Origin of the sequence: uncultured Roseibium sp. (assembly GCF_947499295.1) — a bacterium.
Taxonomy (GTDB): Bacteria; Pseudomonadota; Alphaproteobacteria; order Rhizobiales; family Stappiaceae; genus Roseibium.
Genome location: NZ_CANMNP010000019.1, coordinates 1 through 56,648, shown reverse-complemented (window position 1 = coordinate 56,648; position 56,648 = coordinate 1). Strand labels below are relative to the sequence as shown.

Genomic DNA, 56,648 nt, shown 5'->3' with positions numbered 1-56,648 from the left:
TGGGCCACGTACGAGCAGGCCAGGTTCTTGGACGCATGTATTATCTTGGCGCCGGTATTGACCGAAACCGGGAAAAGGCGGTCGAGCTCTATCGCAAGGCTGCGGAACGTGGTGATGCCTATGCGCTTCATTCTCTCGGCATGGCCGAGATCAGAGGCGAAGGAACAGCCCAGAATGAAGAAGCTGGACTGGAAAAACTTCTGCAGTCCGTGGAAGCCGGGCATACTTTTTCATACAACGCTATCGGCGGATTTTATCTACGCGGCCAGCACGTTGGCGAAAATGTTGACAGGGCTGTCTACTATTACAACAGATCTGCATCTCGAGATGACATCTACGGCTTCCTGAACATGGGGACCCTTTACCGAGACGGAAAAGGTGTTCCGCAGGACTTTGAAGCCTCTCTCGGGTGGTTCATGAAGGCGCACGACGGCGGTCACCCGGCAGCAGGCACTGCAATTGGGCTTCTTTACTTCAACGGCCAAGGCGTTGAAAAAAGTCCGGAGGAGGCGACCAAGTGGTTCCGGGAAAGTGCCCAACGTGGCGATGCCTGGGGTGCATTCAATACCGCTTTCATGCTTGGCAAGCTGTCCGGTGAGGCTGCCGCACGCGATCGCATCAGGATGCTTGCCATGGCAGTTGCAGTCGATCCTTCGTCGCAGGCAGCAGACAAAGCCAATGGATCGCTAAAAGATGCGGACAAGAGGTTGAAAGCCAAAGTTTTGCAGCAAGCATTGACGGATTTGGGTTTTGAACCTGGGCCCGTGGATGGTCAGCCAGGCAGGAAAACCCGAGAAGCGCTGGCAGAATTTTTTGAGGCGAGTGGTCGTGAGCCTGTTCAGGGTGACGAGGCCGTCATTTCATTGGTCAAGCATCAGTGGGAACAGAGCCGTCCACGTTACGATCTCTTTTAAATTTTCGATTTTCCCGAACCTGTTCGGGAAGGTCTTTGGGTTGATCGACGTTTTTGAGTTGGAGCATTCGGTCAGTTTTGCCGGAGTAAAATTTCCGGGGGCTAAGGAGAAAGACAATGAATTCACTACTGCGTTTAATACCTCTGGCTGGGATGGCCGCGTTTCTGGTCGCGGGCTGCCAGACGCAGCAGAACCCAAATCCAAACGCTGTTGCACAACCAGCTGCAGCTAACGCCTCCACTACAACAAGATCGACCACGCGTCCGGTCGTTGATCCCATCAACGATCCGTCACTTCGCGACAGTTCCAACGACAACGGTGGCGGCGGCGGTGGAAACGATAGCGGCGGCGGAAACGATAGCGGCGGCGGCAATGACAGTCCTGGCGGCGGCGGCGGCGGCTCTTGGGGCTAACGCGGTCCATTCGCGAGTTTGACATGAGATCAGCGATCCGACATTTGGGCCGGTTGGGGTTCCAACACATGGCCGCAGCTATGCTCTGTCTGTTTGCACTTGCTGCAACAGCTTCGGCAGGCGAATGGCGGGCGCTGGTAATCGGCATTGATGCCTATCGTCACGTTTCACCGCTCAAGGGAGCGGTGAACGACGCCAAGGACATTGCCGAAACGCTGACAGCCGCAGGCGTTCAGGATCTAACGACGCTTTTCGATGATGAGGCGTCGCGTGTCGCCATTCTCACAGCCTGGCAGGAATTGGTTGCCCGTTCCGAACCCGATGATGTGCTGGTGTTGTCTTATGCAGGCCACGGTGCTCAGGAAGCGGAGTGGCTCGCGGGCTCTGAAGAGGATGGGCTGGACGAGGTCTTTTTGCTCGCCGGCTTTGACGTTGCTGCACCTGGCAATGGTGAGCGTCTCAGGGACGACGACATCGCGGCAATGTTGCGAGCTGCCGGCCAGCGCAGCGTCATGGTGATCGCAGATAGCTGCCACTCCGGCACAATGACCCGCTCGATTGACCCGCGTGTCACACGGCTCGGGACAAGACTCATCGGTCTGCCGCCATTCGAGAACGACGTTTTGCGCTCTGCACCTGTCCATCCCGTGCTGGCGAAGGCCAATTCTGAAGATCTTCAGGAACTTCCGAATGTCATCTACGTTGGGGCGACTGTAGACGGACAAGTCATTCCAGAATTGATGATTGGCGGCGAACCGCGGGGAGTATTGAGCTGGGCTTTCGCACGCGGCGTTGAAGGACGCGCCGATCTGGACCGGGATGGCGGCATTTCGATGGCCGAGTTGAGCCGGTTCTTGCAGGAGACAGTTCGTGTGGCTACCGAAGGCAGGCAGTCACCCAGCCTCAGTGTTGGCGGGGACAGCCGTGCAGCTGTACTGCCGCGCGTGGAAGATACCTTTCTGGACGGCCGCGTATACGAGCTGACACTGTCAGCCAGTGCCGATGCCGCACGTCCGATCCTAGAGAACCTGACAACGCTGCACTCTGGCAGACTGAAGATTGCCGGCAGTGAAAATGCGGATCTTTTCTGGGATGTGGAAGAAGGAGACGTTCTGACCAAGTTTGGCGACATTGTTCTTCGCGGTCAGGCACAGAATGCAGATCGATTTGCTGATGTGGTCACCAAATGGGTCTTGCTGTCCGATCTTTATGCGCTTTCAAGGGATGTTCAGCCCATTGAAGGAAAACTGCAGCCTTCCGTCGGTCATATTCCGGAAGGAGCCGCGTTCAAGGTCGGGCTGACGTCAGACGAAGGTGGTTACATGACGGTTTTCGCTCTGGAAGCTGATGGGACCTTGAGGTTGCTGGCGCCGGACAAGAGAGCCGATCCTTTGGGCAAGGATACGCTTCTCGATGCCGACAAACCCTATGGCCTCAACTTGCGCGCAGCTTTGCCCTTTGGTGCAGATCACATTGTTCTGGTTCGCTCGAACAAACCAATGGTGCAACTTGTCGGCGTTTTGTCCGCGCTCGATGGAAAGGCACTCAGTCCCGAGCTCCTGCCAAGTCTCCTGAAGCTGATCAGGACCGCTGCAAGCGGTATCGGGATCGCGGGTGTCTATACCCAGCCTGCTGGATAAATGCGTGCCATTTGCACTGTGTTTGCTTGTCTGGGCTCGAAAAACTCCTTTGTGTGACCATAGCCACACTCAAATCGCCACACTCTGCTATAACTTGTTTCACAAGAACGGCTTTGGCACTTTGTCGCCGACTGCCGAACAGCACTTAACTTGGGAGACCGAGATGACGAGTTCATTCAAGAATATTCCTATGGGACGATGTATGAAGGCTGCAACTATCGGATCCGTGTTTTCTGTCGGGCTTGCCGCTGCTGTGAGCACCGCTTTCGCTGAGCCTGTCGCGCTTGTTCTGGACAAGTCAGAAGGCATTGGCGTTTCTGCATTTGAAGAACTGATGCCTGGCGACGTGATTGACCTCGGCAAGTCCGGGCATATCGATTTGCTCAGCTACGGTGCCTGTCAGGAAGTTCGCCTGATGGCTGGTATCGTGAATGTTTCTTCAAACGGCTACACACTCGAAGGCGGAGAAGAAAAGCTGCTGAGAGCCGGCAATTGCCTACAGGCCGAAAGTGGCTCGGAGGATGAGAAGGCCGACAAGGGCTTGACCGTGACGCTCCGGGGCCTGACCCTTGAGAACAAGAAGGCGGCGTCCCTGATGCTGCGTTTCGACAACAAGCTGCGTGAAGAATACGACAAGGTTTTTGTTTCTTTCGGCGGCGGTGCCCCGAAGCGATTTGACGTGCTCGACAACATCCTGACTGAAATGCCGGACCGCGTTGAAGAAGACGAATCCGTCGAAGTTGAGCTGTTTCTGCAGGGCAAGGCGCCGGACTACGGTGTTGTCATGCGCAAGATCACCATTGATCCCGTTCAGGTTGGACGAGAAACTGCGGTAGTCATCGTGAAATGACCTTTACGGGCCGGATTGCAGACGCAGCATTCGGCCGGAAACAGCTCATCGTGCTCATTGCATGTGTTGCGATGGGCATCGGTGGTATCGCCGGCTTGTCTGCGAAAAAGGCGATTTGGGAAGGTTGGTTTACCGACCGGCTTTTTCAGATCCGGGCCATTATGGGTGGTGCGCAGCCTTCCGCATCTGCGCCTGTTGCCGTGATTGGGCTGGATCAGGCGGCTCTCGATTCAGACAGGCTTTCACCTTATCCGCGCGTCTTGATGACGCCTGTACTGGCTGAAACCGGTCAGGCGATACTCGACGCCGGAGCCGTAGCGCTCGGCTTTGATTTTGTTTTCGCCTACAGCGCGGACTCCTTTGTGTATCCCGAGACTGGAGAAGAAAGCCTCCGGGGCTTTGATCTCCCATTTCAGCGCTTTCTTTTTGCCAATCGTGGCAGAGTATTTATTGCTCATACCGAAGTCGGTGTTCCGCACAGACGGTTCACTGCTGCGGCTGGCAGTGGCGGCGTGCGCTCAGTGATAATTTCTACTGACAGCGATGGTGTCGTGCGCAGCCACACGCCGCAGCTGCCGCTCGCTCAGTCGCCATATCTGATTGACGCGTTGTTGGGGGCCGCAAGGTCGTCGTTGTCGGAAACTTACACGGCAATTCCTGACGCCCGGTTGTCCTCCTCAATACCCTATCTATCCATGATCGATGTGCTGACCATGATGGAAAGTGAGGAGGGGCGCGAGAAGCTCAAGGAGTTCGCGCGCGGACGCATCATTCTGATTGGCAGTTTGATCCCGTTCGAAGATGAGCATCTTTATTCGGACCGTTTCTTGCCTGTCGCTTCAGCCGGCCAGGTGGAAACAGGGCAGAGCGGGCGACCCAGAGTACAGGCGCAGACGGCAGGTGTGTTCATCCTGGCCGATCTTGTTGGCGCTGCTTTGACCGGCCGTGTCGCTCTTGAACCTCCAGCTGGTCTGCTTTGGGGGCTTGCCATCGCTTTTGCGATCGCAGGAGCATTCGCTGGCCTCATGTTACCCTTGATGACCTTGCCGCTGATCGCCATTGGAGGGATCGCCGCCGCGCTGGGGATCAGCCTGGTGGGGCTGGAGTTCGGCTTTCTGATCGCGCCAGGCGTAGCGCCGGTCGCCTGCATCGTGGCGATGGTTGTCTCCGCATCCGGAAAGGTTGCGGTGCTGCAGCGCAAACAGAGATCTCTGGTCAGGCTTTTCAGCCACTATCTGGCGCCAGACGTTATTCGCCAGATGGCGCATTCAGAGCAATTGCCGGAACTAGGCGGGGACACAAGAACAGTTGTTGTTGCCTTTATTGATATTGCTGGCTTCACCAAGATGTCCGACAGTCTTGCCGACGGGGAAGTGGTCAAGATGGTCAATACGTGTTTCGACGAGATCGGACGCGTGATAACCGCGCATCACGGCTACATCGACAAGTATATTGGTGATGCAATTATGGCAGTCTGGAACGCACCCAACACGGTCGCCAATCCTGAACAGGCTGCTGTCGACGCGTCGCGTGAGATCGTCGGCCTGCTTGAAGTCCTCCGCCGGAAAACCGGCCAGCCTATTCTCGATCTGAGGGTAGCATTAAATGCTGGTCCTGTTCTGGTCGGAGATATCGGCGGTGAGTTCCGCCGATCATTTACTGTCATGGGTACGACGGTCAACACAGCCAGCCGAATAGAATCTGTGGCAAAGGACAAGAAGGTTCGCTTGGCCTTTAGCCAATCGGTAGCTCAAAATCTGACGAACACATATCCGGTTAAAGAAATCTGGACAGGCCAGTTGCGCGGCTTGAGCAAGGACATTTCTGTGTTCACCCTGGACAGCGCTGAAATGTACATGGAAGACGGTTACGCGGCGAAAGACAAATCCAAGCAACAACAGCCGAAATTGCTTAAGTTCCCGCGTTGACACCAATTTTCTGCGTTTTCTGCCTTTGCATCCAAACTTCCGATCCGGCATGATCAACCTGATCAGACCTACAGGTGCGAAGGGCGCCCTGAGGAAGCAAGGAAGGCGGTATGGCTCAATGGCCTGACAATTGGAATCAGGGTGTCAACAGGCCCGAGTTCGACCGGACCATTATCCGGCCGTCTGGAAAGCCGCAGCCTGCGCCGACGGCAGAACCCGCGAAAGCCACGCGGGAAACACCGATCAGGAAGACGCCGCCAGGGCAGAAAAAGTCCTCACCCAAACTTGTCTACGCCGGACTTGCGATTGGCTTTCTCCTATTCGGGGGAGTTGCAGGAGGTCTGGCGCATTTGTTTACCTCGGGATCCATCTCGTTCTCGCCTCCAGAAAATTTGCCGGGAAGCGATGTTGCGGTCCAAACGGAAAGCGATGACGCACCAGTTGAAGGCGACGCAGATGGCCAGGATGTTCAAGTAGCGGACACGGATGACCAACCATTGGAAATGGCCGACCCTGAAACCGTGGTTGCCAGTGACGATGATCTGGATATTCCAGCGGATCCGTTTTTCGATATGGCCTTGTCCGCTGTTATTCCGCTTGCAGGAGATCCGGTGTTGCTCGGCAGTGGTGCTTCGAGCAGGCGCATAGAACTCTCTGAACGGCCTGTCCCAACAAATGCGAATTCCGGCAATACAGCCGTCCCCACGTTGACGGCCTTCGTTCTTGACAGTCAGATGCTTGATGCTGACGGGAATCTCGTGATCCGTGCACCAGGCAGTGAAGCTGACTTCCAGTTTGGCAATTTCGGTGGTGGCGACGATACGGAGGGTCTGGTTGTCGAAGAGGACCAGGCAAGCGATGGCGGCACTGACCTTCCAGTATTCTTGAAGCCACCGACCGACACTCTGGACCTCTTTTTGACGGAGCGACCAATCGGGCAGGGGCCGAGCAGAATTGAGGTCAGAGAACGGATCGAAAAGGCGACGTCGCTGACGGATTATCTGAAGGCCAAGGGGTTCGACGTAGATGTCTTGAAACCCTTGCAGGAATTTGCACGAAACGAATTCAAGAAGGGCGATTTGATCGCAGGCGATACAATCGCTGTGCGTGGTGTTCGAATGCCAAATAAAGTCGGCCGGATCGGTGACTATTATCGTCCTGTACAGATTTCCTTTCATTCCAAGGATGGATATCTTGGGAGTGCCGCGTATTCCTTGAGCCGCGATGGAGACAGCTATGTTCACGGTGCTGACCCATGGTTTGGAAAAACAATCGTTGAGGAAAAGATCGTAAGCGACAAAAGCGCTGGCGATGGTAGCGCGGCAAACGATAAGACGCATCGATTGATCGATGGACTTTATGCAACAGCTGTTCGCAACGCGGTGCCGGCTTCAATTGTGGGTGAAGCCATTGCTTATCTGGCACCAACGACCGACCTGAAGCGGGCGATCAAACCGGATGAACGCTTTACCCTCGTGTTCACTGACGCACCAAGAGACGAAAAACGAGGTGGTGGCCGGGTTCTGTTTGCCGGCGTAAGGCGAGGTGACGACTGGTCAGTGCGTTGCTACGTGCTCAAAGCCCCTGGCAACAGAGGCTTTGCTTGCGTCAGCGAAGGCGGAAAAGTTAGCCTTTCAGGCGCAATGCTTGTTCCGGTTAAAGGGGTTTTGACCTCAAAATTCGGCATGCGTTTTCACCCGATTAAAAAGACGGAACGGCTGCATGCGGGTGTTGATTGGGCTGCACCAACGGGAACACCCATTCGAGCCGCGTTTTCTGGAAAGGTGACCTACCGAGATGTGCGAGGAGGGTACGGCAATTTCATCGAGCTCACACACAAGGATGGGATTACGACCAGATATGCTCATATGCACGAGTACGGTGATGGTATTGAAAAAGGGACGGTGGTCCAAGCCGGTGACCTGATCGGCTATGTTGGTACGACGGGGCTGTCAACCGGTCCGCACCTGCATTTTGAAATCCGGCAACGGGGTGAGCCGACCGACCCGCTGGCCTTTGAAATGGAAACCGGATCCGACGCACCGCAATCCGTTGCAAGCAAGGATCTCAAGGATTATCGCTCGGTCGTCGGCGAAATCTTGAGTGTGCAGTAGGCAGGTACCCAGTCTGTTTTTGGAAAGCCAAAGAACTCATCACGTTTGCCGTGGCTTAAGTTTCCGGAAGCGTAGATGGGATAGCTCGGCAACGTTTTCCCAAACGCAGGTCTCGTTGAGACGCTGGCTCAGAAAACGGCTGCCGTCCAAACGTGGGTTTTAAAGGCTCTGCGATCGAAGCAAGGATGGTGTTGGCCGTAGCACCGGGCAATCCGGCTTGCCTTCTTATATTTATGGCCGCCAGGGACATGCGAAACGAAGTTTCCCGTGTCTCGCATATCCCGGAGTTATTAGTCTCGGCACTGGTCGCCAGAAGATAGAGAGCAGCGCGCCGGTCGAACCACCGTCCTTGGTTCAACTCAATCTGTCGTGACGCTCAGCTCACCATCAGATGCGTGGACCGTTGCTGTCTTGATCTCCTCACCATTCATTTGGGCTGTCAGGAAGGCTCTGGAGAGTTTCGGCAACAGGTCGTTGGTCAGAATGTTGTCGATCATACGCCCACCGCTGTCAGGATCGCGGCAGAGCGACACAATATGCGCAACGACGTCGTCTCCATAGACCAGTTCCGCATTTTGGTTTTGTTTGACCCGTTTTACGACGCGGTTGAGCTGCAATCGGATGATGAAACCGAGCACGGATGGCGACAGCGGGAAATAGGGGATCGTGACAATACGACCGAGCAGAGCAGGTGGGAAAACGTCCAGCAAAGCGGGTCGAAGGTCTTCTGCAAGTTTTTCCGGATCAGGTGCATTTGGGTCGACTGCCGCAACCGTCGGATCATCGGATATAGGCTGGTCGAGTATGTGGCCTGCAGCATCCATGATCTGATCCGTACCCACGTTTGAGGTCAACAGGATCAGTGTGTTGCGGAAGTCGATCTTCCGGCCCATTCCATCTTCCATCCAGCCCTTGTCGAAGACCTGGAAGAAGATTTCGTGCACGTCCGGGTGTGCTTTTTCCACTTCGTCCAACAGAACCACGGAATAGGGTTTCCGGCGTACGGCTTCGGTCAGTCGGCCTCCTTCACCATACCCAACATAGCCGGGAGGAGCTCCTTTCAGGCCGGATACGGAATGCGCCTCCTGAAATTCCGACATGTTGATTGTGATCAGGTTGTCTTCACCGCCGTAGAGTGCCTCGGCGAGTGCAATCGCCGTTTCGGTCTTGCCGACGCCGGAAGGGCCGCAAAGCATGAAGACGCCGATCGGCTTGTCCGGGTTGCCCAGTTGGGCACGGCTCGTCTCTATCCTTTTTGAGATCATGCCAAGTCCATGCGCCTGACCAATCACGCGCTTGTTCAGCGTGTCGGAAAGGCTGAGAATTGTCGCCATTTCATCCTGAACCATGCGACCAACGGGAATACCGGTCCAGTCGGCTATGATCGTGGCAACTGCGTCGTCATCGACGTAGGCGAAGACCATCCGATCTTCTTCAGGGATCTCCGCCAGTGCCTCACGGTTCTCCTTAAGGGCCATCCGGATCGCTTCCTCGTCCTCAAGATCTACATCCAGGTCGAGATCCAGATCGTCGATCGGAACAAGAGAGGGTTTGTCGGCGTTCTCAACTTCTTCGGGCGCACTTTCCGGCATCGGTGCGGCTTCACCATTCCTGAGCCGGGCAAGCGCGGCATTCAGGCTGCGAATGCCGGCTACCAGCTTGCGCTCTTTCTCCCATGCTTCCTGAACATCTTCTATTGCGGTTTCCGTGTTTGCAATCGCTTCATCGATCGCCTCGAGTTGCTCCGCACTGTCATGGCCAAGTTCGGCATCGTTCAAAAGGGCCTGTTTTTCGGTTTCCAGAAAGCCTTTTTTTGCGACGAGGTCAGAAAGGCGAGCAGGATGAGCTGCTTGCGAAATGTTGACTTTGGCCGAGGCCGTATCCAGGACGCTGACTGCTTTGTCGGGCAGTTGCCGTGCAGGAATGTAGCGGCGAGACAGGGAAACTGCAGCCTTTACCGCACTGTCTAGAATGCGCACCTGGTGATGGTCTTCCATCGGGCCGAGAAGGCCACGCACCATTGTGAAACATTTTTCTTCGTCCGGCTCATCCACCTGTACCGGCTGAAAGCGACGTGTAAGTGCGGGGTCTTTTTCAAAATGCTGCCTGTATTCGGACCAGGTGGTGGCCGCCACGGTTCGCAGCGTCCCGCGGGCAAGTGCGGGCTTCAATAGGTTGGCTGCATCGCCGGTGCCTGCAGCGCCGCCTGCACCAACTAGTGTATGCGCTTCGTCAATGAAGAGGATGGTCGGCACTATGGAGGCATGAACAGCGTCGATGACAGCGCGCAGGCGTTTTTCGAATTCACCCTTCATAGAGGCTCCGGCCTGCAACAAGCCGAGATCAAGAGCGCACAGCCTTGTACCGAGCAAGGCCGGCGGGACATCACCCGACACGATCTTCTGGGCGAAGCCTTCAACAATTGCCGTTTTACCAACACCGGCTTCGCCGGTGAGAATTGGATTGTTCTGGCGGCGGCGCATCAGAACGTCGATAACCTGCCTGATTTCCTCATCACGACCAACAATGGGGTCAAATTCGTTGGCTCGCGCACGCGCCGTGAAATCGACCGTGAACTGGGTGAGCGCATCCTCACCCATACCGCTGCCCGGGGATGCTTCAGTCGCTTCGCCAGGTGCTGCACCAGGAGCGGCCTTCGGGCCGGACCCATCGATCGGCCGAGCACCCGTTTCGGACGACGCGCCGGCAATGGATTCAAACTCCCGGATGATTTCATCCTTGTTGAGTGTTTCCAAAGTGGAGGAGTACCTGCAAAGCTGACGCCAGGAGCTTTTGTCGCCCATGACCGCAAGCAGCACGTAGGCTGAACGGATCTTGTAGTCGCCAAAGCGCAGTGTCCCTTCGAACCAGGCACGCTCCAGTGCTTCCTGAAACGGAGCCGACATGGAGGGCAATTCGGTCTGGTTGATTTTGAGATCCGAAATGGCCTGCTGCAGGTCCGCGTGAACGGTTCCAAGATCGATCCCGTAGTGCCGGAGAATATGCGTCAGATCCGTATTCTCGTCCCGGATCAGATAATAGAGCCAATGCAGGATTTCCAAGTGCCGATGACCGGAACTTTTGGTGAGCCGCATGGCCTTTTCCAGGCACTCATAACTTACCGTGGTAAGTTTGTTGGCAACAGTTTCAACCAGAATGTCACTCATAACATCGGCCTTTCAAATTAGAGACCTATTGATAGACGGTAGTATGGCGGCGCACAGGCCGGAAACGGGTGTCGGTCAGCATCTCTTCATCTTCAAATTCGAACTCTTCCTCTTCCGGTTCATCCGAAGGAGGGGGCTTCAGCCAGCCAATATGCCCAAGAGTTGCAGAGCTGCTGCTGTTCATCTGAACGGCGGAAGCACAGCGTCTGGGCAGGGCCAATTCGATCTCGTATTCAATTTCCAGACCGAGATAGAAATCGATCAGATCAAAGAGCTTTTCGGTCCAAAGGTTTGGCTTTGTCCGGGTAGGTGGCAAAAACTTGCGGTATTCTTCCAGGGAGCTGGTGAAGATCCTTATGCGGATCTTGTCGCTGACACTGTAGACCTTGGCACCAACGATCGTGTCCGCCCCCAATTGGCCAGCGCCACCCGGACCGAAACCGCCGAGGCTGAGTTGGTCGTCCTTGTCCAGGTGCAGCCAGGTGCCAACACATTGGTCGATTTCGACGTCAACGCCAAAAACGCCGGTAATCAGCGCCTTTAGCCGCGCAGCGCTTTTTGTCTTGGAAGACGTAAGGCCTGCATAGAGAAGTTTGAGGCGATCATCGATGTGGTCGAGGTCGCGGAATATGGGGGAACCGATCCCGATCGGCGCTCCAAGATAGGCCAGGAAGCGGTCGTCGTCTGGCCGGTCGTGCTGCACAATCGGTCGCGCGTCAGCCCACGCTCGGTAAAACAGCTGAACAAAGCGATTGTTGAAGACATCGAGGAAGCGCGGAAAGCTGTCCTCGCCGCGCAGGCCGCGCATGATGGCTTCGTCAGTATAGGCAGCCGGCAGGGCACCGTGAGGCCCCAGCATTCCCAGGAAGCGTTCCAGCAGCACAAGTCCACCATCTGCATCACGGGTTGCGCGTTCAATCGTGGACGGTGCGTATTCGCTGGATGGATCTTGCCCGAAACGGACAATATCTTCCATCGACCGGCGACTTTTTCCAATTCGGGGTGGGGCGGGTTCATCCGCCTTCTTCTTTGGATCCATACCGGCTGGAGCTTGCGCGCCAGGCGCGGTTTGTCCCTCCAGCATGCGCAGCACCGCCAGGAGGTCATGTCCACCCGGATGTTTTTCGATACGGGCACTCAATGCAGCCAGTAGAGATGCATATTGCTGCTGAACGGGAACCTCTATCCTCGCTTCTTCGTTCGGTAGAGGTTCTGTTTCCAGGTCAGACTGTGCGTCTGGTGTTGCCTCAAACGGTTCCGCAGTCTCTGCCTTGATTTCGTCCGGCAGATCTTCCGAAGTGGCCTGCTTCTCCGGTTCGCGATCTTCTTCCTGTTGCTCAGGAACATCTGGGAACTTGGCATTTACGACGGTTTTGTCCGGCTCATTGAACACAGGCTCTTCAGCTGCGTCGCTTGGCATTTCGGTCTCTTCCGGAAAAACACCTTCGTCCTGAGCAGGGCCTGTATCAGGCCAGGGTGTTTCCAGATCCGCAGGTTCAAGCGCAAGCGTTTTGACAACTTCATGCTGAACGTCGGTACTCTCGGTGGTTGCTTGCCAATCAGCCGGCTTTTGCGCGCCGATTTGAACAACCGTCTTGTCGGCGGCGGCCTTCCGGTCCGGCTTGTTCTTTTTCCCGCGTGCGCGCTTGTCGTCCTTGCCGCTCATAGGATGCCCTTTGCGCCGATCCTCGGTGGCCATTTCATAATCGTTCCACGTTCCGTGGTGGCAATAACGCATTGGGTGAAGTGATTGATGGATGCATATTCTGCAAGAAACCGATCCAGCACAGCTCCCATCAGAAAGGCGCTGGCGCCTTCGAATGCCTTGTCGTCCAGTGTAATGGTAATTTCCAGACCTCGGGCCACACCGGTGCCGGACTTTTGCTGAAGTCTTCGAACGACCGGACGGGTTGAAACTGAGCGAACCGACTGTGCCTGACGATCAGATGCGTTGTCCGACAATGGCGCGAAGACGCTCAGGAGATCGCGGAAAGAGCGTCCGTCTTCTCCGGCCGCATCGTGCACAAGTCCGGTGTGGTTGAGCGCCAGAATATTGATAAGCCTCCAGGCGATCGCTCCGGTATGGCCTTCTTCACCCAGCCGTTCATTGTAGGAAAGCAAAGGTGGTCTTGGCGCGGTCGGTCCAGCGACACAGTCGACTTTGAGACTGACGTCTTCGAGAATACGGAAATCGCCGACCGACGCCTTGTCCGGATTGGTCCCGACCGGAAGATCTGCCGCAAGCGAACGGTTCGATGCCATGACCTTCAGCGACAGTTCCGCCAACCGTTTGTCACCACTTTGCAATAGGGCCGTGGCCTGTGCACCACTGGAAATGGAAATGAATGTCTCGGTCCCGATATATGGGCTTGGCTGCATACGACGCAGTTCCGATGAGGACTGTCTGCGAGGCAAACGGCGTATGGTGTAGAACCACTCATGCCCTGCCTTTTCGGTGTCGGGAGCAACACTGTAAAGCGGATCCACAGCCCGTTTCTGTCCGCCCGAGAAGTGGGCATTTACTTCCGTAACCGCGTGCACCTCATAATCCAGGGGGCGGGTTCTGTCCGCAATAACCGCGAATTCATGCTGGCCTTTCTTGATCGGAACACGATCGGTTTGACGTTCGAACAGATTGACGGCCGGTGAGGCGTGCAGAGCGAAAATCTTGTGCTCGACATGTGCTGGCAGACGGGTTTCCGCTTCGTCGAACACGAATATGAGTTCAAAGGACTTCGCATTGATCCGGTCGAGATAGCGACGCAGGCCGGTTAGGCGAAAGCCAAGGAAACTGCGGGGAAAGTTGAAGTAGTCGCGAATGTGGTCGAAGCCGACAAAAAGACGCCGGTCATTGTGCAGGAGCGCGTCTTCTTCATCGAACCCGAGTTGCTCGATCGCACTGACGGGGACGCGGTGAAGGGTTGCCTGACCGTAGGAATCTTCTGTTCTCAGATAGAGCGCAATTGTGTGCCCGAAGATCTGCTCATAAACCTTTGCGGCAAGATCCATTGGACCGATGAGGCGGATAGGCAGTTCATTTATCCTGCAGCCCGCAACCTGATACTCGGGCTTCTTTTGCGCAACTTCCGCCGAAACCTCGTTTTCGGGGTCTTCTGCCATGCGGTGGGTGAGGGTGATCGACAGGCCTGCACGCGCGCGCTTGTCTTCAGCCATTTCAGCGCCGAGGCCAGAGATTTGAGCCGCAGAACTCAGATATTTTGCATCTGTCAGTTCAAGAGGCGTCATTGTGATCGGTGCACACAAAGTAAAGCGGCACCGGACCTCACCCCTCCGCTCCCGGAAAACAGCTTCCATGGGAGCATGGCGCGCGATCTTGATACCGTTGCGCAGGTTGGCATCTCCATATTTTGGTGTCACTCGGGCGAGGACCATTGATGGTATCGGTGCTAGTGCGGTTGGATAGAGCTGTTCAAAAAGATTGGATGTGAACTCTGAAAACTCGTGTTTCATCTTCAGTTGGACGCGTGCAGCCAGGAATGCGGTTCCCTCCAGCAAACCTGAAAGCATCGGATCGGATCTGTCTTCCAGAAGGCCACCAAGCCTTTCTGCAACAGCCGGATATGCCTCTGCAAAAGCGACACCCTGTTCACGCAGATAGGTGAGCTCCTGATTGTAGAGATCTAGAAATTCCCGGTTCATCCAGCCGCCCCAACTATCTTAATTCGACCGAAGGCAGGGTCGACATCCGCGACGAATTCACTGCCCACGCGCACCGGATCACACCGGATTTCTGCCTTGATCAGAAAGCGAACCTTGAAGGTTTCGCCGCTGTCGCTGTCGTCGCGCACAACTTGAAGCGTGCGCGGGTCCATTCGAGGCTCAAAACGAACGAGTGCCTGTCGAATGTCCTCGGCAAGTTGGTTGATCCTGATTGTGTCGACCACATGGACGGACAAATCGGGCAAACCATAGTTCAAAATGGAGTTTTCGACTTCCGGGTACTCCGAAAGGTCCTGGGTCGAATTCAGATTGACAGTGTTCAAAAGCGCTTGAAGGTCACGGCGGACTTCGGCGAGCAAAGTATTTTCAGAAACACCGTAGGAACGTGAAAGCCGTCGGCCGGATTTAAGGTTTCGGCCCTTTTCAGCTTCCTTCTGCTTCGCCTGAGCAGCCTTGAAGTCCGGGTCGTCCATGGCCCGAAAAGCCCACATCAGCGGGGAGTGCATTTTCACGGTTGATTTAGCCATTGGCTATGCCCACGCTGGAGGCCCAAATACATCTACTGTTGAACAAAGTTGCCGCGCTGTTGGAATGGAAACGATTGTCACATCGCGGCAAAAAAGGACCGGCTGCCGCACCAGAAGGGCGGCAGCCGGTTCGGCGAAAGGCCTTACTTCTTTTCGTTTGCAGCGATGTCCCATGCAAACTCTGGAGCAGCGCCCTTGGAGCCATCAGCTTTCTGCTCGGTGTAGATGAATTTGTATTCACCGAAGTTGAGCGTCGCGCTTTCCGTAATCCGGTCGTCGGAACCACTGCCACCTGTCGAGACGTTGGTGACGATGATGTCCTTCATTTCCAGCTTGATGTATTCCAGCGGGTTATCGCCGGCCGCTTTGCGGACGTACATCGTACCCTTGGCAATGTGCTTGCCGGTGGACACATGCTGAAGCAGTACCGGTGTCGATTTGTCGACATATTTGGTAATACTCAGATCCTGGAAGAAAGCTTTACCTGAGCCGGAGCCACCACCCATATGCGTGGTACCGGACTGGGAAGCACCCCAGGACCAGGACAGAACATCAATTTCGTCCTTGTGGGACTTGTCCTGAGATTCACCATTGATTCCATCAAGTTTCAGAAAAAAATCGACAGCCATTTTAAAAGATCCTCTTGGTTGTTGACGGCCAGAAAAAAATGCCTGGCATTGCGTCTACTAATCTTGACAACTACCTCGGACCATACGGTCCAAACCCCTAGGCGCGTTCGCGTCTCGTTTGCACCTCCACCCGGTGAAACCGGGTTGCATCCGATTGGGATGCCTGCCGGAAGAACGGGCCAACGCCCTTCCGGCAATTCTTGTCAATCAGCTCGCGTCTTGTGGAATGCGGGACGCCAGGCTCATGCCAATGTCCATGCCTTCCAGCTGATAGTGTGGACGCAGGAAGAACTGAGCTCTGTAGTAACCCGGGTTTTCCTCGTCGGCGACGATGGTGACCTTGGCTTCCCTCAGCGGTTTGCGCGCCTTGGTTTCCTCGGTCGAATTGTCCGGATCACCATCGACATAATCCATGATCCAGTCGTTCAGCCAACGCTGCAGCTGAGCTGCTTCCTTGGTCGAACCGATCTTGTTGCGCACCATAACTTTGAGGTAATGGGCAAAACGCGTGGTCGCAAACATGTAGGGCAGACGCGCAGAAAGATTGTCCGATGCGGTTGCATCCTTGCCGTCCGGACCCGAGAACTGACGCGGCTTGAATACGGACTGTGCACCCAGGAAGGCGGCCTGGTCCGTGTTCTTGCGGTGGATCAGCGGGATCAGTCCCAAACGGGAAATCTCGTGTTCACGGCGATCGGAAATCGCAACTTCAGCCGGGCATTTCTGGTCGACACCACCGTCATCGGTCTCAAAGACGTGTGTTGGAAGGTCTTCCACAAGGCCGCCGCTTTCCACGCCGCGAATACGAACGGTCCAGCCGTATTCCTTGTAGGCACGGTTGACATTGACTGCCATCGCATAGGCCGAGTTCATCCAGGCGTAATTCTGGTGTGTGTCTTCACCGAACTCTTCCTCGAATGCGAATTCTTCAACAGGGTCTGACTTGGCTCCATAAGGCTGCCGCGCCAGGACGCGAGGCATGGTCAGGCCCAGATACCGGGCATCTTCCGATTCCCGCAATGTCCGCCATTGTGCGTGGATCTCCGTGTCAAAGATCTTCGAAAGATCCCGTTTTGCCGGAAGTTCAGTCCAGTCGTCCATTTGCATCAGTTGCGGATTTGCTGCTGCAAGGAACGGCGCGTGAGCCGCCGATGCAATTTTTGCCATGCCGCGCAATATGGTGATGTCCTGGGGCTCGTAGGAGAACTCGTAGTCACCGACAAGGCATCCATAGGGTTGACCGCCAAGCTGACCGAACTCAGCCTCATAGATCTGCTTGAACAGCGGGCTCTGGTCCCACTTGGCGCCGCGGTAACTCTTGAAGACACCTGCCAGTTCCCTTTTAGAGATGTTCAGGAACTGCAGTTTCAGCGTCGCATCCGTCTCGGACTGGTGAACGAGATAGTCAAGCCCACGCCAGGCACTCTCAAGCGTCTGGAATTCAGGTGCGTGAATGATTTCATTCACCTGTTCCGTCAGCTTCTCGTCCAGCTTGGCGATCATCTCATCGATGGTGTCATAGACATCATCCTTGATAAGCGCCTGGTCGGTAAGTGCCTCCGAAAGGAAGGTCGACATTGCATTGTCGACGAGTTCGTTGGCGGTATCATTCTCGTTCTTGATGCGAAAATTCTGCTTCAAGATAGAGGCAAATTCTTCGGGACTTTTTTCACCCGCGACTTCGCCCGCCGCTGCGCCGCTTGTTTGGGCGCTAGTATCAGTGTTGCTCATTTACGCCTCCTCCGTATCGTCGCCTTTGTCTGCACCGTCTGTCGACATTGCCTTGTCGGCTTCGATTTTCTGAGCAAGGGCCTGCATAAGTGCCGGGTCCCGTGTCAGTTCTTCCAGCTGAGAGATGGCCTGAACACGTCCATCCATCATGGTACGCAGCGCTGCAAGACTGCGACGCGCTTCCAGAAGCTTGTTGAGCGCCGGAACCTGTTCGGCAACTTTGCCCGGTGTAAAATCGTCCATGCTCTTGAAGCGGAGTTGAACGCTCATCTTGGAATTTTCTTCGCCTGACAGTTTGTCTTTCACGGTGAAGGACGTTCCTGGTTCGATGGCTTCCATGCGCTTGGTGAAGTTGTCCATGTCGATGTCGAGAAGTTTGCGATCATCGATATCCGGTTTTTCGACACCTGGGTTATCGCCAGACAGGTCAGCCATAACGCCCATTACGAAAGGAAGTTCCACTTTCTCTTCAGCATCAAAGGGATCTTCGTAAAAAATATGGACCCGGGGAGGTCTATTGCGCTTAATAAAGCTTTGCCCGCTACTCTTTGCCATTGTACTTGCCTTTCACGTTTCTGACCGAATAGTCCTTGGCCAAATCTAGTCAAATACTAACGCAGGGCGTCTTCTTATTGATTCGTTGTTTGGGTCTGCGTTGTGTCTTGTTGATCCTTATGTACTTCGATTGCCGGGTTCAGGAAGTGATCACAGTCACATGATCGCCGGTTTACAAGTTTTCTTTCAAATATTGAGGACCTGTTGAGCTGTTGAGTCAAGGAAGAAGCTGAAAACGCTGGGGTAGTTGCGCCGAAACGATTCGCGTTTCCGTCAATCGTCTTCCGGCCGCAGGAACAGGTTTAGCAATCCGGCAAAGGATCCCGCGCTCATATTCTGCGCTTCGTCCAACAACAATGGGATCGGGCTGGTCGGTTCGTGAGACGTATAATATCCCTTGACCGCGGCAATGCCCTTCATTGCGTCGTTCCTGTTTTCAATGACCAGAACGGAAAAGTCCTCGATATCACCCAGCTCATGGTCGCTCCCGTCATTCAGATCGATCAACCGATCGTTAGACAACTGCAGTCCGCTTGTACCAAGAATAAGAGAAACCTCGTCAAATCGGCGGGGCATCAGGATCTTCAGCGCATCAAGATAGGATTTGCCGACGAGGCCACGCGCTTCCCGGACGAGAAAAAGGGCAGGGTGGGACGGCTCACGCGCTGCAAAATACTCTTCCACCGCATCCAATATCAATTTTGCCTGAGCTGCGTTCTTAATGTCGGCAGGTCCGGAGGAAACCGGATCCTGGACGGCTTCCTGGCCGTCAGCTTCCTGCGCATCCTCGCTCGCCGCATCTTCAGGAGAAATTTTTCCGAGGCGGACATTCAACTCCCGACCTATGTCGCGAATGAGCGTGATCAGCTTTTCATAAGCCGGAGGACTGGCCTTTGCTTCGCTTTCCTTCAGCTTCTCCGTGCAAGCGTCCGCAATGCCTTGAAGATCGTCCGGCAATTCAGCCAGGTCAGTCAGAACTTCGTCAATGACCTCTTGTTCCAGCTCACCGGATGTAAGTGCGGCGTCGATTGCGCCGAGAGAAATTGTGTGTTCGTCCGCTCTTGCTGTCTCTTCGCCCAAAGCAATCTGAATGGCGCGATAGCTGATCGGTCCGCTGCGACGCGTTTTCAAAAGCGGAGCGGCTTCAAGAGGAAGTATCACGGTTGGCCGATTGTTTAGGGCTTCAAGAGCTCCAAGGCGTTCCATGTGGTCGAAGTCCGCATCGTCAGGGTTGACTTGCGTCCAATGGTTCTCAACCAGTTTTCGGATGATCCGCACTGCATTTGCAAAAACGTGAAGTTGCCCGTTGAGCAGGCCCAGTTGGCCCATCATCACCAACAGGCGCAGATCACGGGATTGCTTCAGAAATCCGTCCATCTGTTTGAAGAGATCGGTGAAGTCAATTTCTGAACGGTCGAATTCGCTGAACCGTTCAGGGAGCATTTCTTCGCAGGAATCCATGAGCGCAGCAAAGGCCGGCTCTGTATCGTAAAGGTCGGGTCCACAGCCGGCGCCGGGTGATACTTCGGTGCCGTAGACTTCCGGATCAAAATTCATGTGCGCTTCCCGGCCCAGACTTTTTGTTTTGGTCCGGCCGGATGTTGCGCCGGCCGGAAAAAGCTATTCTGCAAGTTTTTATTCGAGAACGAGCTTGCTCTCTACACGACGGTTGGCCGGGTCGTTGATATCGGCAACCTTCGGGCGCGATTCGCCATAAGCCACTGTCTTCAGGCGATTCTGGCTTACGCCGAGCGAAATCAGGAATTGCGTGACAGCCTGAGCCCGATCTTCAGAGAGCCGTTGATTGTAGGATATGGAGCCTATGCCGTCGGTGTGGCCTTCGATAACAAACTTTGCACCTTCCAGATCCGCAACATTTATGCCCTTGGCAAACTCGCGCAAGTTGGCCTTGGCAGCGTTGCTGAGACGCGCTGAAGCGTATTCAAAGGAGACAAGCAGATTGAACGCGTCATCGATTGCCTGTGTTTCCGGATCAACGACCAGCGTCTCTGCCGCATCTGTTTCGCCGGATCCTTCAGGTGACACCGCAACCTGACCGCCACCTTCACTGGAAGCATTCGGATTGCATTCATCACGGGTGCCGATACACAACGCGCGCGTAGCACCGGTCGGTTTCAAGGAGCGGGTTTTCAGCTGCTTGAAGTGTTTGCTGACTTCCTCTGCCGAATAAGTCGCGTCCTGAGCGACGGCGGGTTGGATGCCGCCCGGCAGAGGGATTAAGGCAAGTGCGAGCACACCTGCACATAAAGAATGTCTCAAGCCACCGCTCAGAAGCGCGTGGTTCAGCGATTGATTAGATTTCTGGGTCACGATTTCAATCCTCCCTTGTGGAGTGTTCGAACACAATTTCAAAATGGGCTTCGAATGGCATCGTGCCTTAACTTAAAGAATATGAGTGTGGCGAAAGTCACTAAAGTGCGGTTTGATGTCAGTATGTCTTTTTATCGTGATTTATCAAGAGCAGAGGTGAAATCTAAGCGTATTGAGCCGGATAAATAACAGTGATGAGCCTCGCCTAAGTTAGTAGACAATTGGGTAAGCCAGTCTAAAACGTTTGGGAACGCGGGGCGCTGTTTTTTGTATTTGCAACAATTGTGTTGTTGAGCACATTATTTTCGGCCGAAACGCCATAACTATCTGACGAACGGTGGCTCTACTGCTGCCTTAGTCAGGAACTTCTGTATTTCGAAGGAGAACTTCGTGGCCCAGGGACAACTAAAACAAGCGAATCGAATGGCCGAATTGAAATCGGTCTTCGGTCAAGACGAGCTTTCCGTTGTTACCGTTGAGTGCGACGAGGGCCTGAGCGATGATTTTGTGATCCGCCTGGAAGTGGTCAGCCAGGAGGAAGATCTGGATTTCGACAAAGCCATTGCCACGCATATGACCGTCAAGGTGGTCACGAACAATGGCGACACGCGCCACTTTGACGGACTTCTGACCGATGCCAAATGGCTTGGTCACCGCGACTCATATTATCGCTACAGGCTGACGTTGCGTCCCTGGTTCTGGCTTTTGACAAAAAATGCCAACTGCCGGATTTTCAAGGATAAATCAGCACCTGACATCATTTCAGAAGTGCTTGGTGAGCACGATTTCGCAGATCACCGAAAGAATCTGACCGAAAGCTACGACCCGATCCACTACTGCGTACAGTACCGGGAATCGGACTACGATTTCTGCTGCCGACTGATGGAAGAGTTTGGCATCTCCTATTTCTTTGAACATGAGGATGGCAAACACACCATGATCCTGGCTGACGCGAAATCGTCATACAGCCCGATCACAGGTGACAGCAGTATTCCGTTCATTCCGCTTGGTGGTGACAGTCAACGAGACAAGGAACACCTTTACCATTGGGTTCCGAGCCGTCGCTTTCGCACCGGCAAATTCGCGGTGAACGACTATGATTTTGAAAAACCGAGCGCCTCGCTCGAAGCAGATCGCGACGCGGGGTCTTCCTATAGAGCTGGGTCGCTTGAAAGCTATGATTATCCTGGTCGATATACCGAGAAGGACAAAGGCGGCACCTTCAGCAACATTCGCCTGGAAGCCGAGCAAGCTGCAGACAAGCGTATTGAAACAGCTGGGGAGGTTCCCCGCCTCTTCGCAGGCGGATTGTTCACTTTGCAGGATCATCCACACGGCCCGCAGAACCGCGAATACCTGGTTATCAGGGCCAGTCACCAGATCATTACAGAACAGTACCGTTCGGGTGGCGGCGGCTCTCAGGGTGAAGCCTATACGGGCACCTATGATGTGCTGTCGACAGATATTCCTTTCCGAACTCCGGCTGTTACTCCGAAGCCGCGTATTCCCGGACCGCAAACTGCCAAGGTCGTGGGTCAGGGCGAAATCGATGTCGACGAGTACGGTCAGATCATGGTCGAGTTTCATTGGGATCGAGATAAGACACAGTCAAGACGCGTGCGCGTGGCGCAGGTCTGGTCCGGAAAGAACTGGGGCGGCATCTATATCCCGCGCGTAGACCAGGAAGTGATCGTGCAGTTCCTGGAAGGCGATCCAGACCAGCCGATCGTAATCGGCACCGTCTATAACGCCGACAACATGCCCCCGTATTCCTTGCCTGGCGAAAAGAACAAGGCCGGCATCAAGTCAGACTCGACAATGGGCGGAGGCGGCTACAACGAGTTTGTGCTCGATGATTCCAAAGGACAGGAAGAGATCGGAATTCATGCGCAAAAAGACATGAATACCGTCATTGAGAACAACGAAACTCTTCACGTCAAGAACTGCCGTGACACCAAGATCGATGTCAACAGAACCGAAAAGGTCGGCATGAACACGACCGAAGAGATCGGCATGGTCTGGAAGGCGAAAGCCGGAATGATGATCGAGTTTGAAGTCGGTGCGAGCAAGATCACGATGACCCCGGCAATGATCAACATCAAGTCTCCGATGATCAATATCGAGGCCGATGCGATGTTGAACGCCAAAGGCACTTTGACCACGGTCACCGGAAGCGCATTCTTGACGCTGAAAGGTGGACTTGTTCTGATCAATTAATGCCATTGAACGCACAACGGGAAAAGAAACGGAGTTGGGCTGATGGGATCTCGTATCCGCTTCACGAAAGCCAAGCAGGTATTTGAAACTTATCCTGGATTGTCCGATAATGTTGTCGAACCAACATCGGATGTCGCGCCGCAGGACTATGTGCGAGCATTGCAGGAAAGCGAAAGCCCGCTCACGTCAATCTGCTATTTTGCGCATACTTTGCCGAAACGAGAGTCCGTCTGGTGGGGAATGAAATGCGTTTCAGGCCTCGGTGCGGTCAAGACTGACGCCGACAGGCACATATTGGAGCTATGTGAACACTGGGTTCGTGAAGGCGACGAAGAAGCCCGATCGGCGGTCCAAGCAGCTGCGGAAGCTGCAAAGCCTGACAGTGCCGCAGTATGGATCGGAATGGCCGCTGGATGGTCCGGTGGATCACTGTCGCCAAATCCCGATCACCGGGTTGATATGCCGGCTGATCTGACGGCCAAGGCGGTGAATGCTGGCATCATGATCGCTATGGGATTCGTCGAGCCGTCGAATCGCGATAATGCTCTCGATACCTGCATTTCTGCGGGACTGTCGTTTGCCGAGGGCGGGGCGATGCCAACAGTCAGCCTGCGTGAACCGGCAGTATTGTAAATTATATTGGAAGGTCCGGTGGGCATGCGTATCACGCTGCAGATTGAGAATGTTGATCGGCTGGAAACCGGGGGGCAGGTATCCTATAGCTGCGCGGACCGCGGTTTCGATATCGGCCGACACGAACATCTTGATTGGAGCTTGCCCGATCCTCAACGCGTCATCTCCGGAAGACATTGTGAAGTACGATATGAGGGCGGACAATATGTTCTTTACGACGTGTCAACCAACGGTACGTTCTTGAACGGCAGTCCAAACCGCATGGACAAGGAACACGTCCTGCGCCCTGGCGACAAAGTAATGATTGGCGACTACATCGTTGTTGTGTCGCTTGATGTTGATGAGAGCCATGGAAGCATGGCGAGTGTTTCACCAAATCCGGCCCCACCACAATGGCAAGCTCCACAGCCCGCAGCACCTGCAATGCCGGATCCGGCCTGGCCATCGGCCCCGCCGGCCCACCAGCAAGCGCCTTATCCGGTCGAGCAACAAGGTGGCCCGTGGGCGTCCAGCCCGGCTGGTATGGAGGGACGACACGCTCCGCCGTCTTCCGCGCCAGGCATAGGCACACCGGCCGATGACGTTTGGAGCCGACAGGGGCACGGCTGGGGAAGCGCCGACCCATCTCTCTATGATCCACACGCAAGAGCGCCCGAACCAGAGCAGGTGCGGCCTGCACTTGCCGATCCTATGGATCACCTGGCCGATCAACCGCATTTGAACCGACCGGAAATGGCCGCCGCCACTCCCGCCTTTCCGCAGCAGGATGCGCCACAATCGGATCTCGGCAGTTCGCCCTTTCCAGCTCTGAGCGACGGAGAGGCTGGAGCTGAAGACGAAAAACCGCTTTTCAACATGCCAGATCTCGGGCGATCTGATGCTGAAGTAGAAACGCCTCAGGCGCCACCTCCGCCACAGCCTGAACCCCAAACGGACGCACCTTTTCCAGAAGCTCCGGATTGGGCGGCTGCGCAAATCGTTGAAAAAGCCGCCAGCGCAGAAGAAACAGCGCCCGAAACAATTCCAGAAGCATCGAAGGCTGATATGCCGGTTGCCCCGGCAGAGCAGCCGGAGGAAACTGTTTCAGAGCCGATTGTTGACAAATCTGCGCTGCGCGCAGCACCCGAAGTTTCGGTCAATTTTATCAAGGCCTTCGCAGAAGGGGCTGGCATTCCTGAAGACGCTCTGCAGGGCAGGGACCAGGAAGCATTTGCCCGAGAGCTCGGTGTCATCATGCAAGGCATTACGAGCGACCTGATGGGGCTGCTGCAAGCACGCAGTCAGGTCAAAGCCATGACGCGCAATGCCAATCGAACCCTGATCAGTCGGAGCGGCAACAACGCGTTGAAGTTTTCGCCGACACCTCAGATGGCGCTGCAGACAATGCTGTCTCAAGGCGCTGAGGAGAACGGGTATTTGCCGATGGACCGCGCGATGACTGCCGCGTTCAAGGACATTCAGAAGCATCATGTTTGGACCTACGCCGCGATGCAAAAGGCCGCGGCAAGATTTGATGAAACGCTTTCGCCCAAGGCCATCGAAGCTGAAGGTCAGGTGGCCAAAAGTACTTTTGGAAATCAAAAGGTGAAACTCTGGGAGCGCATGCAGGAGCGCTGGACCTCTTTGTCCGGTGCTTACGACGATGGTTTGGTCGGTGTGTTCACCCAGTATTTCACTGAGAGCTATGAAGAACTGACAAGTGAAGATCCGGAACAAAATTCCGGACTGTGATTGAATTGATTTTTTGCTTTGCGTTCAATGAGTATGAGCGCTGAAAGAGTTAAGGGAGCAGAGCCTTAATGTCGTGGTATAGCAAGGTTGCATGGACCGAAGGCTTGTTTTTGCGGCCGCACCACCTTCAGCAGAGCGACCGTTACGGGGAGCATCTGCTTGATGAACGGGTTCGGCTGGCGTCCCCTTATCCCTGGGGTTTCTCGGAGATCGAAATTGACCAGGATGTCGGCCAGCAATGCCGCTTTGCTCTTCGATACGGACGCGGGATATTCCCCGATGGTACGGTTTTTAACTTTCCAGCAGACGGAACACCGCCACCGGCGATAGACGTCCCGGAAGATGCGGCGGGACAGATCGTCTGGCTCGGAATTCCTGAGACAACAGTCAATGCGGTTGAAGTTGCAAGTGGCCGTGACGATGCCGCCACGCGCTACATCCAGGGCCGCGAGACTATCATCGATTCCACATCTGCTATCCGGCAGGAGGAAGAGATAGATGTTGCGCATCCAAGGTTGATGTATTCGATCAGATCAACTCCCCATCCAGGACATGTCTGCCTGCCGGTTGCACGGATCACGGAGATCAAGGATCGTATCGTCATAACCGACGGCACATTTGCGCCGCCCGTACTGGCTTGTCATGTGCATCCCGCGGTTACGGGGTGGATCGATTCCGTGATTGGTTGGGTTGAGCGTAAATTGAGCGAACTCGCTCGTTATGCAGCGGATACGTCAGCTGGTGGCGGATTGCAGAATTTCGACTATCTGACCTTGCAGATGCTGAACAGGATCCATCCGATGCTGATGCATCTGCGTAAGTCGGCCTATATCCATCCAGAGCGGCTTTATGCGGAGTTCCTCCAGATTGCTGGCGAACTCGCAACCTTCGCAACGGAGGAGCGCCGAGCCCGCAACTATCCCGTTTACGACCACGACAAGCTGCATGAAATCTTCAAACCGGTGTTGTCTGATATCCAGGCGTTCCTGTCGGCAGGTTACGATCGCCGTGCGATCAGGCTTCCTCTGGAACAATTGGCTCCGAACGCCTTCAAGTCGACGATCGTCGATCGAAACCTGTTCTCGCAGGCGAGTTTTGTCATCGAAGTGGCTGCCCGTCGTCCGCTCACCGAGATCCAGAGCGAGTTTCCGAAACTGTTCAAGGTAGGCCCCTTCGGCCAGATGCGGCAGATTGTTTATTCCAACTTGCCGGGCATTCCGCTAATTCACATGCCGGTTCCACCTGCACAGATCCGGGCGTTGACGGATCGCGTCTATTTCAGGCTCGATAAGACGACGCCACTTTGGCGTGAGTTCAGCCAGGATTCGGCAATCGGTCTGCAATTCTCGGGCAACTGGCCGGATTTGCAGCTTGAATTCTATGCCATTCGGGAGGGCCGTTGATGGCGGATAACGACGATCCCTTTGGCGTTTCCAAACGTAAGGGAAAAACCATCGTCCGGCCCAATCCCGGGGGACGATGGAGTGAGACACAGCAAGGTAGCCCACCCGGGCAGCCGGGCCAGCCACCACAAGCGCCTCCAGGCCAGGTGCCGCCGCAGGCGCCGCCACAAGCGCGTCCGGGCGGCGCTCCTGATCCTTGGCAGGGAGGTCCAGGTTCCGGGCCAGATCCCTATGCACCGACACCAACCGGCTATGAATACGGGCAACAACAGGCTCCGGACATCCGGACGCCTCCACCCCAACAACCTCAGCATCCGGTGCCGCCGCAACAACCGGCTCCTCCGCCGGCTGGAACGCCGGCGCCCGTAGCCGTCCAGTTAGAACACACTCCCGACATCAATGAGATCCGTGTTGCAAACCGCAATCCGATTTCAAGGGCTGCAGCCCCGCTGCTTTTGTTGCTGGGACGCTTGCATCTGACTATGACGGACGCCCAGTTCGATGCATTGATGCGCGATGTCTACAATTCCATCAAGACGTTCGAGAAGGACCTCAGAAACGCCGGCATAACGGACGATCAAATCCAGTCCGCAGCCTACGCCTTGTGTGCGACATCCGACGACATTGTCCAAAACCTACCCTCTGCCGGTCGGCATCAATGGACGCAGTATTCCATGCTGACCCAGTTTTTCGGTCAGGCCACCGGTGGTGTCGAATTCTTCCAGCTTTTGGAAAAGGCAAAGCAGGACCCGGGCCGAAACTTTGGCGTTCTTGAGGTCATGCATTCATGCTTGTCCCTCGGTTTTTACGGAAAGTATCGCGCAATCCAGGGCGGTCAGCAGGGCCTTGAGCGTGAACGCCGGGATCTGCATGAAATATTGCGGCGTGTGAGACCACGACCTGGTGACGACCTGTCTCCACATTGGCGAGGGCTTGAACTGCTTCAAAGGCGCACGGGTTTTTCCATCCCTATCTGGTCGGTTGCAGCTGTTGCCGGCGCGTTGCTGCTTGGAGGATATGTGACGCTCATGCTGCTGTTGGCAAGCGGCAGCGAAGTGATCGCAAGTCGCGCAACGGCGCTCTACCCAACAGGACCTGTTGAACTCGCCCGCGAGGGCTATCAACCGAAGCCACCGCCTGCACCGGAGCCACCGGCAGATTCGACCATAGACACGGTCTCGGAACAATTGGCCGGTTTGGAGGGCGTCGAAATTCAGCAAGCGGGCCCCGCGATCATGTTGCGCATGCGTGCTCAGTTTGACGTGGCGGCGGCCACGTTACGACCCGAGTTTCAGCTGTTGGTCGAGCAGGTCAGTCAGACGCTGGACGGTGTCGATGGTGAGATTCTCGTTGTCGGGCACACGGACAGCGATCCGATCCGGAACAATCCGAGATTTCCAACAAATTGGCACCTTTCGGTGGAGCGGGCCAAATCCGTTGCTGCAGTCATGCAATCCATTTTGCAGCAGCCCGACAGGGTGGCAGTGGAGGGGCGGGGCGCAGATGAACCGATTGCGCCCAACACAAGCCGTGACGGCAAGGCTCTCAACCGCAGGGTGGAAGTTTTCCTGAAACCGCCGACCAAAGGTCTGGTGATCAACAATTAGTCTCCGGGGCAACCGAATAACAAGGCTGTATAAATGAAATTCTGGCTCGGTATTACGGCAATTTTTATAGGCATTCTTGCCTTGATCGCCCTGATCTGGTTTGGCGGCCCGTTTTTGGCAATTGCAGGTGTTCGCCCCTTCGAACCACTGTGGGTACGACTGCTCCTAGCCTCGATCATATTGCTGACAATCGGTGGCTGGCAGGTTTATCGGATCTACAAACGTGTTGCGGCCAATCGCGCACTTGAGCAGGAAATCCTTCAACCCAAGGCGAGCGACGAAGACATTCAGATCATGTCTGAACGCATGAAGGATGCCCTCAAGACGCTTAAGTCAGCCAGTGGTAACACGCGCACCTACCTTTACGACTTGCCCTGGTACTTGATGATCGGACCGCCCGGCTCAGGCAAAACCACTGCCTTGATGCATTCCGGATTGAAATTCGCCAACTCTCGCGGCAAGGGCGAAGCGCAAAAGCTCGAAGGACTGGGGGGAACACGCTACTGCGACTGGTGGTTCGCTGAAAATGCGGTTTTGATTGATACCGCAGGACGATACACAACTCAGGATTCCGACGAAGAGCATGATCGGGATGCCTGGTTGGGCTTCTTGAAGATCCTGCGAAAGGCGCGCCCGCGGCAACCAGTCAATGGCGTGATGGTGTCGATCAGTCTGGAAGACCTGATGACGCTGTCCGAAGCGGAGCTCAAACTTCACACGGACGCCATCAGAACCCGTCTGATCGAGCTTTACAAGACGCTGAAAATCGATTTTCCAGTCTATGTGATTTTCACCAAAGCCGATACCGTTGCCGGTTTCATGGAGTTCTTTGGCTCTTACCCGGAAAGCAGGCGCTCACTTGTCTGGGGCGCAACGTTCCAGACGCGCGAAAAGAACAAGAACATGGTCGCCGAAACGCCGGCGGAATTCGATCTTCTGATCGAGCGTTTGAACGAGGAAATGGCGGATCGCCTGCAGGAAGAACCCGACCCGCGTGCCCGCCTGATGCTCTATGGCTTTCCGACTCAGGTGGCCGCGCTCAAGGACCGCATCACAGGCTTCCTCAATGCCATTTTCGAGCCGAGCCGGTATTATCCGAACGCCGTCCTGCGAGGCTTCTATTTTACATCTGGCACCCAGACCGGCACGGCAATCGACCGCGTGATTGGCTCAATGAGTCAGGCGTTTGGTACTGCGTATCAGCAGGCTGCTCTATCGGGTCAGGGAAAGAGTTATTTCCTGCGAGACCTGCTGACGAAGGTTATCATCGGTGAAGCTGGCTGGGTTACCCACAATCGACAAGTGGTGCGGTGGGCAACAGCTACCAGGATTGCCGCTTATTCTGTGATCGTACTGGCAACGCTAGGTCTCGGCAGTATTTGGACAATCAGCTATTTCAACAACAAGGCTCTCATTGATGAGACTGCCAAGGCGGTCGCAGCTGTGCGGGCGGAAGGCGAGGGCGTCCTCGATCAACGTATCGTGCGCGATGATAGCCTGCGCGACACAGCTTATATCCTTTCTCTCTTGAGAGGGTTGCCGGCTGGCTACGACACCCGGGATGACCCGACACCGATGATGGAAAAGTTCGGTCTCAGTCAGCGGGAGAGACTGCAAGCTGCAGGTATCACATCCTATCGAAGCGGATTGGAAAGGCTGCTCCGGCCGCGTCTGTTGCTGCGAATTGAAGAACAGATGACCGATGTCCTGGACAACCGAACGGCTCCGGGCGGTGAAGCCATTGATCAGCTTTATAATCTGACCAAGCTTTACAGGATGGTTGCAGGCGATGCGCCTGAGATTGACAAGGACCAGATCAAAAATTCCTTCCGCGCAGACTTCCTGCAAAGTTTCCCCGGTCCGCAAGGTGAAGTGCTGCGCAACGAACTCAACACTCACGTCACTGCGATGTTGGATTTGGATTTCGGTGGCAACGTCATGACGGACCAGTTGGACGGTGTGCTGGTGGCCGAAGTGCAACGTGAATTGGCACGCGTCAGCCTCGCTGAACGCGGCTATGCTTTGCTGAAGTCACGCGCGAAAGGCCTGGCCAGCGACAATTGGGTTGCCGAGCAGCGCGGCGGACCGGACATGGTGACAGTGTTTGAAACCGTCAACGGAGACACTTTGGACACCGTCGCTGTCGACAAGTTTTTCACTTACCCAGGTTTTCATCTTTCCGTGTTGCCGAACCTGGCAGGAATTCGGGAAGAACTGGAACGAGACAAGTGGGTCTTTGGCGACATTAGTGAGGCGAATGCCTTCTCCGACCAATATCAGTCGCTTCCCAGTGAAATTCTCGGCCTCTACACCAAGGACTTCATCGAAGCCTGGGAAGAAGCCCTGGGAAATCTCAAGTTCAAGTCAATGCGGGCTGACAAGCCGCTTTATACGACATTGCAGGCAGTCTCCGCGCCGACCTCTCCTGTCGTCCAACTCCTGGAAAGCATACGAAACGAAACGTCGCTGACACAGGACCTGGCCAGTCAATCTCTCGCAGATGCGGTGTCCAGCGGCAACGCAGCGGATGCGGGAGCGGATGCGGCGCAAAAAGTGTTCCAGCGTTACGTATTCGATGCGGCTGGCGGATTGAAGCGCATCGGAATTGAGGCAGGGTTGAAGGTCCTTGCCCCCGGCGGCATCGCAAATGCCGTGGGCGGGTCAGGTGGCAACAGTGGTCCGACTATCATTCCAGGCAAGGCCATTGAAGATCATTTCCGGCCTTATCACGTGCTCGTTGAAGGTGAAAACAGCCGCAAGATCGATGCCTTGTTGCTGAATTTTAAAAATATTCTGGACAATCTCCTGGTTGTTGCCAACAACCCGCTTCAAAGCGAAACCGCAAACTCAAATGTCCAGATTCAGGCATCGCTGCTTCGGAGCAATGCCACGCGTTTCCCCAATCCGTTTGATCAATTGATCCTGCAGTCGGCCAAGGAATTTGATGAGGAGTTCAAGGAAACGTCGATTACCCAACTGAATGAAAAACTGAAGTCGCAAGTCGTTGAACAGTGTCGGCAGATCGTTGGCAGAAACTATCCGTTCTCCAATGGCCGCTCCGAGGTGCCGATGACGGAATTTGCAAAGCTGTTCTCACCGTCAGGCATCATGCAGCGGTTTTTCGACGAAAACCTGAAACCGCTGATAGACACCACTTCGAGACCATGGAACTGGAAACCGGAGGTCTCGCAGGCAGACCGGCTTTCCAATGCTACGCTGCGCCAATTCGAACGGGCAGACCTCATCAAGCAGGCCTTCTTCCCGACTGGCAACGCATTTCCTTCAGTTGGTCTTCAGGTTGTTCCAAGGGCATTGTCGCAACAGGCTGATGCTGCCAGTTTGGAGGTAAATGGCAACCTTGTGCTGGTTACGCGCGGCCCAGGGTTCAATGCAGATATTGAGCCGCTTCCAGCCAGCTTCGATTGGCCGAGCAACACGGCGACGCCAAGAGTTGTTCTGGTGATACAGCCTGAAGTGCCAGGGTATCGCTCACGGCAGGAAATCCACGGGGATTGGGCGTTTTACCGCTTTGTGAGGGCCAATCGGGTCAGTTCAGGTCAGAACAAGTTTGTCATTCGGAAAACGCTCGGTGGCCGCCAGGTAGCCTTTACGGTGACACTGCGTTCCAAGCCCAATCCGTTCTTTTTGTCTGCTGTTGGAGACTTCAGCTGCCCCACGAGCTTCTAAGCGAATGGGGGCCGGGTATTTTGGAAAACTGGCAGCAAGGGCGGACTTTGTGACCGCAAACTGCCCAGCCGGTTTCATGAGACTGTGGGAGCCCTTTCTGATGAAGGGGCTGGCGCAGTCACGGCTGGATTTAATAGAAGCCTGGGAGGAGGCCTATATGACCATGCCGGTCTGGCGGTTCTGGTTGACGCCGGCTCAGGAAGGCAGTGAACTGGGCGTTGCCGTTGCCGGCGCGTTCATGCCGAGCATTGACAAGGTTGGGCGCGAGTTTCCACTTACCGTGGTCGCCCCGACCGGAACCGGTTTGAATGGATCTCCCAATAGCGATTGGTATGACAATGTCGAGGATCTGCTCCTAAAGACCCTTGAAGAAGAGGCGACACTTGAAGCGTTTCAATCTGGCGTCAAGAATCTTGAAGCACCGGTCGATCTGAACAACGTTTTCCATGGGGTGGACCAGGTTGCACTCGATGCAGCGCCAGACACCGGAGAACATCTGTTGTCGCAGTTTCGCTGTCAGGCCGGAGACCGGCCCATTGAGTTCAGCTGTCGGGGACTGCCGGACGCAGGCGCATTCCGATGGCTCATTTTGCCGGAGCAGCACAAGGCTGAAAGTGGGCAAGAAAAAGCGGCGGGGGAAAATCATGGGCGATATCATCCGGAGGATCATCGAACATGACCGAAAAAACACAAGGAGCCCTTAGAAGCTTCGCGGTCGGACAGACACATGTAGGACGGGTGCGGGAGGAAAACGAGGACGCTTATCTGGTTGATGAAGGGAAGGGTGTCTTCGCCGTAATGGACGGGGCCGGGGGCATGCATTGCGGTGCCATGGCATCTGGTCTGGTGAAGGAAGCACTCACAAGTATCACGCTTCCGCGCAGCGCTGAGGACCTTCTTGAACAATTCGAAGGCCGGTTGATTGTTGCAAAGGACAGAATAGAGCGGGCCTCAGCCAAAGCCGACGGTGCTGCGATGGGGACGACCATTGTCGCTCTATTGACCTATGCGGGTGCATTTGCCTGTCTTTGGGCAGGTGACAGTCGGGTCTATCGATTTCGAAACGGAATGCTGGAGCAGCTGACGACAGATCATACTGAGGTTCAGGAGCTCGTCGATCAGAATGTTCTGACCGAAGAAGAGGCTCGAAACTTTTCTCGGCGCCATGTCATTACGCGTGCGATTGGGTCCGGCCTTGAACTGGAACTGGAATTGGTATCTGGAAATCTGAGACCCGGTGACCGTTTTCTGCTTTGTTCCGACGGCTTGACCGGTCATCTTGATGATGCGGTGATCAAGACAATGTTGATGAACGGTGCACCTGACATGACGGCTAGAAGCCTGATCAATGGCGCACTTGAGGGTGGCGGAAGCGACAATGTGACCGTCGTAATCGTGGATTTTGACCGCAATGTAGCGGTTTGAGGAGCAGCTGCTGATGAACCCGGCCGACAATTTGCTGCCGCAAGGAACGCGTCTCAACAATCTCTATGAGATTGAGGAGCACATTGCCGACGGCGGTATCGGAACGGTTTATCGCGCACGCGACGTGGAGAGCGGTGACCCCGTCGCGATCAAGGTTCTGCTTGCAAGCTTTTCCCGGGACACGATGATTGTCGACCTCTTCAAGAGGGAAGCCAAAATCCTCCGGAACCTCAAGCACGACGCTCTGACGCAATACTATGTCTTCGCCAAAGAACCGACTTTGGGCGTTTATTATCTGGCCATGGAGTTTGTCAGCGGTCCTTCGCTGCACTCGCGCCTGGAATCCGGGCCACTTGAACCTGAAGCGGTTTACAGGCTTGTCCAACGGCTGGCATCAGCGCTGCAGGCAGTTCACGACAAGGAAGTCATTCACCGTGATCTGTCTCCCGACAATATAATTTTGCAAAACAGTGATGTCGGGCAGGCAAAGATTATCGACTTCGGCATATCACGTGCCAATACCGGAGGACCAACGATCATTGGCGATGGCTTCGCCGGAAAGGTCAATTACGTCTCGCCGGAACAAGTTGGCATATTCGACGGCAAGGTCACTGCTCGCAGCGATATTTATTCCCTCGGTCTTGTGATTGCCGAGGCCTTGACGGGCAAGCAGATTGATATGGGAGGCACGCAGGCGCAGATCGTTGAGAAGCGCCGGATAGTTCCGTCACTAGATGGCATCGACAATCGTTTCCGACCGCTTCTTGAAGCCATGCTGCAGCCTGACCCGGCAAATCGTCCTGCCAGCATGGCTGAGGTCGCGGATTGGACACTGGGGGCGCCCATGGGCCGCCAGATGCCCGACAAGACGGTGATAAGGACTTCGACTCCACCACCGGAACAGTCCGCACTTGATCACGAAGCACCGCCAGTGAACTGGGGACGGCGTATTCTCGTCGCTCTGTCACTGCTTGGTTTTGCCGGACTTGGAGCAGGCGGTGTCTATTTCATCGTTGGGCAGTCGGTGCCCGATCAGGATCAAAAACCGGTTCTGGTTGCTCCGCCTCGCGACAATGCGCCAGCAGCGCCAACTTTGCCGACAAACCTGACACCAGATGATGGATCGTCTGGCGAAACCTCTGTGGAGGATCCATCGCCAACCACAAATGACGAAAAAAATACGGTTCCGGACATTCCCATACCTGAAAAACAAGACCAGCGCCCCTCGGTGAATGACAATGAAACGGACAACAAATTGCCGCCTCCGATCACGCCACAACAGGATCAGCCGCAAGAGACATTGAAACCCGAAGACAGAATTCGGAGCTTTGTCAGCAGTTACCAGGCAGGCGATTGCATGTATCTCCAGCCAGTCGAGATTGCGAGCCGCTCGGCAGAAATTGAAGGTTTTGCCTCACGGACACCGCCGTTTATCGCTTTTGACAGCGATTTCACGCAGTCCCAAGGATTTGAGGCCAAAATTCAGGTTAACTTGATCAGCGATGATCAGTGCCCGGCCGTGGCATTCCTCAGAGGCACGCCTGAGGGCAACGCCCAGACAGAACTTCATCTGGACATGCAGCGCACCGTCATTCCGAACGGAAGCAATATGGCAGGCCGAATTTCAGGCTATGATCCGGCGACCGGGGAACTCGGTTTGCTCTATGTCGGCAGCAAGGGCGAAGTGGTAAACCTGTCGCCATTCCTCCAGACGGACAATGGCGGGGCAGGGTTTGTTGTTCCTTTGAGCTTGAAAAGCGCAGTTGAAGAAACCGGCCTGGTGATTGCAATGGTCGGGCCCGATGTTGCGCAATCGCTTTCAAATCGATCCGAGAAACAGGCCTCAGCCTTCTTTGACAACCTCATGCAGGAGGTTGCGGTCTTGCGTGCAACTGCAACGACAGTCAAGGTGGTTCCGTAAGGGACTGTCGTTGATGAGTGTGAAGCTGTCGTGAAGCGCTATACAAAACCGATACATCTTCAGGAGCTGATCCCCCAGCGGAGAGCCGATTCTTCGTTGGCGCTTATAAATGTTGTCTTTCTTTTGCTGTTGTTTTTGCTGGTAGCCGGCACACTTCGCCCACCCTTGCCTGATGACTTTCAATGGGCCGAGACCGTAAATGACGAAGGGACCGGGAGCATACAAGGCAGCCTTGCTCTCGATAAATCGGGGGAGATCTGGCTCGACGGCAACAAACTGGAAGTGGACGAGCTAGCTCAATTTTTGAAGAGCAGGGTGGACGTATCCGACAAATTGACCCTGCAAATCGATCGACGCACCAAAATGGGCGATCTGACCGCACTTGCTGAGGAACTGAAAGCAGGCGGAATTCGAAAGATAACTCTTGTCACTATTGAGGCGGATGGCTCGTGACGACCGTCCTCTATAATCAGGATGGGCAATGGAGCATTCCCGGCTATATCTGGCCTGCCGTTTTGGGCACATCGCTGGCGGCACATGTTTCAATTGTTCTGTTTGGGTTGGAGGACTTTTCCTGGCAAGTTCAGGAGCCGTCGGTTCCGCCCGAAGCCGAAATTGTGCTTGAAAGCGGTGGTCTGGATTTTGAGGCTATTTCAGGCGTCACAATAGCCCCGCAAGACGTGATCGCTGCTGACAATGTGTCGGTCGTTCAACCGACGGAAATATCGCAACCTGTACTTCAACAGCCGCCTTCAATCATTTCACAGCCTGTTGAGAGTGCAGCTCTCAAGCCGGTTCAAACGCCGGCAGTGTCAGTACCCAGTTCATCCGCAGTATCCATCGCCACGGTTGACCCAAGCAACACGATTGTTGTTGAAGCTCAAGAAAGCATCGCACCAGAAGCTGCTACGCAGCCGGACGCCCAGACTAAACCAACAACGATTGAAAAAATCGACCCCAGTGTTGACGTTGTTGCAACCACAGTTCCTTCGACCGTCACCGAAGCTGTGGTACCAACGTCCCCAACAAGCACCGTGGTCTCGCTTGCACCTGTTACCGCAACGGATGTTGTTACACTGGCCTTAGTACCGTCACCCGTGAGTTCGGGGGCAAACGCAGCCACTGTCAATTCTGCGCCCGTTGCCGCACCGACTGGCGTTGTTACGCCTGTGACGGCGAATACAGTTGAGACAGAGGACGATGATGTCGTTGTGTCTACCGGGCCTTCGGTAGAGTTAACGGCACCTGTCACGGCTGTTACTCCTTCTCAAAGTGAAGCAATTGCCGTCACTTCAGCTGAAGCGCCTTCAACGCAAGCTGTGTCACCGCAAGTGTCTTCAGCCCAAGAAGGGGCAGCAAGCAGCACTGTTGTTCCCAGTTCGGTCACTGTCGCGACGCCTGCGTCTTCAGTTCAAACAGTACGACCGGCGGAACAACAATTCGCAGCCATTCGTCCTTCCGAAACGGAGCTTGCGGCAATTGCGCCAACCGAACCCCAGCAGTCTGCAATATCCGCATCGCCGCAGTCCTCAGATCCAACACCAAGTGTTCCGCCAGTTGAACTTGCCAGTATCGATCCGCTGGCTAAGGTCACGAATTATGTCGCTGATTACGATGCTGGAGAGTGCGCTCATCTTTCAGTGATGTCTGCAGGTACCGACACGGCGTCGGTAACTGCCTTCGGCGCAGGCATCGCGCCATTTGCAGTCTTCGACAAGAGTTTCGCGGCAAGTCAGGGTTATGAAGCCAATATCGAGTTGCGGCTCGTAACACGGCCCCAATGCGCTCTGCTGGATGCTATTGGATTTTCCCAAGGTATTGAGGCGGCGGGGCTTGTTGAACTTGAAAGGACCGTCGTCAAAAGCGGATCCAGTGTTTCCGGGCTGATTCAGCGCGACTTGCCGATCGAGCGGATTGCAGCTGCCGAAACTGCTGGCTTGGAACTGAATGGCAAGGGACCACCAGAAATCTACCTGATTGATGACGCCGGGAGCATTCATGACGGCCGAGAGTTCATACTGCCGGCTTCGAACGCTGCAACAGCTGGTGGCTGGCGGTTTGCCATTCCTGTTACGTTGATCTCCAGGGTCAATGAAGAAACGGCCTTGTTGCTGGCGATCTGGAACCGACCTAAAGACCGGCAGCCTGGCCGTTTCAGCAAACTTGGCGCAAACAGGATTGCCGAGGTGCTTGAAGCGCCGGGGGTTTATTCCTTGTCTGCCTTCAAGGTTCTACGTTGAAGCAACGGTTGAAAAACTGCCAGCGGTAAAGACGCCAGTCAAAAGCACTTCAAGAGCTGCCCGTTCTTTTTCCAACCGGGTCTCGAACCATGTCACCGCGACGGAAACTGGTATGGCGACCGCTAGCCCGCAAGCGGTGGTCAATAGGGCAACCCATATCCCACCGGCGAGTGTCGCCGGATTTGCCGCAGCCCCGGATTCCTGAAGCGTTTGAAAGGTATCGATCATGCCCAGAACTGTGCCGAACAGTCCCAGGAGCGGCGCAATCTGAGTGACCAAGTCCAGCGCTTTCAACCAGCTGGCCAGTGCGAAAAGGCGGTCCGCGGCACGCGCCGATATCTCTTCCCGCAAGCGTTCCTCGCGAATGTCCCGTTCTTGTGAGGCGAGTGGCTGCTGATCGAGCATCTGGATGGCATCCATCGCGTTGCGCACCAGGGCGGCTGACAGCGAGCGATCCTTGATAAGATTTTGAGCTGCCGTATTTCGCTCACCTGACCGCCACTGGGTCACCGCCTGGCGAACCATCCCGTGACGTCCTACGCGCGCGTTGGAAAACTGGAACACTTTTGCCAGAATTACGGCGAGCGCAGCGATTGAAATGGCCAGTAGTATGAGGACTACCGGTCCACCCAGCTCAAAAAGAGAAGAAAATGTATCACCCATAAAATGGTCGGGTCCCGTTATCGGCAGACAATCGCTCAGTCACCGAATTCAATCTCGGTGCGGTTTTTCAAGTCCAGCAAGTCCGGACAATAAACGTCAGTAATCGCCGACGGAACGCAATTCAGAACATCGTTTATGTGCAGCCTGGAAAGACTGTCACAGGCCTTGCCGGCAAGGTCGAATTGAAGAACCTTTGTTTTCCCGGCCGAAATACGAGTGAAATCAAGGCGCAAGAACTGATCGACTAGTCCATCTTTGTTGAAGGCGACCATTTCCAGGCCCAGTTGGTTCATCGGTCTTTCCAAACCATTGGTCGCGATTATGGAGAGACGGCACCCGCCATCCGCTGTCGGCTGCGTGTGGTTGAGCTCCAAGCCTATCTTTCCGCCGGTTTCCTGGGCATGAACAGGGCTGGCGAGGGCTACCCCCAATAGAATCAACACGGCAGTCCGAACAGTTTTTTGCATATACATACACCCCCCAAAATGACGCCCCGGTAAAACAGCCTGACCGGGTCTTTAAATCTTTAGATCCCATTCAGTCATAAGACAGCAGAACGGTCCAGTCTTCGGCTCCTCCGGTTTCGATCTGAAAAAAATCAGCTTCGATCAAACCGCGTTGCCAGCATTGGTCACCATCATACACAACGAATTTTTCTTCACGAATGCAAAGAGTGATGTCGCCGACAAGCCTGCCTTCACCGAAACCGTCTGCCACGTGAAGATAGTATCCGGCACTCTTGAGCGGTTCCTGCAGAACCTGACTGCAGGCGTTCGAGGTGATCGTCCACCAGCCTTCCGTTCTTATGCCTTCATCAGTTTCATAGCCGATCGCGACATTCACAAGGTCGACTGAGCCATTGCACACTCGCAAGCCTGCTTCCGCAGACCGAGGCAGAGCAAAGCACGCCAGACAGGCGAGCAAGCCGAGCAGAGTGTATTTGCATAAGTAGCATCGATCGCAATGTTCTGAGTTTTGTGCCTGCGACATCAAACGGTTACCAAGTTGCTTCTTCCAAGAACAACGCTACGGAAATGCGTGAACGGGGTCAAATCTGGGATTAGGATTGTACATTTTAAAAAGAATACGAGACATTGGTGCTTCAAGTGCCAACGAAGCTTGTAGAAATGCTGTTCATACAGACCCCGCTTGCTAAACGCAGGCGTATTCCGCTGACGCCTTTGATCGACGTGATCTTTATTTTGATCATGTTCTTCCTGCTGTCTTCCACCTTTGGCGTCTGGCGACCGCTGGACGTTGGTATTGGTAGCAGCACGGCAGAAAAGACAAATGATCAACTGATAAACACCGGCGCGCCTTCTGTTTTGATTCAAATCGGGCAAGGGGTTAGCGCCGAAGGAATGACAATTGTCGTCAATGGCAGCTCTCTGGAGCTTGTGGAGCTGTCGGCCGAATTGAACCGCTTGGCGGGGCTTGGAGCAGAAAGCGCAATTCTGCTTCCTGCAAAAGGTACCGAATTTCAGAGCGTGATCGAGATACTCGACGAAGCGCGCACATCCAATCTCAAGCGGATCAGTCTTAAATTGAACTGACGCAGATCTTTCAGAACCAACCCTGAAATGAATAGAGCCCGGCGTTCGAAGAAGCCGGGCTCTTTTGTCTTGGAGGACGCTTTATCAGCGGCCGATCGCGCCACCGATAATGCCACCGACAACGCCGCCGATAAACGCCGCGCCAGCCGGGTTTACACCGCCACCGTTGTTGCTGCGTCGTGTGGTCGTGGTGTTGTTGGTCCGACGGGTCGTTGTCGACCTGCTGGTGCTGCTGCGCGAAGCTGCTGCGGCTTGTTGCTTCTGCCGCACTTCTGCTTGATAGGCCGCATATTGAGCAGCGGTCTGGGTCGTCAGCAACGCATATTGCGCCGGTGTAAAGAAGCCGGTCGGAACAATGCCGTTGGCTGTCTGCCATCCAGCGACACCTGCGCGGGTTTTCGGACCGAAGGCGCCGTCCGGACGGCCCACGTCAAATCCCACAAGGTTGAGACGGGTTTGCACTTCACGACGAGCAGTCCGGTTCCAGCCAAGCGAAGACTCTGTAACCTGCGTGCCTGGAATTGCCTTCTGCGGGTCGGGCATGGTCGCGGCAACACCTGCTTGACCTGGAACAACCGTAGCACCTGGGTTGACCGCAGCTACCTGACTTCCGGATTGCAAACGCTTGATGCTGTTGCGGGCAAAGTTTGTGAACGTGCCATTCGGATAAGCTTCCAGGTACGACTGGTAGTCGTCGACCGTGTTGCTGGCCTTGGCCGTTTCCCAGATCAGCTTTTCACGCTCCCAGTCAATAGTGGACTGGGTGGTTGCAGCAACTGCTGATGTTGTTGCGACCGGCTGAGGCGTTGTCGTAGGCGTCGTGCCGAGAGATGCAACTTCAGTTGTCGGACCACTCGCCACAGATGCCTGCTTGTTGAGAAACACTTCGCCAATCAGGGAAGCATTGACCCAAGGACGCTGACGCTTTTCCGTTTCCTGATAAACGTCTCCGGTAACGCGAGTCATGACGGTCTGGATCGACGCGTTCGGGGTGTCGATATGCCGGATCAAAGCAGACGTGAACGGCGAGTTTGCGCCTTCACCGTCAAGAGCCACATCGCCGGGGCTGGTTGCAAAGGCGATAACCGAACCTTCACCACCGGTTTCTTCCATCTTGATTTCCGCAAGACCTTGGCCAACGCTGCCTGAGCGGGTCGGACCCATGCGCCGAGAAAGCGTGCGTGCGAGCGGGTTGTCGCGACAGGCGTCAAGGAACACCATCTGCACTTTCACGTCCTTGGACATCTGGCGCATTATGAAGTCGACCGTGATGGTTTCGAAATCCAGTGACGTTTCGTCTTCAATCGTCGCGTCAATTGGAACAAGGTGGTTTTGGCCGCCCACCTGCAGGCCATGCCCTGCATAAAACAGGATCGCGATCTCTGCGCCATAAGCCTTCTTTGCGAAGTTCATGACGGATCTGCGCATGTCGGTGTAGGTCTGATCCTGACCCGCAACGACATCAAATCCCAGGCTGCGCAGTTTGGCAGCCATCTGCTCTGCATCATTGGCTGGATTGGGTAGGGGTACTGTGTGTTCGTATGCGCCGTTGCCAAGAACCAGGGCAACACGCTTCGCGAGTGCCGGAGCTGTCCCTGCGATCAGTATTGCCAGCACGGCGATCATTCGTGTGAACATTTCAATGTCCTCTCGTCGATCTTAGGTTGCCTGTCGGGTGAGCCGATCTTATTTTCGAGGTCTTCGTCCTCTTGAAAGAAGACGTACCCCCTTTGGCAATTCAATTCTGTAATAGACGTCACAGGAACTGGCATTCCGAGTTCCCCAACCCCTGCACGCGGGAGCCTGCTTGTTTCAAATGGAAAAGCTCCCTGGAATCCAGGAACGACTATAGACAATCAAGTTGGAGAACGCCACGATTGCACGCACAATTTACCAGCAAAATTTGCAATGGGTTAAGCTGGGTACCCCAAGGGCAGGGGGTTGCGCCAAGGAGACGTTGCCAGAGCCGGGTCTTAAGTCGCCATCAAGAAGGCTGACCGCCGATTTGTGACTGCTGTCACGTTATTGGCTTGGGAAGCTCTGTTAGCCTTAATATCATTGCAACTGTTCCGTCCGGCTGGCTCTGACGACGAGCCTGCAAGATAGGGAGACCGTTTTATGGCTGGAAGTGCTGATATCCTCAAACACATGCTTGAAGAGCATGTCGAAGTGTTTCGCGAAGCAGCAATGCTTTATGAAGCTGCGATTTTGGTTCGGCGCACAAACACGGCAACGCTCCAACATATCGGCAAGGACTACGCGTCGCCCAAGCGTCTCGACTGCAAGGCGAAGACCGCCGATTTCGATGTACTGCCAATAGGCAGCAAACCATCGGCGGCAAAACGTGGCTGTATTGCCGGTCTGGTGGTTGATCCGACGATTTTCGGACCGTCTGCTTATAAGGAGGGCCGCTACGCCAAAGCTGTTGGAGAATGGAACAATTTCAAAGCCAAGCTTCGACCGGAGATGGACAGTTTCTTTCAACAGCAAACGCTGACCTATATTCCCCATGGCGGGCTCTATTTCGTCGAGCTTAACCCTAAAGATCCGTACTACGGCTGCGTGAAATTCGCCTCGAACTCTCTTATTCGCGCGGGAAAGTGCATCCACGGGGATTTCGACCTGTATGGCATCGTGGACATGAAAGCACCGGAGAGGCTGTTGCGCGTGAAGGAGGAGCGTTTGGGCATGGAGCATGCACGGTCGCCGAAATTCTTCGATGTGCAGCACTATGTGAACAACAAAATTGGCGTCACCATGGTTCTTCACGGCTCACAAGAAACATACGCCAGCGAACATGAAGATGATGAACTGGATATTTTCTTTCCAAATGGCCGGATTGCTTTTGCAGGGCCGACGGGCGCTGATATCGCCGAGTTCTATCAGACCGAGTTTCCGGGAAGAACGTTGTTCAGAAAAGATGATCCGGCCATTGAGATCAAAAGAAGGTACGTTTCCCCAGGTGAGTTTTGACACCACACCAGGCAATAACGGCTCGAAATTTCCTAGAGAAAAATGGCACGCCCAACGGGACTCGAACCCGTGTTTCCGCCGTGAAAGGGCGGCGTCCTAGACCGCTAGACGATGGGCGCGCGGTCGACACAGCTGCGTCGTGGGGAGGCTTATAGGCGGGAATGCTCACGCCCGCAAGAGCCTTTGCGACAATTTTTTGCAAGCCCAGGAAACCAGGCTTGCATATGTTGAAAACCGACGTGAATTACCACTCGCCGGTATTTGTCATTGAGGCCCAAGGCTCTTTGATTTCAAGGGCTTCGCCTTTTTGCAGCAATTCAATTGAAATGTTGTCCGGCGAACGAACAAATGCCATGCGGCCATCGCGCGGCGGCCGGTTGATCGTAACGCCCTGTTTTTGAAGGTTGTCGCAGAAATCGTAAATATCATCGACTTCGAATGCGAGGTGACCGAAGTTTCGCCCGCCGTCATAGTCCTCCGGATCCCAATTGTAAGTGAGTTCCAAAAGAGGTGCGGCGTTGGCCCTGCCGGCTTCAATATCTTCAGAGCCGGCTAGAAAGATTAGAGTGAAACGACCCTTTTCACTTTCATGGCGGCGCAGTTCTTTCATCCCCATTTTGTTGCAGTAAAAATCAAGGGAATCGTCAACATTGGTGACCCGAACCATTGTGTGCAAATAACGCATATCCTACCCTTTTCCCAATCGAATGAGGTTGTCTGAAAGGCGAGTGACCGACCCATGAAGACCATCACAGGACTGGCCGAAGCTCGCAACTATGTCGCACAATTCAAGCGCGGTGCCTACCACCGGATAGTCGCTCTGACTGGTGCTGGCATTTCGACAGAATCCGGCATTCCGGATTTTCGTTCGCCTGGCGGGATATGGTCCAAACGACAGCCGGTTCAATACCAGGACTTTGTAAGGTCGGAAGAAAGTCGGCTGGAAGACTGGGACCGTCGTTTCGAGATGCAGGATTACTTTCAGAAAGCTTCGCCGAATGCGGCACACCTGGCACTGAGTTCATTGGCTAAAGATGGGTGTCTACAGCGTCTGGTGACGCAAAATGTCGACGGACTTCATCAGAAAGCAGGATTTCCTGACGAAAGGCTGATTGAGATTCACGGGAACTCCACATTTGCCTCATGCCTTTCCTGTGGGGTGCGTGCGGAACTGGAAGACCAACGAGATACAGTTGAAATCGGCCGCAGCCCTATTTGTGCGAGATGTGGCGGGTTGTTGAAGGCTGCAGTTATCAGCTTCGGTCAACAGATGCCGGAGGCGGCTTTGCAAAACGCGGCGGCAGCTGCACAGGAATGCGATCTCTTTCTGGTCCTCGGATCATCTCTGGTCGTACACCCGGCAGCTCAACTTCCGGCATTGGCTGTAGAGACCGGTGCAGAACTGGTGATTCTCAACGGAGAAGAAACGCCGCTCGATTCTTATGCTTCAACAGTCATTCGCACACCTTTGGCACAGACTTTTGCCGAATTTGATGAAGAATAACGGAAAATCGAGCAAATGGTCTGTGGTTAGTTCGACAATTTCCCTTCTCGACACAAAGCACAATGTTATCCTTTTTGTTAGGAATCAGCTATCGGGCGAGTCGATATTTGTCTTTAGCTGAATGATGCGGACCAGAGACGGGACAAATGGCTATGGGGGTTAAAACCGCAGGGGAACCCCGCGCACTCGATACAATGACGGAAGATGTTGCCGTTGATGTTTTCGAGATCGCCGGAACGATTAAATGGTTCGATGTCGGTAAGGGCTACGGCTTCATTGTGCCGGATAGCGGTGAAAGCGACATCCTGCTCCACGTTACCTGCCTCAGGCGGGATGGTTATCAGACCGCCTATGAAGGCGCACGAGTTGTATGCGAGGTGCTTGACCGGCCTCGAGGACTTCAGGCGTTTCGCATCCTTTCTATGGATGAAACGTCGGCAACACATCCCTCGCAGCTTCCTCCGTCCAGAACGCATGTTCAGGTCGTACCGGAAGGCGGTTTTGAAAAGGCGACCGTCAAATGGTTCAACCGTGTGAAGGGGTTCGGCTTTCTAACCCAGGGCGAGGGGTCTGAGGACATCTTCATTCACATGGAAACACTTCGCCGCTTTGGAATTACCGAGTTGCGGCCTGGACAGGACGTTCTCGTCAGGTTCGGGAATGGACCCAAGGGTCGTATGGCAGCTGAAATTCGGCCAATGGGTGCAGGAACTCACATCCCAGCGTCTCATTGACGGTAAGTCAGCTTACCTGAATTCAAGGGCCGGACATGTTCCGGCCTTTTTGTTTGGCAACGGTTTCGTTGTGTATTCCAGAAGCGCTGCAATTTTCGGCGAACGGAGCTCAAACGTATGATTTTCCCCCCTGCGGCTCGCTCGGTCGTCTTATCGTTTTTAGTTTTGTTTGTGGTGATTGAGATCTCGCCTGCAAAGTCTCAGGAAGACGTTGCTCCCTTGCCGACAGAAACACTGATCGTTCGCTCCGGCGACAACGAGCACACATTTACAGTAGAGGTCGCATCCACGGATCGGCAGAGAGCCCGAGGCCTCATGTTCCGCGAAGAGATGGCCGCCGATCATGGAATGCTGTTTGTCTTCGAAGGTGAGGGTGAGCGATTTTTCTGGATGAAGAACACTCCGCTGCCACTCGATATTATCTACATCGATGCCAAAGGGTGGATTGTGTCGATTGCAGCTGACACGACCCCGTTTTCTGAAGACGTCATTCCTTCGCGCGAGCCTGCCAAATATGTGCTTGAGCTCAATGCAGGTCTTGCCGCCAAGCTGGGGTTTGAACCTGGAGACGGCGTTTCCAGCCCTTCTATGATGACTGAATAGTTTCTTCTGGAAACGGTAGACAAGGTGAGCAGCGGAAATTTTACGCGTATCGCTGCTTGAGCGTTACTTTGACGCTTACGGAGCGTATTGCTTTAGGCCGATTTGCCTTGTGAATTTTCCGAATTGGAACCAGGTCAGTCTTCAGACCTCGGCATCAGGAAATTTGTGATTTCAATCACCATTTTATTCGACCTTGCAATGCTACGTTCGCCGTGTTGATCGACAGATTGTTGGTCACGCCGTTGGCGGCACCTTACCCATGGAACAATTATCGAATACCAGCTTATGCAGGCAAGTTCCTGGCTGGCAAAACACCTGGCTTTCCGCGCATGAATTGAAGTCGCGAACCTTTAGATGATTTTGAGAAACAGCTCTTCTTTCTGGTGCTGATTTCGACCGACTTTTTTGTATTTGAGAGTAAGCAACATGAGTTCCATTTTCCCCGGTGCCGCCCGTAGCCCTGCGCCCGGCGTGCCCAAGATGAAAAAACCGAAATCCTTGATCTCAACCTGGCCGCCGAAAGACGCCGCTGCTGCCAGATGGGCAACCGACGGAAATTTCTGGACGCATGCGCGCGCCGTTGGACGCCAGAACCCCTGGGACTTGATCATTTTCAACTTCCAGACCCAGGACCCGCTCGAAGTGAATTGGTACTTACAAAACGCGGTCGGATGCTGGCGCCTTGACCCCAGCGGGAATTTCAAGTTCGACAGTTCTCTAACAGCTGATGGCAAGGACGGAATAATATACGTCCCATCATCCAGTTGGGTCCCACCTGCACATTTCAGCAAAGGGTCGGGCGCAGCAACTTTCATGGCAGGTGTAAACAATTCCGCCGCGACGATTCTTAGGGATTTATCCCGAAGAATGCCCACGATCAGTCATGGTGCGACAACCATGCGTGCACAGGACTATCGCAAGATTGCCGAACTGATTGAAACCAATGCAATTACAATTGACGTCGATCCTGACCTGGGAGGACGCGGGGGATACCTGGACGATGAAAAAGCGATCAAGTTGCGATTTATGCCGAGGATAGGCAATGCGCGTCATGCCAGTACACTCGCAAACGAAGCTGTCCACGCAGCGACCCATTTTTACGAAATACCGCACAACATGTTGAAGAACGAATACGTCTCAACTGTTGCCGGTGCGGTTGCAATGGGCGTAACAAGTGAGCGTGTCTTGCAGCGTTACATCAATCCTCGGCACTTCAAGAACTGGGGTTACTACTATTCAGGTTGGGTCTGGCTCAACGACTTCAAACCTCGTGGCGGCTGGTCGATTACCCTCGATGACCTGGACCATCAGTTCGAGCACCCATATTTGTCAACCACAGCCAACCCGGTGAGCGAGCTCAGGGTTTCGATGGCAGGCAGCTACGGCTGGAAGGGGAAAGTGGAAATCATACCTGAGTGGGACTGACTATCTGCCGAAGATGGCAGGACACTTTACGGTTGGGGCCTCTTGTGTGGTCAAACACAGAATTCGACCTGGAACCCGATAGAGCTCCAAGAAGCTTGATGCTTGGTCGGTTATGAAGGCATCAGGTTAGAGCAGTTTCCTGCGCGGTCTCTCGGAATACTAGATCGAGAGATGAGGGAACGAGCGTTCGATGCAGCCCAGAGTTCGATTGGCCTGTTGGACTTCTTTCCACAAGCCTTGGATTGCTCTTAAATTCTTCGCCCTTGACGCCAACGCCGAACGCGGATACACCCCTCGAAATCAACGGATCGGGGTATAGCGCAGCCTGGTAGCGCATCTGGTTTGGGACCAGAGGGTCGCAAGTTCGAATCTTGCTGCCCCGACCATTTTTCCCAAAATAACGGTTTGAACACAGGACTGCGCCATCGTGGTGTCGGGACTTTTGGCTTGTGTTTTCTGACGCGATTCTTTCTTTGCACGGGTTGGGCGCAACGGCGCATGTATTGCTGCTGCTATTCTTAGGGCAATCATTGATAAAACCGGGATAACTTGGCGCGCTCACACAAGCGACCTTGTGCATCGCCCTACAGAAGAACACTCTGGCACTCCGACAAATTTGATCCTTCAGGGGAGGCGCCTTCACAAGCTGGACGGCGCCAGGCAGGGCAGATGGGACCGGACCCGGACGAGCAGGGCACGCTGGAGATATCCGCGGCCATTGCCGCCATTCAAACCAGAATTCATAAAACCGGGCTGTCCTTAAAGGAGAGCGCGGATTTTGGGCTGTTTGAAAAAACGATCCGATCCACCGAAGACAAATACCTAATGGAGGATTTCTCGCCCAGGTTCTTCGATCTCCACGGGGCAACTGCGTTCTGGATCGGTGCTTACAACAGCAGTGGCAACATAGTTTCCGTCCAAGCAGCCAAGGTGGAGGACCTTAAGGACAGGAGCCTGGCCGATCATTGGCAACAGCAGCAGCGCCGGATGTTCGTCGACCCGAACCCACAGGTTCGTTTTGGCAGTGAGCATGCCCACGACGCCTATTTCATGCGTGGCCGGATCGTCTATCACGGAAATCTATGGCTGAGAGGCGACATTCGAGGCAAGGGGCTGGCCGAACCGCTGACACAGCTTGGTTTCCTCGTTTCCTTGTTGAAATGGTCGCCCGACTACCTTTACGGCCTTATGGCTTCCAAGGCTGCTGAAAAGGGCTTCGGCGTCCGGGTGGGGTATCGCAGGTTCGTTCCGAGGGGAACACATTGGCATATCGCGCCTGGCCACATCAGGCCGGATGATTGGCTCGTGTATTCGACCAGGAGCGACTTGTTCGGCTTGGCGAAATTGATCATCAGGACTTTGGCTGAAGATCCTGAATGATGCCGAGATAGGCGCAGATCCGATAGTTGGCTCTGATGTGAGGGCGCACGGCGATAATCAGTCGCTCGAACGCAATCTCATATTCTTGTCCATCGACGGAAATGGGTGTTCTGGCGTAGCCATAGTAGGGCTTGCCCGAGAGAGCGTTACGATAGCCCTCGGCTGACGCTCTTTCAAGATCGGCATCAGGCGTGCGAAGAGCTGCGTTGGAACCCGTCGAAGTTGCCCAATCGTCTCCAAAAAGCTGACGTTGCCCGCTTTCCTTGCCAACGTAAAAGATAGGCGGTGGCGCAAATTCCGTGACCTTGTCCGAACACAGGCTGAGGTGCGGCAGAAAAGGTTGCATGGTCTGTCTGAAACTGCCGTCAGCGGAAGCCATGACCGCCTCGTAGAAGGCGGATAGCAGCGGGTCCGCAAGGCCATTTTCTATGGCCTCGATCCCGAGTTCCGTAAAGACTGTCTTTGGGCGGTTCAGCAATTAAATTCCGTTGTCAGTTCGAGGTTACCGATTGAAGGCTTTCAGAAGCAGGGACATGACATTAAGGAACTCATCCTGCTTTTCCGGGCTAAGGTCAGCGACTTCGGACACACCATAGTCCAGCGTGAGGATCATGTCCCACATTTCAGTCAAGTTTGCCTTGTCGATCGCTGACTTCAAATTGACTGGTTTGGAGGCGGTCGGCTGAAAGTGCTCCGGTAAGGAGGCGCCCAGGTTTTTGAGAAACGGGTAATGCATAAGCCATCCTGTTGTGTTGTTCTTTTTGGTCTCGGCATATCTTGGTGACAAGACCGGCTGTATCACGCATCTGTTTGTGCATTTGTCTAAGACGTTCCCTTTTGATTGTTGTGGTTTTTTCAAAAGGTCACGTTAGGAAAGTTGATAGCACAAGTTGCAGCTTTCGTCATCTCACGTCGCGTCACAATCCAACGAGTGGTAAACGTCAAATTGGCAATTCGGATTGTTTTTGGGGGGGCGACAACAGGCTAAGTGTTGACTTCCTTCCAAAAGGCAGGAAAAAGCTTCTGAAGAGAAGTGATACTCTGCGAAATCGTTTAAGGGCACACTCACATGGTTGCGCGCATCTACCGTCCGGCGAAAACCGCCATGCAATCGGGCAAGGCAAAGACCCATCGTTGGGTGCTGGACTATGAGCCGGAAGCCGCCAAATCTGTAGAGCCGCTTATGGGCTATACTTCTTCATCTGACATGAAACAGCAGATCCGGCTCTATTTTGAGAGCCAGGAAGAAGCCGTTGCTTACGCCAAACGTCATGGAATTCCATATCGGGTGGAGAAAGCTCAAGAGCGCAAAGTGCGTGGCGCTGCCTATTCAGACAATTTCAAATTCAACCGGGTAGCTCCCTGGACGCATTGAGGTATCACAAGCTTCTGGACATGGGTTGATGTAGCCTAGTTCCGGATTGTTTGTTGAAATTGGCCATGCCTATTCAATTCCGACGTTGTTTTCAGTCGCACAGTGAATTATCAGCTGCAACAGAACAGGTAACATGGCCCCGTAGCTCAGCTGGATAGAGCGCTCGCCTTCTAAGCGAATGGTCGCAGGTTCGAATCCTGCCGGGGTCGCCACCCTCCTCCTTTTGTTGATATTTGTCAGTTACTTATAGATAATTTCCCCGCACCTAACTTTCAAGGTGCGGGGAAAATGTTCTATTTTCGGTCCAGAAGGTGGGCGCTGCGACGGGCAAGCTTCCCGCGATTCGCCTTCTTTGCGTACAGCGACGCCATGTCGGCTGTTTGCCATCCGAAGAGCGCCATCATCTCATGTTCAGTAGCGCCGCCCTCGGCAACGACCTCTGCATTGAATTTCCGAATTCCGTGAATGCTCTTGCTCACATCGGCCTCATCACACCACTTGCGAAACGAGGTTCCAAGGCTGGCGGCGCTTGCAAAAGGCTTTCCCTTTTCAGTAATCAAAAAAGTTAGGTCGCCTGTTTCGGTTGCTTCGATAGACTGCTGTAGGCGCGGGAGCAGGGGCATTTCTACCCAAACCCCTTGCTTAGATGTGCGGTAACGAATGATGCCGTCTTTGACGTGCTGCTTTCCGAGCAGGTGGCCGTCCTTACGGCGAAAGCTGGTGCAGAGGAAAATATCAAGTGCCAACCGCTGACGCGTGCCAAGTGCGTGCCTGACTTCAAACTTCGCGATATCTTCTTCCGTCCAAGGCTCAAATCCATCTGTCTTGGTCTGGATCTTTTTTACATTTCGAGCCGGATCATCATCGATCAGGCCAGAATCAACGCCCCAGGCGAACGCAGCCTTCATCGTTTTCAGAAAGTTGTTCGCGGCCTCTGGCGTCGATGCCTTAGATTCCCGTCCTTGGCGGATTTTCTTTTCCGTTACATTCGCTAGGCGGATATGTCCGGTTTTCGCAACGATGCCCTTTATGATGTTCGCACGGGCTCGCTGTGTTCCATCCGCCAAGGACTGGAATTTTGCACTTTGTTGATACATGTCAAAGAGCCAGCCAAGAGTGTTTTGGCTGTGGCGAGACTTCGGCTTCACCTCTGGCTTTTGACCATTCAGAGCAGCCTTGTACGCCTTCATAAATTCCGAGTCGGGTGACGTGTCGTATTCGTCTGGAAGCCGTAACCTTGGCCCTTTGCCAACCCGGAAAAACCATTTTGCCCGACCATGGCGGGACTTCTCACGTGACAAATGGGGCAGGCGACGTTTCGGCATGTTGGACATTAAAAGTCAAAGTCCTGGTCCGGTTCAACCTTTTCGTCGCGCTTTGTGAGAAGGCGGATCGTGCCTTCTTTGGTTATCTCCACGCTATCAACAGGAAAACCAGCGTCATTCGCTGCCTTAATGGCGCGCTCAACATCGCTTTTCTTGAAGGTCTGCGCAGCTCCCATTTTACAAGTCCTCTTGTACCTTCTGCTTTACACTAAGTGGCGGTATTGGAAACTTGGGTTTCCGGTTCTTGGGCGGCTTGGATCATGGCGCGGTAGATCGCTTCGTGTTTCGATCCGCTTCCTTCAAAATTTGCGACGGCATCATATGACTGCTCCGCCATCTCGCTGGTAGGGTTTACTGGCACAATCACACTGTTAGTGGCCTTGAGGTAGGCTTGGATGGCGGCCACGATACAGTCAGGCTCATCAGCCTTTGTGTATGAAGCGGCAACCGCTGCCTTTAGCCCGTCGTTATCGAACATCATCTCGGCACCACTGTTCCATCCATCTTGCGTTTGAATTTAGAGTTTCGGCTTCCAGGGAGTGGACGACCTTTCGGTTTTTTCGCGCCTGAAAAGCTGTCTCTCTGCCTGTCTGCTTTCCGAATGCCTTGGACATCACGTGTTGTTTTCTCGCGATGGCATATGCGGCATAAAACCTGACAATTCTGCAGGTCGTTATCTCCTTCCAGTTCTGCTGGGAGTATGTGGTCATACTCTGCTTCACCGGTCTTGAGTTTGGCTGAGCACTTCTCACAACGTCCTGAAGCACGTTCGAAGGCTTTAGCGCGTGTCTTGCGGGTAAATTCTAGGCGGGGCATTAGGCGGCGCTCCACTTTTGCCCACGGGCCATTCTGTCAGCCTTCATCGCCCTATCGTACAAGACAACATTCACAGTCGCCGCTAGGTTCATGCAACCTTTCGTCGGGACCATTACGCGATGCTTGCACCAATTTAGGTGAGCTTTCCCAAGCGTACCGTCTTCGGGACCGAACACATAAAACGCTCGTTGCGGGTGCTGGAAAGAGAATAGACTTTCGGCACCCTCGACCAGATCGATACCAACAGGCACACAGTCAAATGGAATTGCGTTGTGCAAATCCTCTGTACGCTGCACTGGGAGGTGCCGGTATGCCTTCATGGTGTCTGTTGAGCTTCGGATTTCACAACGAGCACCCTGAACGACTACGAGGCCAGCCTCATATATTTGCGCGGCGCGAAGCACGGAGCCAACGTTGACTGAGGTTTTAGGGCGAACAAGGCCAATTGCTGAATACCCTCGCATTATGCGGCCTCCTGTGCAGCGAGAAGGGGCGCGCCAAACGTTTCCAAGCACCACTTATCCGCCTTAGACACGAACTCGTTGAATTCAGACTGCCCCATTTTGTCGAACGCAGTGGAATCCGGTATCCAGTACAAGGAACCGTCAGGCATTGCGGCGGGTGTGACGTAGCCGGTTTTCATCTTGATCAGGTTGTGCAGGTGACTGGACGTAGGAACGCACTCCGTCGCTGCGACAAACTCGGAAAGTGAAACCCAATACTTTCGTTGCGACGGAAGAGAGCGTGGCTTGACCAGGCGATCCGCCTTCAATCGCTGCCCCACCTTGAACAATTGGCACCGCTCGAAATCAAATGGGGTGGCTGGTACTAGTGCGCGTCCATCCCAATCAAAAATAAATGGTTCGGCCATTAACGGACGCCTCCATGGTTTTCATGGAAGCCGAATTTATTGTCTGCTCGGCTGCGAATTGCCTTAGCGTCTTCTTTGGATTTGAAATAGCCGAGATGCTTACTACGGCCATCGACCTTAATTTTTGCTTCCCATTGCTGACGTTTTTTGTCCCAAAAAACCCCATTGATTCCAGAAGAATTATTGGCTGAGAGTTTTGTGTTTCGACCATTCGCTTTGTGAGAAACATTGCGTAGATTTTGCGCGCGGTTATCTGCTGGGTCACCGTTGATGTGGTCGATCACATCAGGGTGGCAACCATGCGTCATGAGCCAAGCAATGCGATGAGCCTTACACGCACGGCCAAAGATCCTGCCGACCGAATAGCCCTTTGCATCTTTTGCGGTGAAAGCTTCTTTTCCAGCATTTTTCGTGTTCCATATCTTCCAATCTCGCTCAGATTTGAAGTGTTGCCGCTCCCGGTTTTTCCATGTGAATTTTCCGGTATCTGCATCATACGAAAGCAATTGCTTCGCCATGGCTTGGGTAAGATCTTTCATGCCGCCTGATCCACCTGCTGGATTGTCTGTTTCTGCCGGTCCTTGATCTGGATGACGGGCGAAGAGAATTCCTCTGGCGCTTGATGTAAGAAGTGCTGGAAGCGCTGTGTTTTCCAGAGGTCAACTAGATCGTCTAAATTCTGACAACCTTGGATCATGCGAGTGAGGTCGTCGCGCTCTGTTGCCCAATCGATATCAACGCCTACATTCGCGTGAGATTTATCATAGAGGGCTAGGCCGAACGGGTTACCAAATGAGCGAAGAGCACGCTTCAGGCCATCGGTTACAGCTTCTTTGATGGCGCTGTCATATGCATCACCGAGCGACTTTCCGTGCCCTTGGCCGTGCCCTGCGTCTTCACGAGTGACACCGCCAGCGGTGACAGAAACAACAGCGATATAGCCAACTGCCCATTTGCCATCTTGTTTTTCTAGGCAATTTGTCTCAGAGACAGATTTTACGCTGTATGACCAACCATCGAAACCAAAGATGCGGTTCGCTTCAGCAATTGCGTGCCATCCTTCGATATAGTTGCCATACTTACCGGGTGCTGGCGGCTTGACATGGGCCGGGTCCAGCTTCTTCTGAAGCTCTGACGTTTGTTCTTTCGAAAAGCTCATATCGCAACCTTATCTTCGTGGATGGTTACACCGGGCATGTCTCGAAACTTTAGGTCTGTGCGGCGCTTAGCAATGCTGTTTAGGCACTCCATCAGCGTTTCGTTTTCATGAACCCAGCACCAACGAGCAAATTCGCGGGCGTCAACGATTTCATGGCGGTACACTGTGCGTAGTGCCATCGCCCGAGCCCCGCCTTTTGCGGAAGCTTTTTGTTGTGCTGCTTTCTTTGCCTCTCGCTCTGCTTCTTGGGCTGCTTTGACTTGTTGCTCTGCCGCTCCGCGAGCCTCAAGGTCAGCAGCATTAGCTGCGGCGATTGCCTCTTGAGCTTTTCTCGCTTCTTCAGCAGCCTTTGCGCGCGCGGCCTCTTTCTCCTGACGGCGTTGCTCTTCGAGCTTCTTCAGCCAAGGGAGATTGGCAGCTTTGCAAACATCAGCGATACGGTCGCAATCTTCGATAAGCGGCTTGAATTTGGCCTGAACCGCCTTCTTTCCATCATCGAATGGCTTAGCTTCTGCTTTGCGAAAATCATCAGTTTTTTTCTTGGCCTTCCTAGCCATATCTAGGAGCGTGGCAATAGCATCTGCCTCAGCTTGAGAGGAAACCTCAGCCCCATCCAACCAATGTTGGGCCTCTTCCTTGAGTGATAGGACAGCCTCTTTTGCCTCATCGAATGGAGTAGGCGGGTTGTTGTGCCCAATGTTTACTACGGTGCTCATAGAGACATCCTTTCGATTTCCTGCGCTGCGACTTCAGCCTGAAATGAAACCTCGCGAAGCTTTGAAATGAGCCGTCTCTTATCGTCCACGCCATTATCGCGAACGATCTTTTTGATCAGATCTCTTGTCTGCTGCTCTACCTGTTGAGATGTCATCGTCTACATCCTTCTATCGCCTTATCGAAAACCTCAGAGAGGGCTTGGAGAAGGGCCTCGATAAGAGGCTAAGTTGCTGGCTGCACGGCCAGGGAGGTCCGCCTTATGGTCAGTCTGAAGTGTCTCGCCGCTTCATCAGTTCATCTGCGTCACCACGGAAATCAATGTCAGGAATGATGGCCTGCGGCTTGAAAGTGATGCGTGTGTGGTAGACCGACACATCAACCGTCCCAAGCTGTTCGACCAAGTACGGCGTGTTGTCGGATTTGCCAAAGAAGTGTTTGGAATATTCCGAGGGAGCTTCTTTGCAGGTGACTTCAAGCTGAGGGCCTTGATCTTCAATGGAGCAGCGGCCAACCACTTCAAACAAATAACTGTCATTGATTGAGTTCATGAACACAACGCGCCTCACGATCTCGAAGTTATCGGCGGCCTTTGAAATGTTATGAGAAGCAACTCTCGCGTCATCTTGGCATGCGGCCAATAGCGGCAAGGCTAACAGTCCTAGGAGAGCTTTTTTCATTCTCTTATCCTTCGTTGTTGGTTGGGCCGGAGACGGGGAGGACGAACTCCGGCCCGTGTAGCTGCTTTGATTTAGAGTGGAGGCCCCGCGCAGCTACGAAACTCCGATGCCTATGATGAAACCGAGTGCTAGCATCGAAATTCCAAAGGCTGCGTAAGCTTCAATCGTTGGATGAAAGCGAAAGCGGGTCATTAGTCCGCTACTCGACGCCAACCTTCTGGCGTCTGCTCCTGTTGACGGCGGATTTCATACATTCCAGGCTGGAACAGAATGCTTTCATGCGTGTGGTGATCGCGTTTATGATCCAAACTTGTTGGACGATTGACCTCAATCCAAGCCATGAGTGGATTGTCACCGCTGTACATACGCACTGCGGGTTCAGGTTCCCGGTCCAAAACCATGACATGATCGTGGCCGGTTTCGCTGTGTGTGATGACAAGTTCATTCAGTTTGTTAGGCTTTTGCTCTGTCAAACCGTCTGGAAGGTTGTCCACTTTGACAAAGAGGACATCTCCCTGAGCTGCACATTTCTCGAAAGTCTTCATTTTCAAAGTCTCCTTAAGTACGGACTTCCGGCACTAGGAATTGATCGGCGGTTAGTCCGTAAGATGCCGCCTGTGCTTCAATGATTGTTTTTGCGCGGCTATCGGCCATAACCGCTACTTCGCGACCTGTGCCGCATTTCGCATGAATGAATTTTTGCGGGCCGTGGTCTGGCAAGTCGACTTCAACGAGCCTCCCGATTTGCGGGTCAGCATCTTCGTCAATCACACGCGCGTTAAGGGCGTTGATGATGTGATGCCAACCCAGAATTTCACAAGCTGCGGCACGCTGGTCTACGTTGTCCCAGGTCAGTGCAATCTGCGGCGTAAGCGAACTCTTATCCTCAATCCATTCAGCAGGAATGCGCGTGCCATGCCAATGATACAAGGACCAGCCGTCGCGCCACCTGTGAGAGGGGCCGTCTTCGCAATGCGGTTCGTTTTGGTCGTCAACCTTAAGAACTTCGGGGAAGTCGGAAACTAGGCAAAACTCTTCGTGCATGACACGAAAGCCGCCATGAATTGCTGCAAGTTCCCAAAACTTGTAGCCCTCGTGTTCTCGCAGTTCTAATCCCAAGATATCGCGGCTTGCGGTCAGGTAGCAGTCATAAGCCGCCCACATATTTCCGCCTTGATAAACATTGTACCAATGATGGGCACAATTAAGTCCAAGCTGACCTGCTAAGTCCTTACAGGCTTGCGCAGCATCGCTTTCGGCTGTGGCGCTGCGTGTGGCGCTGCGTGTGGCGCTGCGTGTGGCGCTGTATGTGGCGCTGTCTGTGGCGCTGTATGTGGCGCTGCGTGTGGCGCTGTCTGTGGCGCTGCGTGTGGCGCTGTATGTGGCGCTGCGTGTGGCGCTGCGTGTGGCGCTGTATGTGGCGCTGTCTGTGGCGCTGAGTGTGGCGCTGCGTGTGGCGCTGCGTGTGGCGCTGCGTGTGGCGCTGTATGTGGCGCTGTCTGTGGCGCTGAGTGTGGCGCTGCGTGTGG

Annotated in this window: 56 protein-coding genes and 3 tRNA genes (1 of these 59 running past the window's edge); 28 read left to right on the top strand and 31 right to left on the bottom strand. The window is 54.2% G+C overall.

The genetic code is table 11. The features are described 5' to 3' along the window. The 6 genes from Q0835_RS24445 to Q0835_RS24420 all read left to right on the top strand — a co-directional run. On the top strand, positions 1–914 hold the final stretch of the coding sequence (locus Q0835_RS24445; protein WP_298965181.1) for a caspase family protein. 1,798 nt of this gene lie to the left of the window's left edge; the window shows 914 of its 2,712 coding nt (coding positions 1,799–2,712); its start codon lies beyond the left edge, outside the window; the stop codon is at positions 912–914. Between the two features lie 116 nt (positions 915–1,030). Further along, on the top strand, positions 1,031–1,327 hold the full coding sequence (locus Q0835_RS24440) for a hypothetical protein (RefSeq protein WP_298965179.1): 297 nt from the start codon (positions 1,031–1,033) through the stop codon (positions 1,325–1,327). A 68-nt stretch (positions 1,328–1,395) separates the two neighbouring features. Further along, a complete protein-coding gene (locus Q0835_RS24435) occupies positions 1,396–2,967 on the top strand; it encodes a caspase family protein (RefSeq protein WP_298965176.1) in 1,572 nt (523 codons plus the stop codon). A gap of 163 nt (positions 2,968–3,130) precedes the next feature. Beyond that, entirely contained in the window at positions 3,131–3,817 is a 687-nt protein-coding gene (locus tag Q0835_RS24430; protein WP_298965174.1) for a hypothetical protein, read from the top strand. Beyond that, the gene (locus Q0835_RS24425; RefSeq protein WP_298965172.1) at positions 3,814–5,745 is read left to right on the top strand and encodes an adenylate/guanylate cyclase domain-containing protein; all 1,932 of its coding nucleotides are present in this window, start codon (positions 3,814–3,816) and stop codon (positions 5,743–5,745) included. The genes Q0835_RS24430 and Q0835_RS24425 overlap by 4 nt, the downstream gene beginning before the upstream one ends. Positions 5,746–5,855: 110 nt before the next feature. Then, the gene (locus Q0835_RS24420; protein WP_298965169.1) at positions 5,856–7,859 is read left to right on the top strand and encodes a M23 family metallopeptidase; all 2,004 of its coding nucleotides are present in this window, start codon (positions 5,856–5,858) and stop codon (positions 7,857–7,859) included. Positions 7,860–8,218: 359 nt separating this feature from the next. Here Q0835_RS24420 and tssH read toward each other — a convergent pair whose 3' ends face one another. The 9 genes from tssH to Q0835_RS24375 form a co-directional block, all read right to left on the bottom strand. Further along, positions 8,219–11,026, bottom strand: coding sequence for a type VI secretion system ATPase TssH (tssH, locus tag Q0835_RS24415; protein WP_298820746.1), 2,808 nt, complete (start codon positions 11,024–11,026; stop codon positions 8,219–8,221). 25 nt (positions 11,027–11,051) lie between these two features. After that, positions 11,052–12,725, bottom strand: coding sequence for a type VI secretion system baseplate subunit TssG (tssG, locus tag Q0835_RS24410; protein WP_298965167.1), 1,674 nt, complete (start codon positions 12,723–12,725; stop codon positions 11,052–11,054). After that, positions 12,689–14,686, bottom strand: coding sequence for a type VI secretion system baseplate subunit TssF (gene tssF, locus Q0835_RS24405; RefSeq protein WP_298965164.1), 1,998 nt, complete (start codon positions 14,684–14,686; stop codon positions 12,689–12,691). Before tssF ends, tssG begins: the two co-directional genes overlap by 37 nt. Further along, positions 14,683–15,234, bottom strand: coding sequence for a type VI secretion system baseplate subunit TssE (gene tssE, locus Q0835_RS24400; protein WP_298820740.1), 552 nt, complete (start codon positions 15,232–15,234; stop codon positions 14,683–14,685). Before tssE ends, tssF begins: the two co-directional genes overlap by 4 nt. A 143-nt stretch (positions 15,235–15,377) precedes the next feature. After that, a complete protein-coding gene (locus Q0835_RS24395) occupies positions 15,378–15,863 on the bottom strand; it encodes a type VI secretion system tube protein Hcp (protein ID WP_298820738.1) in 486 nt (161 codons plus the stop codon). 207 nt (positions 15,864–16,070) lie between these two features. Further along, positions 16,071–17,594: a type VI secretion system contractile sheath large subunit gene (tssC, locus tag Q0835_RS24390; protein WP_298820736.1), complete on the bottom strand. Its 1,524-nt coding sequence runs from the start codon at positions 17,592–17,594 to the stop codon at positions 16,071–16,073. Next, complete coding sequence (gene tssB, locus Q0835_RS24385; protein WP_298820734.1) at positions 17,595–18,149, bottom strand: type VI secretion system contractile sheath small subunit; 555 nt, start codon at positions 18,147–18,149, stop codon at positions 17,595–17,597. Between the two features lie 273 nt (positions 18,150–18,422). Beyond that, positions 18,423–19,706 (bottom strand): type VI secretion system ImpA family N-terminal domain-containing protein, encoded by a 1,284-nt coding sequence (locus Q0835_RS24380; RefSeq protein ID WP_298965161.1) that lies wholly within the window; start codon positions 19,704–19,706, stop codon positions 18,423–18,425. 78 nt (positions 19,707–19,784) lie between these two features. Continuing rightward, positions 19,785–20,480: an OmpA family protein gene (locus Q0835_RS24375; RefSeq protein ID WP_298820730.1), complete on the bottom strand. Its 696-nt coding sequence runs from the start codon at positions 20,478–20,480 to the stop codon at positions 19,785–19,787. A gap of 423 nt (positions 20,481–20,903) precedes the next feature. Here Q0835_RS24375 and tssI point away from each other — a divergent pair, with 423 nt between their 5' ends. The 11 genes from tssI to Q0835_RS24320 all read left to right on the top strand — a co-directional run bounded on the left by tssI (position 20,904) and on the right by Q0835_RS24320 (position 37,344). Beyond that, a complete protein-coding gene (gene tssI / locus Q0835_RS24370; RefSeq protein ID WP_298820727.1) occupies positions 20,904–22,697 on the top strand; it encodes a type VI secretion system tip protein TssI/VgrG in 1,794 nt (597 codons plus the stop codon). A gap of 42 nt (positions 22,698–22,739) precedes the next feature. Further along, positions 22,740–23,330: a hypothetical protein gene (locus Q0835_RS24365; RefSeq protein ID WP_298965158.1), complete on the top strand. Its 591-nt coding sequence runs from the start codon at positions 22,740–22,742 to the stop codon at positions 23,328–23,330. A 24-nt stretch (positions 23,331–23,354) separates the two neighbouring features. Next, entirely contained in the window at positions 23,355–25,061 is a 1,707-nt protein-coding gene (tagH, locus tag Q0835_RS24360) for a type VI secretion system-associated FHA domain protein TagH (RefSeq protein ID WP_298965155.1), read from the top strand. Positions 25,062–25,129: 68 nt separating this feature from the next. Continuing rightward, a complete protein-coding gene (gene tssK, locus Q0835_RS24355) occupies positions 25,130–26,464 on the top strand; it encodes a type VI secretion system baseplate subunit TssK (RefSeq protein WP_298820721.1) in 1,335 nt (444 codons plus the stop codon). Then, entirely contained in the window at positions 26,464–28,071 is a 1,608-nt protein-coding gene (gene icmH, locus Q0835_RS24350) for a type IVB secretion system protein IcmH/DotU (protein WP_298965153.1), read from the top strand. Before tssK ends, icmH begins: the two co-directional genes overlap by 1 nt. 33 nt (positions 28,072–28,104) lie before the next feature. After that, positions 28,105–31,758: a type VI secretion system membrane subunit TssM gene (tssM, locus tag Q0835_RS24345; RefSeq protein ID WP_298820717.1), complete on the top strand. Its 3,654-nt coding sequence runs from the start codon at positions 28,105–28,107 to the stop codon at positions 31,756–31,758. 4 nt (positions 31,759–31,762) lie between these two features. Beyond that, positions 31,763–32,437 carry a type VI secretion system-associated protein TagF gene (gene tagF / locus Q0835_RS24340; protein WP_298965152.1) on the top strand — a complete coding sequence of 225 codons (675 nt, stop codon included), beginning with the start codon at positions 31,763–31,765 and terminating at the stop codon, positions 32,435–32,437. After that, a complete protein-coding gene (locus tag Q0835_RS24335) occupies positions 32,434–33,183 on the top strand; it encodes a protein phosphatase 2C domain-containing protein (RefSeq protein ID WP_298820712.1) in 750 nt (249 codons plus the stop codon). Before tagF ends, Q0835_RS24335 begins: the two co-directional genes overlap by 4 nt. Positions 33,184–33,196: 13 nt before the next feature. Next, positions 33,197–35,104, top strand: a complete 1,908-nt coding sequence (locus Q0835_RS24330; protein WP_298965150.1) for a serine/threonine-protein kinase — start codon at positions 33,197–33,199, stop codon at positions 35,102–35,104. Positions 35,105–35,134: 30 nt separating this feature from the next. After that, complete coding sequence (locus Q0835_RS24325; protein WP_298820709.1) at positions 35,135–35,557, top strand: biopolymer transporter ExbD; 423 nt, start codon at positions 35,135–35,137, stop codon at positions 35,555–35,557. After that, positions 35,554–37,344 (top strand): hypothetical protein, encoded by a 1,791-nt coding sequence (locus Q0835_RS24320; RefSeq protein ID WP_298965149.1) that lies wholly within the window; start codon positions 35,554–35,556, stop codon positions 37,342–37,344. The genes Q0835_RS24325 and Q0835_RS24320 overlap by 4 nt, the downstream gene beginning before the upstream one ends. On the opposite strand, the gene Q0835_RS24315 is transcribed toward Q0835_RS24320, so the two are convergent. The 3 genes from Q0835_RS24315 to Q0835_RS24305 form a co-directional block, all read right to left on the bottom strand. Further along, on the bottom strand, positions 37,336–38,007 hold the full coding sequence (locus Q0835_RS24315) for a MotA/TolQ/ExbB proton channel family protein (RefSeq protein WP_298820704.1): 672 nt from the start codon (positions 38,005–38,007) through the stop codon (positions 37,336–37,338). The two genes, Q0835_RS24320 and Q0835_RS24315, sit on opposite strands and share 9 nt — an antisense overlap. A gap of 35 nt (positions 38,008–38,042) precedes the next feature. After that, positions 38,043–38,474 (bottom strand): hypothetical protein, encoded by a 432-nt coding sequence (locus Q0835_RS24310; protein WP_298820702.1) that lies wholly within the window; start codon positions 38,472–38,474, stop codon positions 38,043–38,045. A 70-nt stretch (positions 38,475–38,544) separates the two neighbouring features. Then, positions 38,545–38,997, bottom strand: a complete 453-nt coding sequence (locus Q0835_RS24305) for a DUF1036 domain-containing protein (protein WP_298820700.1) — start codon at positions 38,995–38,997, stop codon at positions 38,545–38,547. Between the two features lie 116 nt (positions 38,998–39,113). Here Q0835_RS24305 and Q0835_RS24300 point away from each other — a divergent pair, with 116 nt between their 5' ends. Next, entirely contained in the window at positions 39,114–39,560 is a 447-nt protein-coding gene (locus Q0835_RS24300) for a biopolymer transporter ExbD (RefSeq protein WP_298965148.1), read from the top strand. An 84-nt stretch (positions 39,561–39,644) separates the two neighbouring features. On the opposite strand, the gene Q0835_RS24295 is transcribed toward Q0835_RS24300, so the two are convergent. Further along, the gene (locus tag Q0835_RS24295) at positions 39,645–41,198 is read right to left on the bottom strand and encodes a caspase family protein (RefSeq protein ID WP_298965147.1); all 1,554 of its coding nucleotides are present in this window, start codon (positions 41,196–41,198) and stop codon (positions 39,645–39,647) included. A gap of 480 nt (positions 41,199–41,678) precedes the next feature. Between Q0835_RS24295 and Q0835_RS24290 the strand changes: the two genes are divergently transcribed. Next, a complete protein-coding gene (locus Q0835_RS24290; RefSeq protein WP_298820694.1) occupies positions 41,679–42,533 on the top strand; it encodes a hypothetical protein in 855 nt (284 codons plus the stop codon). A 43-nt stretch (positions 42,534–42,576) separates the two neighbouring features. Here the strand turns inward: Q0835_RS24290 and Q0835_RS24285 are convergent. Together Q0835_RS24285 and gloA are read right to left on the bottom strand one after the other, a co-directional pair. Next, positions 42,577–42,652 (bottom strand) — tRNA-Glu (locus Q0835_RS24285). A gap of 125 nt (positions 42,653–42,777) precedes the next feature. Continuing rightward, a complete protein-coding gene (gene gloA / locus Q0835_RS24280; protein ID WP_298965144.1) occupies positions 42,778–43,218 on the bottom strand; it encodes a lactoylglutathione lyase in 441 nt (146 codons plus the stop codon). A 54-nt stretch (positions 43,219–43,272) separates the two neighbouring features. Here gloA and Q0835_RS24275 point away from each other — a divergent pair, with 54 nt between their 5' ends. The 3 genes from Q0835_RS24275 to Q0835_RS24265 all read left to right on the top strand — a co-directional run bounded on the left by Q0835_RS24275 (position 43,273) and on the right by Q0835_RS24265 (position 45,374). Then, positions 43,273–44,037, top strand: a complete 765-nt coding sequence (locus tag Q0835_RS24275) for a Sir2 family NAD-dependent protein deacetylase (protein ID WP_298965141.1) — start codon at positions 43,273–43,275, stop codon at positions 44,035–44,037. A gap of 152 nt (positions 44,038–44,189) precedes the next feature. Further along, the gene (locus Q0835_RS24270; protein ID WP_298820687.1) at positions 44,190–44,771 is read left to right on the top strand and encodes a cold-shock protein; all 582 of its coding nucleotides are present in this window, start codon (positions 44,190–44,192) and stop codon (positions 44,769–44,771) included. A 117-nt stretch (positions 44,772–44,888) separates the two neighbouring features. Further along, complete coding sequence (locus Q0835_RS24265; protein WP_298965138.1) at positions 44,889–45,374, top strand: DUF192 domain-containing protein; 486 nt, start codon at positions 44,889–44,891, stop codon at positions 45,372–45,374. Positions 45,375–45,724: 350 nt separating this feature from the next. Here the strand turns inward: Q0835_RS24265 and Q0835_RS24260 are convergent, their stop codons facing one another. Continuing rightward, entirely contained in the window at positions 45,725–45,985 is a 261-nt protein-coding gene (locus tag Q0835_RS24260; protein WP_298820681.1) for a hypothetical protein, read from the bottom strand. Between the two features lie 256 nt (positions 45,986–46,241). Here Q0835_RS24260 and Q0835_RS24255 point away from each other — a divergent pair, with 256 nt between their 5' ends. The 3 genes from Q0835_RS24255 (at position 46,242) to Q0835_RS24245 (ending at position 48,179) form a co-directional block, all read left to right on the top strand. Further along, the gene (locus Q0835_RS24255) at positions 46,242–46,799 is read left to right on the top strand and encodes a hypothetical protein (protein WP_298965136.1); all 558 of its coding nucleotides are present in this window, start codon (positions 46,242–46,244) and stop codon (positions 46,797–46,799) included. 309 nt (positions 46,800–47,108) lie between these two features. Then, positions 47,109–47,185: transfer RNA gene (locus Q0835_RS24250), tRNA-Pro, on the top strand. Between the two features lie 283 nt (positions 47,186–47,468). Further along, positions 47,469–48,179: a hypothetical protein gene (locus tag Q0835_RS24245; protein WP_298820678.1), complete on the top strand. Its 711-nt coding sequence runs from the start codon at positions 47,469–47,471 to the stop codon at positions 48,177–48,179. On the opposite strand, the gene Q0835_RS24240 is transcribed toward Q0835_RS24245, so the two are convergent. Both Q0835_RS24240 and Q0835_RS24235 read right to left on the bottom strand, forming a co-directional pair. Further along, positions 48,151–48,657, bottom strand: coding sequence for a hypothetical protein (locus tag Q0835_RS24240; protein WP_298820676.1), 507 nt, complete (start codon positions 48,655–48,657; stop codon positions 48,151–48,153). The two genes, Q0835_RS24245 and Q0835_RS24240, sit on opposite strands and share 29 nt — an antisense overlap. A 24-nt stretch (positions 48,658–48,681) precedes the next feature. Then, entirely contained in the window at positions 48,682–48,915 is a 234-nt protein-coding gene (locus Q0835_RS24235) for a hypothetical protein (protein ID WP_298965133.1), read from the bottom strand. A gap of 333 nt (positions 48,916–49,248) precedes the next feature. Here Q0835_RS24235 and Q0835_RS24230 point away from each other — a divergent pair, with 333 nt between their 5' ends. Both Q0835_RS24230 and Q0835_RS24225 read left to right on the top strand, forming a co-directional pair. Continuing rightward, positions 49,249–49,554: an ETC complex I subunit gene (locus Q0835_RS24230; protein WP_298820673.1), complete on the top strand. Its 306-nt coding sequence runs from the start codon at positions 49,249–49,251 to the stop codon at positions 49,552–49,554. A 135-nt stretch (positions 49,555–49,689) separates the two neighbouring features. Next, positions 49,690–49,766 (top strand) — tRNA-Arg (locus Q0835_RS24225). Positions 49,767–49,847: 81 nt separating this feature from the next. On the opposite strand, the gene Q0835_RS24220 is transcribed toward Q0835_RS24225, so the two are convergent. From Q0835_RS24220 to Q0835_RS24165, 13 genes are all read right to left on the bottom strand, one after another. Next, a complete protein-coding gene (locus tag Q0835_RS24220; RefSeq protein ID WP_298965130.1) occupies positions 49,848–50,888 on the bottom strand; it encodes an integrase in 1,041 nt (346 codons plus the stop codon). Then, complete coding sequence (locus tag Q0835_RS24215) at positions 50,888–51,055, bottom strand: hypothetical protein (protein ID WP_298965128.1); 168 nt, start codon at positions 51,053–51,055, stop codon at positions 50,888–50,890. Before Q0835_RS24215 ends, Q0835_RS24220 begins: the two co-directional genes overlap by 1 nt. A gap of 32 nt (positions 51,056–51,087) precedes the next feature. Continuing rightward, positions 51,088–51,357, bottom strand: a complete 270-nt coding sequence (locus tag Q0835_RS24210) for a hypothetical protein (RefSeq protein WP_298965125.1) — start codon at positions 51,355–51,357, stop codon at positions 51,088–51,090. Next, positions 51,357–51,695: an HNH endonuclease signature motif containing protein gene (locus Q0835_RS30405; protein WP_366142407.1), complete on the bottom strand. Its 339-nt coding sequence runs from the start codon at positions 51,693–51,695 to the stop codon at positions 51,357–51,359. The genes Q0835_RS24210 and Q0835_RS30405 overlap by 1 nt, the downstream gene beginning before the upstream one ends. Then, positions 51,695–52,159 (bottom strand): RNA methyltransferase, encoded by a 465-nt coding sequence (locus Q0835_RS24205; RefSeq protein ID WP_298965122.1) that lies wholly within the window; start codon positions 52,157–52,159, stop codon positions 51,695–51,697. Before Q0835_RS24205 ends, Q0835_RS30405 begins: the two co-directional genes overlap by 1 nt. After that, on the bottom strand, positions 52,159–52,566 hold the full coding sequence (locus Q0835_RS24200) for a hypothetical protein (RefSeq protein ID WP_298965119.1): 408 nt from the start codon (positions 52,564–52,566) through the stop codon (positions 52,159–52,161). The genes Q0835_RS24205 and Q0835_RS24200 overlap by 1 nt, the downstream gene beginning before the upstream one ends. Continuing rightward, entirely contained in the window at positions 52,566–53,105 is a 540-nt protein-coding gene (locus Q0835_RS24195; RefSeq protein ID WP_298965117.1) for an HNH endonuclease signature motif containing protein, read from the bottom strand. The genes Q0835_RS24200 and Q0835_RS24195 overlap by 1 nt, the downstream gene beginning before the upstream one ends. After that, entirely contained in the window at positions 53,102–53,725 is a 624-nt protein-coding gene (locus Q0835_RS24190; protein ID WP_298965115.1) for an RAD52 family DNA repair protein, read from the bottom strand. The genes Q0835_RS24195 and Q0835_RS24190 overlap by 4 nt, the downstream gene beginning before the upstream one ends. After that, complete coding sequence (locus tag Q0835_RS24185) at positions 53,722–54,441, bottom strand: hypothetical protein (protein ID WP_298965112.1); 720 nt, start codon at positions 54,439–54,441, stop codon at positions 53,722–53,724. The genes Q0835_RS24190 and Q0835_RS24185 overlap by 4 nt, the downstream gene beginning before the upstream one ends. Next, positions 54,438–54,596, bottom strand: a complete 159-nt coding sequence (locus tag Q0835_RS24180; RefSeq protein WP_298965107.1) for a hypothetical protein — start codon at positions 54,594–54,596, stop codon at positions 54,438–54,440. Before Q0835_RS24180 ends, Q0835_RS24185 begins: the two co-directional genes overlap by 4 nt. A gap of 109 nt (positions 54,597–54,705) precedes the next feature. After that, the gene (locus tag Q0835_RS24175; RefSeq protein ID WP_298965104.1) at positions 54,706–55,119 is read right to left on the bottom strand and encodes a hypothetical protein; all 414 of its coding nucleotides are present in this window, start codon (positions 55,117–55,119) and stop codon (positions 54,706–54,708) included. Positions 55,120–55,310: 191 nt separating this feature from the next. Continuing rightward, complete coding sequence (locus tag Q0835_RS24170) at positions 55,311–55,664, bottom strand: hypothetical protein (RefSeq protein ID WP_298965103.1); 354 nt, start codon at positions 55,662–55,664, stop codon at positions 55,311–55,313. A 13-nt stretch (positions 55,665–55,677) separates the two neighbouring features. Continuing rightward, complete coding sequence (locus Q0835_RS24165; protein ID WP_298965101.1) at positions 55,678–56,283, bottom strand: DUF6745 domain-containing protein; 606 nt, start codon at positions 56,281–56,283, stop codon at positions 55,678–55,680. 109 nt (positions 56,284–56,392) lie between these two features. Between Q0835_RS24165 and Q0835_RS24160 the strand changes: the two genes are divergently transcribed. Next, positions 56,393–56,648: hypothetical protein (locus Q0835_RS24160; protein ID WP_298965099.1), on the top strand; the 256-nt coding region annotated here is incomplete at its 3' end.

What these genes read in the sequence shown, in the direction of transcription:
- Q0835_RS24440 (WP_298965179.1), top strand. Translation starts at nt 1,031, where the DNA reads ATGAATTCACTACTGCGTTTAATACCTCTGGCTGGGATGGCCGCGTTT.
- Q0835_RS24435 (WP_298965176.1), top strand. Translation starts at nt 1,396, where the DNA reads ATGGCCGCAGCTATGCTCTGTCTGTTTGCACTTGCTGCAACAGCTTCG.
- Q0835_RS24430 (WP_298965174.1), top strand. Translation starts at nt 3,131, where the DNA reads ATGACGAGTTCATTCAAGAATATTCCTATGGGACGATGTATGAAGGCT.
- Q0835_RS24425 (WP_298965172.1), top strand. Translation starts at nt 3,814, where the DNA reads ATGACCTTTACGGGCCGGATTGCAGACGCAGCATTCGGCCGGAAACAG.
- Q0835_RS24420 (WP_298965169.1), top strand. Translation starts at nt 5,856, where the DNA reads ATGGCTCAATGGCCTGACAATTGGAATCAGGGTGTCAACAGGCCCGAG.
- tssH (WP_298820746.1), bottom strand. Translation starts at nt 11,026, where the DNA reads ATGAGTGACATTCTGGTTGAAACTGTTGCCAACAAACTTACCACGGTA.
- tssG (WP_298965167.1), bottom strand. Translation starts at nt 12,725, where the DNA reads ATGGCCACCGAGGATCGGCGCAAAGGGCATCCTATGAGCGGCAAGGAC.
- tssF (WP_298965164.1), bottom strand. Translation starts at nt 14,686, where the DNA reads ATGAACCGGGAATTTCTAGATCTCTACAATCAGGAGCTCACCTATCTG.
- tssE (WP_298820740.1), bottom strand. Translation starts at nt 15,234, where the DNA reads ATGGCTAAATCAACCGTGAAAATGCACTCCCCGCTGATGTGGGCTTTT.
- Q0835_RS24395 (WP_298820738.1), bottom strand. Translation starts at nt 15,863, where the DNA reads ATGGCTGTCGATTTTTTTCTGAAACTTGATGGAATCAATGGTGAATCT.
- tssC (WP_298820736.1), bottom strand. Translation starts at nt 17,594, where the DNA reads ATGAGCAACACTGATACTAGCGCCCAAACAAGCGGCGCAGCGGCGGGC.
- tssB (WP_298820734.1), bottom strand. Translation starts at nt 18,149, where the DNA reads ATGGCAAAGAGTAGCGGGCAAAGCTTTATTAAGCGCAATAGACCTCCC.
- Q0835_RS24380 (WP_298965161.1), bottom strand. Translation starts at nt 19,706, where the DNA reads ATGAATTTTGATCCGGAAGTCTACGGCACCGAAGTATCACCCGGCGCC.
- tssI (WP_298820727.1), top strand. Translation starts at nt 20,904, where the DNA reads ATGGCCGAATTGAAATCGGTCTTCGGTCAAGACGAGCTTTCCGTTGTT.
- Q0835_RS24365 (WP_298965158.1), top strand. Translation starts at nt 22,740, where the DNA reads ATGGGATCTCGTATCCGCTTCACGAAAGCCAAGCAGGTATTTGAAACT.
- tagH (WP_298965155.1), top strand. Translation starts at nt 23,355, where the DNA reads ATGCGTATCACGCTGCAGATTGAGAATGTTGATCGGCTGGAAACCGGG.
- tssK (WP_298820721.1), top strand. Translation starts at nt 25,130, where the DNA reads ATGTCGTGGTATAGCAAGGTTGCATGGACCGAAGGCTTGTTTTTGCGG.
- icmH (WP_298965153.1), top strand. Translation starts at nt 26,464, where the DNA reads ATGGCGGATAACGACGATCCCTTTGGCGTTTCCAAACGTAAGGGAAAA.
- tssM (WP_298820717.1), top strand. Translation starts at nt 28,105, where the DNA reads ATGAAATTCTGGCTCGGTATTACGGCAATTTTTATAGGCATTCTTGCC.
- tagF (WP_298965152.1), top strand. Translation starts at nt 31,763, where the DNA reads ATGGGGGCCGGGTATTTTGGAAAACTGGCAGCAAGGGCGGACTTTGTG.
- Q0835_RS24335 (WP_298820712.1), top strand. Translation starts at nt 32,434, where the DNA reads ATGACCGAAAAAACACAAGGAGCCCTTAGAAGCTTCGCGGTCGGACAG.
- Q0835_RS24330 (WP_298965150.1), top strand. Translation starts at nt 33,197, where the DNA reads ATGAACCCGGCCGACAATTTGCTGCCGCAAGGAACGCGTCTCAACAAT.
- Q0835_RS24315 (WP_298820704.1), bottom strand. Translation starts at nt 38,007, where the DNA reads ATGGGTGATACATTTTCTTCTCTTTTTGAGCTGGGTGGACCGGTAGTC.
- Q0835_RS24310 (WP_298820702.1), bottom strand. Translation starts at nt 38,474, where the DNA reads ATGCAAAAAACTGTTCGGACTGCCGTGTTGATTCTATTGGGGGTAGCC.
- Q0835_RS24305 (WP_298820700.1), bottom strand. Translation starts at nt 38,997, where the DNA reads ATGTCGCAGGCACAAAACTCAGAACATTGCGATCGATGCTACTTATGC.
- Q0835_RS24295 (WP_298965147.1), bottom strand. Translation starts at nt 41,198, where the DNA reads ATGTTCACACGAATGATCGCCGTGCTGGCAATACTGATCGCAGGGACA.
- Q0835_RS24290 (WP_298820694.1), top strand. Translation starts at nt 41,679, where the DNA reads ATGGCTGGAAGTGCTGATATCCTCAAACACATGCTTGAAGAGCATGTC.
- gloA (WP_298965144.1), bottom strand. Translation starts at nt 43,218, where the DNA reads ATGCGTTATTTGCACACAATGGTTCGGGTCACCAATGTTGACGATTCC.
- Q0835_RS24275 (WP_298965141.1), top strand. Translation starts at nt 43,273, where the DNA reads ATGAAGACCATCACAGGACTGGCCGAAGCTCGCAACTATGTCGCACAA.
- Q0835_RS24270 (WP_298820687.1), top strand. Translation starts at nt 44,190, where the DNA reads ATGGGGGTTAAAACCGCAGGGGAACCCCGCGCACTCGATACAATGACG.
- Q0835_RS24265 (WP_298965138.1), top strand. Translation starts at nt 44,889, where the DNA reads ATGATTTTCCCCCCTGCGGCTCGCTCGGTCGTCTTATCGTTTTTAGTT.
- Q0835_RS24260 (WP_298820681.1), bottom strand. Translation starts at nt 45,985, where the DNA reads ATGATCAAGTCCCAGGGGTTCTGGCGTCCAACGGCGCGCGCATGCGTC.
- Q0835_RS24255 (WP_298965136.1), top strand. Translation starts at nt 46,242, where the DNA reads ATGCCCACGATCAGTCATGGTGCGACAACCATGCGTGCACAGGACTAT.
- Q0835_RS24245 (WP_298820678.1), top strand. Translation starts at nt 47,469, where the DNA reads ATGGGACCGGACCCGGACGAGCAGGGCACGCTGGAGATATCCGCGGCC.
- Q0835_RS24235 (WP_298965133.1), bottom strand. Translation starts at nt 48,915, where the DNA reads ATGCATTACCCGTTTCTCAAAAACCTGGGCGCCTCCTTACCGGAGCAC.
- Q0835_RS24230 (WP_298820673.1), top strand. Translation starts at nt 49,249, where the DNA reads ATGGTTGCGCGCATCTACCGTCCGGCGAAAACCGCCATGCAATCGGGC.
- Q0835_RS24220 (WP_298965130.1), bottom strand. Translation starts at nt 50,888, where the DNA reads ATGTCCAACATGCCGAAACGTCGCCTGCCCCATTTGTCACGTGAGAAG.
- Q0835_RS24215 (WP_298965128.1), bottom strand. Translation starts at nt 51,055, where the DNA reads ATGGGAGCTGCGCAGACCTTCAAGAAAAGCGATGTTGAGCGCGCCATT.
- Q0835_RS24210 (WP_298965125.1), bottom strand. Translation starts at nt 51,357, where the DNA reads ATGTTCGATAACGACGGGCTAAAGGCAGCGGTTGCCGCTTCATACACA.
- Q0835_RS30405 (WP_366142407.1), bottom strand. Translation starts at nt 51,695, where the DNA reads ATGCCCCGCCTAGAATTTACCCGCAAGACACGCGCTAAAGCCTTCGAA.
- Q0835_RS24205 (WP_298965122.1), bottom strand. Translation starts at nt 52,159, where the DNA reads ATGCGAGGGTATTCAGCAATTGGCCTTGTTCGCCCTAAAACCTCAGTC.
- Q0835_RS24200 (WP_298965119.1), bottom strand. Translation starts at nt 52,566, where the DNA reads ATGGCCGAACCATTTATTTTTGATTGGGATGGACGCGCACTAGTACCA.
- Q0835_RS24195 (WP_298965117.1), bottom strand. Translation starts at nt 53,105, where the DNA reads ATGAAAGATCTTACCCAAGCCATGGCGAAGCAATTGCTTTCGTATGAT.
- Q0835_RS24190 (WP_298965115.1), bottom strand. Translation starts at nt 53,725, where the DNA reads ATGAGCTTTTCGAAAGAACAAACGTCAGAGCTTCAGAAGAAGCTGGAC.
- Q0835_RS24185 (WP_298965112.1), bottom strand. Translation starts at nt 54,441, where the DNA reads ATGAGCACCGTAGTAAACATTGGGCACAACAACCCGCCTACTCCATTC.
- Q0835_RS24180 (WP_298965107.1), bottom strand. Translation starts at nt 54,596, where the DNA reads ATGACATCTCAACAGGTAGAGCAGCAGACAAGAGATCTGATCAAAAAG.
- Q0835_RS24175 (WP_298965104.1), bottom strand. Translation starts at nt 55,119, where the DNA reads ATGAAAAAAGCTCTCCTAGGACTGTTAGCCTTGCCGCTATTGGCCGCA.
- Q0835_RS24170 (WP_298965103.1), bottom strand. Translation starts at nt 55,664, where the DNA reads ATGAAGACTTTCGAGAAATGTGCAGCTCAGGGAGATGTCCTCTTTGTC.
- Q0835_RS24165 (WP_298965101.1), bottom strand. Translation starts at nt 56,283, where the DNA reads ATGTGGGCGGCTTATGACTGCTACCTGACCGCAAGCCGCGATATCTTG.